A 57,671-nucleotide genomic window follows, 5' to 3' on the forward strand; every position below is an offset into this window, starting at 1 on the left:
CTCATCGTTTACGGCGTGGACTACCAGGGTATCTAATCCTGTTCGCTCCCCACGCTTTCGCTCCTCAGCGTCAGTTACAGACCAGAGAGTCGCCTTCGCCACTGGTGTTCCTCCACATCTCTACGCATTTCACCGCTACACGTGGAATTCCACTCTCCTCTTCTGCACTCAAGTTCCCCAGTTTCCAATGACCCTCCCCGGTTGAGCCGGGGGCTTTCACATCAGACTTAAGAAACCGCCTGCGAGCCCTTTACGCCCAATAATTCCGGACAACGCTTGCCACCTACGTATTACCGCGGCTGCTGGCACGTAGTTAGCCGTGGCTTTCTGGTTAGGTACCGTCAAGGTGCCGCCCTATTCGAACGGCACTTGTTCTTCCCTAACAACAGAGCTTTACGATCCGAAAACCTTCATCACTCACGCGGCGTTGCTCCGTCAGACTTTCGTCCATTGCGGAAGATTCCCTACTGCTGCCTCCCGTAGGAGTCTGGGCCGTGTCTCAGTCCCAGTGTGGCCGATCACCCTCTCAGGTCGGCTACGCATCGTTGCCTTGGTGAGCCATTACCTCACCAACTAGCTAATGCGCCGCGGGTCCATCTGTAAGTGGTAGCCGAAGCCACCTTTTATGTTTGAACCATGCGGTTCAAACAAGCATCCGGTATTAGCCCCGGTTTCCCGGAGTTATCCCAGTCTTACAGGCAGGTTACCCACGTGTTACTCACCCGTCCGCCGCTAACATCAGGGAGCAAGCTCCCATCTGTCCGCTCGACTTGCATGTATTAGGCACGCCGCCAGCGTTCGTCCTGAGCCAGGATCAAACTCTCCATAAAGTAATGGAGCGCAGATTAAGTTCGTCACATCCTGTGACAACATCTGCATGACCTGCATCGTGCAGGCCCCTGACTACGCACATCGCTGTGCGATTTGTTTAAAACTGAATTAACAGGTACGTTTTGTCTTGTTTAGTTTTCAAAGAACTTTGCGTGCTTCTCTCGAAGCGACTACTTAATAGTAACATTTTTAGTTAACTAGGTCAATACTTTTTTGAAAAAGTTTTTGCTAGTCATGTTTGCGTCTCTTAAAAGACAACAGAAATGATTATACCATATTTATTATGGCTGTAAAGGGTTATGTCAAAAAAAGCGCAGCTGGTTCGCTGCGCTTTTTCTCACACTTCTTCTTGTGATTCTTCTAGATCGTCTTCTTCATTTTTCTCTACTAATGCTACTGTAGCAACATGCTCTTCATCTGTCATTCGGATGAGGCGCACACCTTGAGTGACACGTCCAGTGATAGAGATGTCATTGATGTCCATTCTAATGAGTACGCCGCTGGCTGTAATAATCATTAGATCCTCTTCACCTTTAGTGGCTTTAACTGTTACTAAGTGGCCGTTGTTCTCAGTGATTTTCGCTGTTTTGAGTCCTTTTCCGCCACGGCTTTGGGTTCTGTACTCTTCAGCCGGAGTTCGTTTTCCGTAACCTTTTTCAGTTACGATGAGGATATGTGATTCTTCCTCTAATATCTCCATGCCCACAACAACGTCGTCATCGGTCAAGGTGATGCCTTTTACACCTGCTGCAGTTCTTCCCATTTCCCGGACATCTGTTTCAGGGAAACGGATCAGTAATCCGTTTTTCGTACCGATGATCATTTGTTTTGTGCCGTCAGTCAGACGTACACCCATCAATTCATCATCTTCACGAAGACTCAGAGCAATCAAGCCATTGTTACGGATATTAGCGAACTGAGAAAGCGAAGTCCGTTTTGAAACCCCGTGCTTTGTGGTGAAGAAAAGGTAAAGATCCGCGTTGAATTCAGTGACTGGAATAATCGCGTTGATCCATTCACCCTTTTCTACTTCCAATAGGTTGATAATCGGGATTCCTTTTGCTGTCCTGCCGTATTCAGGGATTTCATATCCTTTTGCACGATACACTTTCCCCTTATTCGAGAAGAAGAGAATCGTGTCATGTGTTGAGGTGGAAATCAAATGCTCAACGAAATCATCTTCGTTTGTTCCCATTCCCTGCACCCCTTTTCCGCCTCGTTTTTGACTGCGGTAAGTTGATGCAGGAAGACGTTTGATGTATCCGTTGTGCGTCAGTGTGACAACAATGTTTTCTCTCTCGATGAGATCTTCATCTTCAATTGCCTCTAGTCCGGAAGTGACGATCTCTGTACGTCTTTCATCGTTAAAGCGCTCTTTGATTTCTGTGAGTTCTTCGCGGATGATCTCAAGCACTTTATATTCATTTGCCAAGATGTCTTTTAGCTCTGCAATTAATTTAACAAGAGATAGGTATTCTTCTTCGATCTTCTCACGTTCCAATCCTGTCAAACGCTGCAGCCTCATATCGAGGATCGCTTGTGCTTGCTTTTCTGTCAGTGAGAATTGTTCAATTAAACCTGTTCTCGCAATTTCAGCCGTTTGAGAATTACGGATAAGGGAAATAACTGCATCGAGATGATCCAAAGCCACTCTCAAACCTTCTAAGATGTGAGCTCTCGCTTCCGCTTTACGCAATTCATAGGCAGTACGGCGTCTAATTACGACTTTTTGATGGTCAAGGTAATGCTCTAAGCATTGCTTTAGATTTAAAACCTTCGGCTGACCGTCAACAAGTGCAAGCAGGTTGATACCAAAAGATGTTTGCAAAGCAGTTTGTTTGTACAGATTGTTTAAAATAACATTTGCATTGGCATCGCGTCTGATTTCAATGACAACTCTCATTCCTGTACGGTCTGATTCATCACGCAGATCTGTAATACCCTCTATCTTCTTGTCCCTTACAAGATCAGCAATCTTCTCGATTAGTTTCGCCTTATTTACTTGGTAAGGTAACTCTGTAACGATAATTCTTTCTTTACCTGAAGATGTTTGTTCGATCTCAGCTTTTGCCCGGATTGTGATAGAGCCTCGGCCAGTTTCGTATGCTTTTCGGATGCCACTGCGTCCTAAGATTTGACCCGCAGTCGGGAAGTCAGGACCTGGAATAACCTCCATAAGATCCTGTATTGTGATTTCAGGATTTTCACTGACAGCAAGTACACCGTCAATAACTTCTCCCAGCTGGTGTGGAGGAATGTTTGTTGCCATACCTACCGCAATTCCCGCAGCACCGTTTACGAGCAGATTCGGGAACCTTGAAGGCATAACGACAGGTTCTCTTTCTGATCCGTCATAGTTATCCTGATAATCGATTGTGTCTTTTGTGATGTCTCGAAGGATCTCCATTGAGATTTTAGACATTCTTGCTTCTGTATAACGCATGGCAGCCGCTGAGTCCCCGTCAACAGAACCGAAGTTTCCGTGACCGTCAACGAGCATATAACGATAGTTGAAATCCTGCGCCATTCTGACCATGGATTCATATACCGCTGAATCACCATGCGGGTGGTATTTCCCGATAACTTCTCCGACGATACGTGCGGATTTTTTATAAGGCTTGTCACTTGTCATGCCCAAATCGTTCATTGCATACAAAATCCGTCTATGAACCGGTTTTAAACCGTCACGAACATCCGGAAGAGCCCGGGACACAATAACGCTCATTGCATAATCCAAGAAGGACGTACGCATTTCCTGACTGATATTTATTTCACGAACTTGTGGTGTGTTTTGTTCACTCATTAAAAAACCTCCCTGAAGTATCACATGAAATATGTGGGAGTAGATTGTCCATTATGATCTTCAATACGATTTCACTATTCTCCATTATATCAATAAACTTATGATTATACACATTAAATTGCTAGAATATATAGGTATTGCAAGCATGACTGTATCTGATCTTGTTCAGAAAAAAGCCTTATTTCATATTGGAAATAAGGCTTTTTATGATTAGATGTCAAGATTTTTAACGTATCTCGCATTCGCTTCTATGAAGTTTCGGCGCGGTTCTACTTTATCGCCCATCAGCATTTCAAACGTCTCATCCGCATCCATTGCATCTTCAAGAGTTACCTGAAGAAGTGTTCTAGAGCTCGGATCCATGGTTGTCTCCCATAGCTGAGTGGCATTCATTTCTCCAAGACCTTTATAACGCTGCAATCCAGGCTTAGGCGTTTGAGGAAGAGTTTGTAACAGGTCATCAAGCTCTTTGTCATTGTATGCATATTCAACACGTTTCCCCTGTTGAATCTTATAGAGCGGCGGCTGTGCAATGTACACATAGCCATTTTCAATGATTTGGCGCATATATCTGTAAAAGAACGTTAATAGCAGTGTTCTGATGTGCGCACCGTCAACGTCCGCATCTGTCATAATGACAACTTTGTGATAACGGGCTTTCTCCAGATTGAAATCTTCCCCGATACCTGTGCCGAGTGCCGTGATCATAGAACGAACTTCGTTGTTAGAAAGAATTTTGTCTAATCTTGCTTTTTCAACGTTCAGGATTTTACCTCTAAGCGGCAAAATGGCTTGGAAATGTCTATCGCGGCCTTGTTTAGCTGATCCACCGGCAGAGTCACCCTCTACGATATATAACTCGGAGATGCTCGGGTCTTTTGATGAGCAGTCCGCTAGCTTGCCGGGAAGGTTTGAAATTTCCAAAGCACTCTTGCGGCGTGTTAATTCACGCGCTTTTTTCGCAGCCATTCTAGCTCTGGCCGCCATTAAACCTTTGTCGACGATTTTTTTTGCCGCATCCGGATTTTCAAGCATAAATGTTTCCATTGCCGTAGAAAATAACGTATCGGTGATCGTCCGTGCTTCTGAGTTGCCTAGTTTTGTTTTCGTTTGGCCTTCAAACTGCGGATCAGGGTGTTTGATGGAAATAATCGCGGTCAACCCTTCTCTTACATCGTCTCCGCTTAGGTTCGGATCATTTTCTTTAATAAGCCCTTTTTTTCTGGCGTAATCGTTGATCACACGAGTCAGACCTGTTTTGAAGCCTGCTTCGTGAGTCCCGCCTTCATACGTGTTAATGTTGTTTGTAAACGAGTAAATGTTGCTTGTATAGCTGTCATTATACTGCAACGCCACTTCAACCGTAATGCCGTCTTTTTCACCTTCGATGTAAATCGGCTCTTCATGGACAACCTCTTTAGAACGGTTTAAATACTCTACATAACTTTTAATTCCGCCTTCGTAATGATACTCATTTTTGCGCTCTTGTCCTTCACGTTTATCTTCAATCGTGATGTTTACGCCTTTTGTCAAAAAGGCTAATTCGCGCACACGGTTAGCAAGCAGATCATAATCATACTCAGTTGTTTCTGTGAATATCTCAGGATCCGGGAAAAAACGTGTTGTCGTTCCTGAATGATCTGTTTCACCAATGATTTCAAGGTCTGAAACCGGGACTCCGCGTTTATAGGTTTGACGGTGGATTTTACCGTCACGATGTACTGTCACAACAAGCTCGGTTGAAAGCGCGTTTACGACTGACGCACCTACACCGTGCAATCCTCCGGATACTTTATAACCGCTTCCGTCAAATTTTCCTCCGGCATGAAGCACCGTCATAATGACTTCTACCGCAGGCCGGCCCATTTTTTCATGAATACCGACTGGAATACCGCGGCCATTATCTATCACTGTGATGCTGTTGTCTTTTTCGATTTGGATATTGATATCCGTACAATAACCGGCGAGGGCTTCGTCAATACTATTGTCGACAATTTCCCATACCAGATGGTGAAGGCCTTTGCTGTTTGTTGAACCGATATACATACCCGGTCTTTTACGAACAGCTTCCAATCCCTCTAGAACCTGTATCTGATTTTCATCATAACTGTTTTGCTGCTGTTCCATAGCCACGTCATTCACCTACACTTTTCTAAACGATATATTCGTGATAAAAAACTTCTAAGAATCTATTTCAAACATAAATTGCGCACGTTTTTTTAATGTGCTGGAAGATAAGGGAGAGTAATATATATTCTGAACCGTGACTACGATAGATTTTGGCGTGCCGTTTACGGAAGGCACCACCTTGCGTTTCTGTTTTTTCAGAAATTCTTCAACAATAGGCGACATGTTGGCTTTAAAATCAAAAATGCCGACAATATCCCGTGTTGAAACCACAAAGTCATCTCCTAAATGAATATACAATTGCCCACCTCATTTCTTCACTTCACTAACGCACCGTTCTGCACACGGAACATTCCTGCTTGACGTAAGGTTTCGTGATCAATGCCATCAACGCTTGTCGTTGTGACAAACGTTTGTACACGGCCTTGGATCGTATGAAGCAAGTGCGACTGGCGATAATCATCCAGCTCACTTAATACATCATCCAATAGTAAAATGGGGTATTCTCCGATTTCCTCATGGATCAGGTCAATCTCCGCCAGTTTAAGGGACAATGCCGTTGTTCGCTGCTGTCCTTGAGAACCATACGTCTGCACATCGCGTCCGTTCACATAGAAAAGGACATCGTCACGATGAGGCCCCGAAAGCGTAACACCGCGCTCAATTTCTTTTTCTCTTAATTTAGAAAACGCTTCTTGATAGCTATCTCCTATTTTCGACAAGTCTTCAGGATCTGATACCTCAAGAGCCGTATGGTACTTCAGGGTCAGCTCTTCAAGCCCTCTTGAGATGCCCGTATGAATAGGCTGTGCCCATTTTTCGAGCTGCGCTGTAAACTGCAGGCGTTTTACGACGACTTTTGACGCAACTTCTACAAGCTGATCGGTCAAGACATCGAGCATTGTTCTGTCAGTTTGTTTTCTTGTTTGCAGCTGCTTCAAAAAATGATTTCGCTGGGAAAGGATTTTCTGGTAAAGAGAAAGATCATGCAGATAGATAGGGGAAACCTGTCCGATTTCCATGTCGAGAAACCGCCTTCTCACTTGAGGGCTTCCCTTTACCAGATTTAAATCTTCCGGTGCGAACATGATGGTATTGAGGGCCCCGACATACTGGCTGAGCTTTTGCTGTTCAATATGATTGACCTTGCCCTTTTTACCCTTTTTGGAGATGACGAGCTGCATCGGGATCGCCCCGTTTTGCTTCATCACTCTTCCCTCTATTTTAGCATAGTCTTTTTCCCACCGTATAAGTTCTTTGTCATTTGATGTCCGATGCGACTTCGCCATGGACAAGACATAGATCGCCTCCATGAGATTTGTTTTCCCCTGGGCGTTTTCTCCGATGATGACATTTACTTTGTTTTCAAATTGGAGTTCAGTATGGTCGTAGTTGCGGTAAGATGTCAGTTCTAAGTTCTGGATATACAATCAGTATCACCCGCTTTAATTGACAACTTGAAATGAACCAAATCCTTCAATCTCTACCACATCTCCAACATACAGCTTTCTGCCTCGGCGGTTATCCGGCTCGTTGTTCACTAGCACTTCATGCTCGCTTAAAAACCACTTCGCCATACCGCCTGACTGAATGACATCGGCTAATTTCAAAAATTGTCCAAGTGTAATCATCTCTGTATCAATTGAAATCGGATTTGCCATTTTATCGACCTCTTTCAAATATCACTAATATCTAATTGTACTAAAAAAAAACGGATTAGGGAAAGGGAAAACTTATCGGAGCTGATGCCGAATAGAAAAGCTGCCGAACAGGTCGGCAGCGGTGTATCGGATTAATAGGTTCTGACAGGAAGGATAAGCTGTACAATCGTTTCATCATTCGGCGTGCGAATTAAGAAAGGCCTCATTGCACCTGTAAAGCTTACGCGTATCTCCGCTCCTTCAAGCACCTTTAGTGCATCCAGCATATATTTTGGACTAAATGAGATATTTAATTCCTCACCATCAATTTGATCTGCAAGAATGGCTTCCACTACTTTTCCGATTTCAGGTGAGTTAGACGAAATCTCAATGGATTCAGCAGGTTTTGCAGAAAGTTTCACTACGTTGTTGCGTCCCTCTCTGGCTAGAAGGGATGCACGATCAATCGCCTGAAGGAATTCTTTTGTGTTCACAATGATTTCTGTTTTGCTTTCCTGCGGAATCAGGCTGGTCGTGTCCGGGTAATTACCGTCCAGAAGCCGTGAGAAAAACAAGACGTTTTTGGCTTTAAACAGAACTTGGGTTTCTGTAATCACGATATCTACAAGTTCCTGATTGTCATCCAAAATCTTACTGAGTTCAGTTAAGCTTTTCCCTGGAATCACGACGTTATAAGATCTGTCTTCCGGAATATCAAGTTTCGCTTTTCTTAATGCCAGACGGTGGCTATCCGTCGCAGTGCATAATAATTCACTTTGCTCCACCTTCCAGTTTACACCTGTCAAGATAGGCCGTGTTTCTGAGGTGGACACCGCGAACACTGTTTGTCTGATTAGATTTTTCAGCAAATCAGTTGGAATCTGTATCGCATGATGCTCTTCGATTTGCGGCAAATGCGGATACTCATCGGCATCAAGCCCGTTTAGGTTAAATTCAGCTTTTCCGGAACGGATAATTGTCAAATACTGATTTTGTACTTCGATTTCGACAGTTGCCATCGGAAGTTTTTTTACAATTTCACTAAAGAAGCGGGCTTGTAAGACGATGCTTCCAGGCTGTTCTATCGTGACGATTTCCTTATCTCCTTCTTCTTTAGGAATAAAGGATTCAATAGAAATGTCTGAATCGCTTCCTGTAAAGGATACTCCATCATCTGACGCAACGATTTTAATACCAGTCAAGATGGGAATTGTAGTTCTGGATGAAACGGCTTTTAATACATCTTGGACACTTTCAACAAGACGATCTTTTTGAATCGTGAATTTCATTTTTATCCTCCTAACGGATAATGTATTAATATATATATTTTAAAAAAATAGTAGAAGTAATAGTAGGGCTTGTGGATTTGTGGATAAGTTGTGAAAAAGACAGGAAACACAGCCTATCCACATGTGGACAGACTGTGTATGACTACTGAAAAGTTATTCACACTTTCCCCGATTAATCCCCGCCTGCTATTTAAGCTGTTCTTTAATTTCTTTTACATGCTGCTGAAGTTGTTCATCGTCTGTCAGCAGTTTTGAAATTTTTTCATGCGCATGAATAACGGTCGTATGGTCACGGCCTCCAAACTCTTCCCCGATTTTAGGAAGAGAGGAATCCGTCATCTCCCTTGATAGATACATGGCAATTTGACGCGGAAAAGCAACTGATTTTGTGCGTTTTTTTGCTTTGAAATCCTCAAGCTTAATATTAAATTGCTGGCCTACTACCCTTTGAATTTCTTTTATCGTAATCACTTTCGGTTTTGAAGAAGGAATAATATCTTTCAGCGCCTCAGCGGCCAGATCAGCATTAATATCTTTATTAATTAAAGATGAGTACGCAACAACCCTGATCAATGCTCCTTCAAGTTCCCGAATATTGCTGTCGATTTGATTTGCGATATAGAGCATAACCTCGTTCGGAATATCGAGGCCCTCTGCTTTGGCTTTTTTTCTTAAAATCGCAATTCTCGTTTCCAAATCAGGCGGTGTGATATCCGTAATCAAGCCCCATTCAAAACGTGAGCGCAATCTGTCTTCAAGTGTCGGAATTTCTTTTGGCGGTCTGTCACTTGAAATGACGATTTGTTTGCTTTCTTCGTGCAATGTGTTAAATGTATGGAAAAATTCTTCCTGGGTCTGTTCTTTTCCCGCTAAAAATTGAATATCATCTATCAAAAGCACATCAACATTTCGATAGCGATTGCGGAAGTCGACGGCTTTATTATCCCGGATAGAGTTGATGAATTCGTTAGTAAATTTCTCAGAAGACAGATAAACCACTTTGGCAGAAGGATTATGATCTATTACATAATGGCCGATCGCATGCATTAAGTGTGTTTTCCCTAGGCCGACGCCCCCATAGATAAATAAAGGGTTGTATGCTTTCGCGGGTGCTTCCGCTACTGCGAGAGAAGCAGCGTGTGCAAATCGGTTTCCAGATCCGATGACAAAAGTATCAAAAGTGTATTTTGGATTGAGCATATTTTGAGGAAAATCAGATGTCTCTTCTTTGACCGCTTTTTTGACTTGCGGTTTCGGCATAAAGTCTTCAACATCTTGATTTTGAGGAATGACAAACTTAATGCTCAATTCTTCCCCGGTTAATTCATATATTGTATCTGCAATAAGATGCAAGTATCTGGACTCCAGCCAGTCTCTGGCAAATTCATTAGGAGCGGTGATTGTCAATGTATCTCCCTGCAGTGAGTGAGCTTTGGTTGATTTCATCCAAGTTTCAAAACTCGGTTTGCTCAATTTTTTTTCGATTTGAGCTAGAGCTTGATTCCACAGATCTAATATATTTTCCATCTTCCGGCACGTCCCTCCTTTTCGTAGAAAATGGCATCCTTCTCTGTTATAGAACACAAAAAAAGAGCAAATGGCGCTTGCCATTCGTACACATTAAATGTTGAAAACATATAATATAGTAGATAAATAGCTTTTCGACAAATTTCACAACTTGTGGACAACATTCTACACAAGCTGTGTGAAATCAATCCACAACTTATCCACAATTTGTGGATAAGGAGGGAAGGTGAGATTCGTAATCAAGAGTTAAAACACAAATATAATACCAAAATAAACGAGAGCTTGCAATGGGTGTCACAATCTTATCCACAAAGCGGACAACCTGTTGAAAATTTTTTGTCCACAGGGGTTGGTAACGTGAAAATGTTGTCGATAACCTCTGTGGATACTAAAAAAAGGCGGAAAAGATATCCACACTCGCATTTTAGGGAGAATGAGTAGGTTATCTTTTTTCGTTAATTTAAGGAATCTTAAAAATAAGGTTTCGAAAGTTGAAAAGGTATGGTATCCTATTATGGTTGCAAGAAATAAAAGCACTAGTGAAGTTGACAATGAACAGGTAACGCAAATATAATAAGTAAGACTGTCTTTAACAGCTATTCCTCGAGGGAGGTGTCATAAATGAAAAGAACATTCCAACCGAATAACCGTAAACGCAGTAAAGTTCATGGCTTCAGAAGCCGTATGAGTTCAAAAAACGGTCGTCTAGTTTTAGCACGCCGTCGCCGCAAAGGCAGAAAAGTATTATCAGCTTAGGCCACTGAATAATGTCAGTGGTCTTTTTTCACTTTATGGGAAAAGATAAATGTGATGCGAAATGAACCGGGGCGCTTCCTGGTTCTGATGCATCTCATTTTTCATCATAAATTTTAAAAGTTTCTGGCAGCCAGTATCGGAGTGAGTCATTTGAAGAAGCGAAATCGTTTAAAGAAAAATGAAGATTTTCAAAAAGTGTTTAAGCATGGGACATCAGTAGCGAACCGCCAGTTTGTCTTATATACGCTTGATCAGCCTGAAAACGATGAGCTGCGTGTCGGGCTTTCCGTCAGCAAAAAAATTGGCAACGCTGTGATGCGAAATCGAATCAAACGTTTGATTCGGCAGGCCTTTCTTGAAGAGAAAGAGAGACTGAAGGAAAAGGATTACATCATTATTGCCAGAAAACCGGCGAGCCAGCTGACATATGAGGAAACGAAAAAAAGTCTGCAGCATCTATTCAGGAAGTCTTCTTTATATAAGAAATCTTCGTCAAAGTAAGCAAGGGCATTGCTTTCTGATCACTTTTAAAAGCGCTTCCTTTCTGGTTGAACAGAAAAAGGCACCATTTAAATCTGAAAGATGCTAAAATACATACAAGTATGCTTTGCAATAAAAGAGTGTAAAGATTAATTATAGGAGGAAATGTTGTTGAAAAGGAGAATAGGGTTGCTATTAAGTATGGTTGGCGTATTCATGCTTTTGGCTGGATGCTCGAGTGTGCAAAAGCCGATCACTGCAGATAGTTCGCATTTTTGGGACAAGTACGTAGTATATCCTTTGTCTGAGCTCATTACGTATGTAGCGAAAGTCACGGGAGATAACTATGGACTATCAATTATTCTTGTTACCATTTTAATTCGTTTATTAATTTTGCCGCTGATGATTAAGCAGCTGAGAAGTTCGAAAGCGATGCAGGCTTTACAGCCGGAAATGCAAAAGCTTAAAGAAAAATACAGCTCAAAGGATCAAAAAACGCAGCAAAAGCTTCAGCAGGAAACAATGGCTTTATTCCAAAAGCACGGTGTCAATCCGTTGGCGGGATGTTTCCCGATTTTAATCCAGATGCCGATTTTAATTGGATTCTATCATGCGATCATGAGAACACAGGCGATATCAGAGCATAGCTTCTTATGGTTTGACTTAGGAGAAAAAGACCCTTACTATATTCTTCCTATCGTTGCCGGGGTCGCTACATTTGTTCAGCAAAAGCTGATGATGGCGGGCAATGCGCAGCAAAATCCGCAAATGGCGATGATGCTTTGGATTATGCCGATCATGATTATCGTATTTGCGATCAATTTCCCGGCGGCTCTTTCTCTTTATTGGGTAGTCGGTAACTTGTTTATGATTGCGCAAACTTTCCTTATCAAAGGACCTGATATTAAAAAAGATCCTGAACCGCAAAAAGCTGGAGGAAAGAAAAAGTGAGAAATGTAACTGCTGCAGGGCGAAATGTCGATGAAGCAGTACAGTCCGGATTACAAGAGCTGGAATTAACAATGGATAAGGTGGATATTACCGTTATTGAAGAGGGAAACAAAGGGTTTCTCGGTATTTTCGGTAAAAAGCCGGCGGTCGTAAAGCTTGTTGAAAAGGTTGATCCAATTCAGCAAGCGAAGTCTTATCTTCATACGATTGCCGAAGCCATTGCCGGGAAGTCTGAAGTGACCGTAAAAGAAAACAAAAAGACGGTGAGTTTCCATATAACAGGCGAAAAAGCGGCATTGTTGATTGGAAAAAGAGGACAAACCTTAAATGCTCTTGAAACTTTGACACAGCTTGTCATTAATCGTTATCCAGGGCAATTCAAAAATGTCACGGTAGATGCAGAAAACTATCGTTTAAAAAGAAAAGATACACTGAGTCAGTTGGCCATCAGGCTTGCAGACCAGGTTTTGAAAACGAAAAAAGAAGTTCATCTTGAACCTATGCCGTCCAGTGAAAGAAAAATCATTCATGATACTCTTTCTGAGTATGCAAATCACCAGATCAAAACGTATTCAATGGGTGAAGGCGAAAATCGCCATCTCGTTATTTCCCATAAAAAATAGCATAAAACCGAAGTCCGGTAAAAAGCGGATTTCGGTTTTTTTGTATGAGAAAAATCTATTTTTCCTAGTCATATCAAGCTTTTGCCGTTTAAGTTTTTTCTTTTTAGGTGTATCCTGTTGATAAAAAGGAAGTTCAGGAAATAAAATTAATTGTTATTCACATGTGGATAAGTTAAAGTAATAGAGGGTGAATCCCTTATTCTGTGGATAACACATCTTCCACTTCGAACCAAACTATGTTATCTTTTAGTTTTGGCATAATAAAAATTTTTTTATATAGATGAAAGTATAAGTAAAGAGAGGTGAACAGCATGGATACAATTGCGGCAATTTCCACACCGATGGGAGAAGGCGCGATTGCGATTGTACGGTTGAGCGGACCAGAAGCAATTCAAATCGCAGATAAAATGTATAAAGGGCCGAAGGGGAAAACACTCAGCTCGGTTGAATCACATACGATTCATTATGGTCACATCGTAGACAGACCTTCGGATCGTGTCGTTGAGGAAGTAATGGTATCAGTGTTAAAAGCGCCGAGAACTTTTACACGTGAAGATGTCATCGAAATTAACTGTCACGGGGGAATTGTGACTGTGAACCAAGTGCTTCAGCTCGCATTAAGAGAGGGAGCGAGATTGGCAGAGCCTGGTGAATTTACAAAACGCGCGTTTTTAAACGGCCGAATCGATCTTTCACAGGCAGAAGCGGTTATGGACTTAATCAGAGCAAAAACGGACCGGGCAATGAACGTCGCCATGAATCAAATGGAAGGGCGTCTTTCTGCTTTGGTGCGCCGTTTACGCAGTGAGATTTTAGAAACGCTGGCTCATGTTGAGGTAAATATAGATTATCCGGAGTACGATGATGTAGAGGAAATGACGCATCAGCTTTTGGTTGAAAAGGCAACCGCCGTGAAAAAAGAAATTGAGGCACTGCTGAGGACTTCTGAGCAAGGGAAAATCTTGCGTGAAGGTCTATCTACTGTTATTATCGGCCGGCCAAATGTAGGGAAATCATCTCTTCTGAACAGCCTTGTTCATGAGGCGAAAGCCATTGTGACTGATATACCCGGAACGACTCGGGATGTGATTGAGGAATACGTTAATGTAAGAGGCGTTCCGCTTCGTCTAGTTGATACAGCGGGTATTCGTGAAACAGAGGATATTGTTGAACGAATCGGTGTTGAACGTTCTCGCCAGGTTCTTAAGGAAGCGGACCTGATTTTACTTGTGCTTAATTATAGTGAAGAGCTTTCTGAAGAAGACGTAAAGCTTTTTGAAGCCGTTGAGGGCATGGATGTTATCGTGATTATGAATAAGACTGACCTTGAGGCGAAGATTGACAGTGAGCATGTCCGTGAGCTTGCCAATGGACGTCCTGTTGTTACGACATCTCTTTTAAAAGAGGAAGGCATCAATGATTTGGAAGAAGCGATTCAATCGCTGTTCTATACTGGTGCTATTGAAAGCGGAGATCTGACTTATGTCAGCAATACACGTCATATCTCTATCTTACAGCAAGCAAACCGTGCCATTGAAGATGCGCTTAGCGGCATCGAACAGGATGTCCCGATCGACATGGTGCAAATCGACCTGACAAGATGCTGGGAGCTTTTGGGCGAAATCATCGGAGATGCTGTCCATGAAAGCTTAATTGATCAGCTCTTTTCACAATTCTGTTTAGGAAAATAATAAAAGGAGGAACGAGAATCATGGGGTATGAAGCAGGCCAATACGATGTGATTGTGATTGGCGCCGGGCATGCCGGTGTTGAGGCTGCCCTCGCATCAGCACGTCAAGGCGCCAAAACACTTGTCTTGACCATCAACCTAGATATGGTTGCATTTATGCCATGTAATCCGTCTGTCGGCGGCCCCGCAAAAGGGATTGTCGTCCGCGAAATTGACGCGCTCGGCGGAGAAATGGGCAGAAACATCGATAAAACGCATATACAAATGAGAATGCTGAATACTGGAAAAGGTCCTGCCGTCCGTGCATTGCGTGCGCAAGCAGACAAATTCCAATATCAGCACGAAATGAAAAATACACTTGAAAAAGAACCAAACTTAACAATGCTGCAAGGAATTGTGGAGCGGCTGATCGTTGAAGACGGCGAATGCCGCGGTGTCATTACACAAACAGGCGCGCATTATCGTGCGAAAGCGGTTGTCATGACGACAGGGACATATTTAAGAGGACGAATCATTCTTGGAGATCTGTCTTACTCAAGCGGTCCAAATAACCAGCAGCCTTCTATTAAGCTTTCTGAGCATTTGGAGGAACTGGGCTTTGAACTTGTTCGTTTTAAAACAGGTACGCCGCCTCGCGTGAAAAGCGACACGATTGATTACAGCAAAACGGAAATTCAGCCTGGTGACGATGTGCCTCGCGCTTTCTCATATGAAACAGTGGAATATATTACAGATCAGCTTCCTTGCTGGCTGACATATACAAGCCCTGAAACACATGAGATTATCGACGGCAACCTGCACCGTTCACCGATGTATTCCGGCATGATCAAAGGCACGGGCCCTAGATATTGCCCGTCCATTGAAGATAAAGTTGTCCGTTTTAATGATAAACCGCGTCACCAAATCTTCCTTGAGCCGGAAGGCAGAAATACACAGGAAGTCTATGTCCAAGGTTTATCTACAAGTCTTCCAGAAGATGTACAGCAAAGAATGCTTGCAACGATTCCGGGTCTTGAAAACGTGCAAATGATGAGAGCCGGCTATGCGATTGAGTATGATGCGATCGTACCGACACAGCTATGGCCGACACTTGAAACGAAAAAAATCACAAACCTTTATACTGCTGGCCAAATTAACGGAACATCCGGTTATGAAGAAGCTGCGGGACAAGGAATTATGGCGGGGATCAATGCAGGGCGAAAAGCGCTTGGAGAAGAAGAAGTGATTCTGAGCCGTTCTGACGCCTACATTGGTGTTCTGATTGATGACCTTGTCACGAAGGGAACAAACGAACCATACCGTCTTCTCACATCACGTGCTGAATACAGATTGCTTCTTCGCCATGACAATGCTGATTTGCGCCTGACAGAAATCGGACATCGCATTGGATTGATTTCTGATGAGCGCTATGCAGCTTTTGAACAGAAAAAAGCGGCGATCGAAGCGGAGAAAAAACGTCTGTATTCTGTGATTATCAAGCCGTCTCCGGAAAATCAAGAATATATCCGTTCTCTTGGCGGAAGCGAATTGAAAGATGGGGTTCGCGGCACAGACTTGATGAAACGTCCTGAAATGAACTATGAAACAGTCACAAAACTGGCGCCGCCAGAAGTGCCGGTTCCGCAAGACGTGGCAGAACAAGTAGAAATCCAAGTGAAATATGAAGGATATATTGAAAAATCTCTTCAGCAAGTGGAAAAACTGAAGAAGATGGAAAATAAGAAAATTCCGGATCGAATTGATTATGACGCAATTAAAGGGATCGCGACTGAGGCGCGTCAAAAGCTGAAAGATGTACGGCCTCTGTCTGTTGCCCAAGCTTCCCGCATTTCCGGTGTAAATCCAGCGGACATTTCAATTCTATTGGTGTATTTAGAGCAGGGACGCATTGCGAAGATAGCCGAATAGAAAGGATGACGGCATGAATATTGAAGAATTCACTTCTGGTTTGGCGGAAAAAGGGATATCCCTTTCTCCCCGCCAGCTGGAGCAATTTGAGCTGTATTACGACATGTTGGTTGAATGGAACGAAAAAATTAATCTGACTTCCATTACAGAGAAAAAAGAAGTGTATCTTAAGCATTTTTATGATTCCATTACAGCCGCTTTTTATGTCGACTTCAACCAAGTGAACACGATTTGTGATGTTGGAGCGGGAGCGGGTTTTCCGAGTCTTCCGATTAAAATATGCTTTCCGCACCTCCATGTCACAATCGTGGATTCACTAAACAAACGGATTACGTTTTTAGAAAAGTTGTCTGAAGCTTTGCAAATGGAGAATACGACATTCTGCCATGACAGAGCTGAAACATTCGGACAGCGGAAAGATGTCCGGGAAAGCTATGATATTGTGACGGCGCGAGCAGTTGCGAGACTATCTGTTTTAAGCGAACTTTGCCTGCCTCTGGTGAAGAAAAACGGTTTATTTGTTGCTTTAAAAGCCGCATCAGCAGAAGAAGAACTGAATGCCGGCAAAAAAGCGATCACGACGCTTGGAGGAGAACTTGAGCATACCCATTCCTTTAAGCTGCCTATTGAAGAAAGCGATCGTAACATTATGGTGATACGCAAGAAAAAAAGTACGCCTAAGAAGTATCCAAGAAAACCGGGAACTCCTAATAAATCGCCAATTGAAGGGTAATTTAGACAGCCTGATGTGACAATACCATCATATTCCTCAAAATTGATGGATGTACAGCAGGAAAAACCATGAGAAAATAGAATTATAAAAATGGCAGTTTTTAAAGGTGGTGTAGGTACATGAAGCATTCATTCTCTCGTTTCTTCGGGCTTGGTGAGAAGGAACAGGAGCCGGAGATTGCTGAACATGAGACAAACAAAGAAGAGATTCTGGAAATACCGGTAAATGCTATCGTTCCCAACCGTTTTCAGCCACGCACCATTTTCTCAGATGAAAAAATCAAAGAGTTAGCAATGACCATTCATACACACGGCATTATTCAGCCGATTGTTGTCAGGCATACAGAAGAAGAAGGCCAATACGAACTCATTGCAGGTGAAAGACGCTGGAGAGCGGTTCAATCGCTCGAGTGGGAAAATATTCCGGCTATAATTAAGGATTTTTCCGACACGGAAACCGCTTCTGTGGCGTTAATTGAAAACTTGCAGCGGGAAGAACTGTCTTCTATTGAGGAAGCGCATGCCTATGCTAGGCTTCTTGAGCTTCATGATTTAACACAGGAAGCACTCGCGCAGCGTTTAGGAAAAGGACAGTCAACAATTGCGAATAAGCTGCGGTTATTAAAGCTGCCTCAGCCGGTCCAAGACGCGATCATGGAGAAGAAAATCACTGAGCGTCATGCCAGAGCGCTGATTCCGCTGAAACAGCCTGAGCTCCAAGTCACACTGCTCACAGAGATTATTGAGAAAAGTTTAAATGTAAAACAGACGGAAGACCGCGTGGTGAAAATGCTGGAGCAAGGCCAGAGAAAACCAAAGCCTAGACGCAAAGCGTTCAGCAGAGACACAAGAATTGCAATGAACACGATTCGCCAGTCACTAACAATGGTTGAAGACAGCGGTGTAAAATTGAATACAGAAGAAGAAGAATTTGAAGAATATATTCAATTAACGATCCGCATACCGAAATAAAGCTCTCCTGAAAATTAGGGGAGCTTTATTTTTGTAGTAAAAGGAAATCAATTACTTTTACTTGTTATTGTTATATTAGAATTCTATTTTTAAGTTTGTGGATACATCCTTCCGTATCCTGTGGGAAAATTACTGCGTACCCCAAACAATATAGTGTAATGGCATGCCGAGGAGCATGCAGACGAAAACTGACTTTTTTTGAACACTTTTCCGATTTTTTTTCGCAAGGATTCGAGTTTGATCGGTCCGGGATCGATCTGGCCAGAAACTCTCACTTTCCCCAGTACAAAAGGAACGATATCGTAATATGAGAAACATGCTCATCAGCGTAACGGGTACATCTTTGTTTGTAGACCAGATTCTCTTTTGTACGGAAACTTCTTCTTTTTTCTCTTAAAAACTCCTTTTTTGAGTCAAAAAAACATGAAAATAACAGAATTTATAAGAGAAAGGATTAGACACGCTTTAATTTTCAATTATTTCCTTTCTTAATCGGAACAAAATGATGAAAAAAATGAAACGCTTTAATCTTTTTTTGATAGAATAGAAGCAAGATAGTACATGTTCATGTGAAAGTAGGTGACATCGTGGGAAAAATCATAGCAATTACGAACCAAAAAGGCGGAGTCGGAAAAACAACGACGTCTGTCAACCTTGGGGCATGCTTAGCTTACATAGGGAAAAGGGTTCTGCTGGTAGATATTGATCCGCAGGGAAATGCAACAAGCGGATTAGGGATTGAAAAAGCCGATGTAGAGCAGTGTGTGTACGATATTTTAGTAGACGATGCAGATGTAATAGATATAATTAAAGCAACGACAGTGGAGAACCTGGACGTGATTCCTGCGACAATACAGCTTGCAGGAGCTGAAATCGAGCTGGTTCCGACGATTTCAAGAGAAGTGAGACTGAAGAGGGCGCTTGAAGCAGTAAAGCAGAATTATGATTACATTATCATTGACTGTCCGCCTTCATTGGGGCTGTTGACGATTAACGCGCTTACTGCCTCAGATTCTGTAGTGATTCCTGTACAGTGCGAATATTACGCGTTGGAGGGGCTCAGCCAGTTATTAAATACAGTACGTCTTGTGCAAAAGCATTTGAATACGGATTTAATGATTGAAGGTGTACTGCTGACAATGCTTGATGCCCGGACGAATCTCGGCATCCAAGTGATTGAAGAGGTTAAGAAGTATTTTAGAGATAAAGTATATAAGACGGTTATTCCGCGTAATGTCCGTCTGAGCGAAGCGCCGAGTCACGGAAAACCCATCATTTTATACGATCCGCGGTCAAGAGGTGCGGAAGTATATTTAGATTTAGCAAAGGAAGTGGCTGCGAATGGCTAAAGGCCTTGGAAAAGGGATTAATGCGTTGTTCAATCAGGTCGATTTGTCGAATGAGACAGTTGAAGATATTAAAGTTGCCGATTTACGCCCTAATCCTTATCAGCCAAGAAAACACTTTGATGACGAGGCATTAGCTGAACTAAAAGAATCTGTGCAGCAGCATGGCATTCTTCAGCCGCTTATCGTCAGAAAATCTTTAAAAGGCTATGATATTGTTGCGGGTGAACGGCGTTTTCGAGCGGCAAAGCTTGCGGGTTTAGACACGGTTCCGGCCATTGTTCGTGAATTATCAGAGGCATTAATGAGAGAAATTGCTTTATTGGAAAACCTTCAGCGTGAAGATTTATCGCCGCTTGAAGAGGCCCAGGCCTACGATTCTTTGCTGAAACACTTAGATCTCACGCAAGAACAGCTTGCTAAACGTCTTGGGAAAAGCAGACCGCATATTGCGAATCATTTAAGATTGCTGACACTTCCAGAAAACGTTCAACATCTTATTGCTGAAGGTACGCTTTCGATGGGACATGGACGCACGCTTCTTGGCTTGAAAAACAAAAGTAAGCTTGAACCGCTTGTACAAAAAGTCATTGCGGAGCAGCTCAATGTTCGACAGCTAGAACAGCTGATTCAGCAGTTAAATCAGAATGTTTCACGTGAAACAAAGAAAAAAGAGCCTGTGAAAGACGCGGTTCTGAAAGAACGGGAATCCTATCTGCAAAATTATTTTGGAACAACGGTCAATATTAAACGACAAAAGAAAAAAGGAAGAATTGAGATTGAATTTTTCTCAAATGAAGATCTTGATCGGATTTTAGAGCTTTTGTCTGAAAGAGAATCGTAAATACAGAAACCATCTTTCAAAAGAAGATGGTTTTTTGAATTATATGCGCCCGGTGATCCTTTGGAGCGGGCTAAGGCGTTCGTGCCTCCACCCTGTCCGATCAGTTGCACTCAATCCTTCAGCAAGAACATTTGCCATATTCATGACCAAGTGCAGCCTTGTATTTTGTAAAACAAAGTATTCCATAAAACCACTCACATTTACAATTCCGTTAATATGAAGATCTCCCACTTCAGGAAGGTCCTTTTGCACACCGGCTCCCGGCTTTAATGGCCCCTCTCCGATTTGAAACGAACCTACACTTTTAACGCGTCCTAAGCATGCATCGACTGCTATAATGAATGGGTTTTTATGTATTTTTTGAATGTCTTGAATTTTATCCTTCATATTCACAGCGTGGACAGGGTCAGATAAAGTGCCATAGACATGAAATCTAGTGAGCTGCATTTGTTTGAGTTTCATTCCTACGAGCGGGCCTAATGAATCGCCGGTTGAACGGTCTGTTCCGATACAAACCACGATAATGGGTTTGCCGGCAGCTTTCCGCAAGGATGAAGAAAGGATGGTTTGGATCTGTTTTACTGCGGCTGCATCCGTGTGTGAAACATATTGCTTTACTCGTTCCTGAGAGGAAAAAAGCCCGCCTTTTCGATTCATAGATTTCACTTCCTTGTTATAGTAGGTAGCAAAGTGGCTGTGGTGTGTGTTTAGATATGTAAGGTTGTTTACAGTATATCCAGCAGTACGATCTTTTATGCTTCGTGTATAGAGCCGGATATTTTTTATTCATAGAGGGCGTCATTAGCGGGTTAATGATAAGTATTGTGCCCAAATGTCTCGATACGATCAAGCTAGGGTTTGCTTACAAAACATTTGATCATATATGGAAGTGTATACCAGTTATCTAAATGGCGACGAATTGAAAGGTTCCGGTATCAGAAGTGATATTTATTATCCTTCAATCGGTGGGAAAGGGTTTCTGGATGGCGATGTATACATGAGAGAAAGGGAAGAATGAGGTTTCTTTCTAAATATCTTATTTTAGACTGCCTGCATTGGCAGTTTTTTTATGTGTATTTAGGATGATAATTTCCTGATGTATATGAAAATATGGCATGTTTGCTTTCAGATACTTATATAGTAACAATAGCGGGAACAAGCCCAACTCTGTGCTATGAGGTGATGATGTTGTGGAGAGCCGGAATGAAGTGGATGCTGCTCATATTAGGGAGCCTGATCGGGGCCGGATATGCGAGCGGTCAGGAGATATGGCAGTTTTTTGGAGTGGAAAGCGGACTTGCTATTGTGCTGTTTACAATCATGTTCATGTTCTCATCTTATATTGTGATGAAAATTAGTTTTAAGGTAAAATCCACTCATTTTTTGCCGGTTCTGGAGCATTTGATGGGACCGTGGCTGGCGAAAATTTATGATGTCCTCATCGTTTTTTATTTGTTTTCGACGACTATGGTGATGATTGCCGGAGGCGGTGTGACCCTGCAAATGTACAAGCTTCCTTTCTGGTGGGGAATCGCGCTGATTTGTATCGTGACTGTGTGTTTGTTTTTCTGGGATGTGAAAGGGATATTATCAGTAAATGGCATTATCATTCCTGTATTAGTTGCGGGTTTGCTGTATGCGCTGATCTCCTTTCAGAGCACCCATCACCATACATGGACAATTGATTTGACTAGGCAGTATAACTGGCCTGCAAGCATTACGTTCACCTCTTTAAACATTCTTTCTGTTGTCGCGATTTTATCCTCCGTGGGAAAAGAAATGAAAGGTCTCGGTGAAGCGAAAATCGCCAGTGTGGCAAGCGGTCTTGTTTTTGGCGTGATCTCATTTGTCTATAATGAGACGTTAGTGGAGCTGGCGGGCTCCCTTTCTCAGTTTGAAATCCCATTGTTTGCCGTCTTGGAGGATTTTCCTTATCTCCTTTTTTTATGTATGACAGCGGTTCTGTGCCTAGCGATTTATACAACGACGGTAGCGGGTTTGCTTGGGCTGTCAAGCCGGCTGATGGCGTTTGTTCATATGCCGAGATGGATGATTGTGTTCATTCTATTAGCGTTGATGGTGCCTTTTACTTCTTTTGGGTTTTCTGAATTGATCGCATTCTTGTATCCAATATACGGGATGCTAAATTTGTACTTGTTAGTTTGTCTGTGGTTATATCCTATTTTAAGTAAATGGAAATAAGAGGATTTATTTCTTTTCGGGTATCTTAATTGCTCTTATGATCAGTTTTTTTGTACAATAGATACAGCAGTTTATGAAAAGAGGTGAAGGGTCTTGGCGGATAAAGACTTTGGCCTAAATGATATCGTAGAAATGAAAAAACCGCATCCATGCGGAGCGAACAGCTGGAAAATTATACGCATGGGGATGGATATCCGAATTAAGTGTGAGGGATGCTCTCACAGTGTGATGATTCCGAGAAGAGAATTTGAAAGAAAACTTAAAAAAGTACTAGTCAAGCATGAGGAGCCTACTTCATAAAAAGGCCGGCACTCATGCTTTTTCATATACAAGGTAAGGAGAAGACGGCGATGGGCAAAGTGCATCAGTCAGCTTGTCCGCTGAATTGCTGGGACAGCTGCGGCTTTTTGGTGACTGTTGATGAGGGAAAAGTAACAAAAGTGGACGGGGATCCGAACCATCCGATTACGGAAGGCAAGATCTGCGGACGCGGCAGAATGCTTGAGACAAAAACAAATTCGCCTGAGCGGATTCGCTATCCGATGAAAAAACAAAATGGCGAGTTTGTGCGGATTTCCTGGGAGCAGGCGCTTGATGAAATTGCCGATAAGCTTCGGGAGATCAAAGAAACGTCAGAAACGACTGCTGTTTTGCACAGCCATGATTATGCGAATAACGGTTTGTTAAAAGCGCTAGATCAACGTTTTTTTAATGGATATGGCGGCGTGACTGAAATCGTCGGAAGCATATGCTGGGGCTCCGGTATCGAGGCGCAAAGCTGGGATTTCGGCCGGTCGTACGGACACGGCCCGCTTGATATTTACAACAGCAAGCATGTTGTTGTGTGGGGAAGAAATGTATCCAGAACAAATATGCACTTATACCATCACTTGCAGCAGGTGAAGAAAAAGGGAGCCACAATTACGGTGATTGATCCGATCTTCAACCCGACTGCCAAACTTGCAGACCGCTATATCTCTGTCAAGCCGGGAATGGATGGCTGGCTTGCGGCAGCTGTTTTAAAGGTTCTGATAGAGACGGGAAGAACCGATGAGACGTTTATTTCTGAGCACTCTGTCGGTTTTGATGATGTGAAAGAGCTTTTAGACACTGTTTCTTTAGAGGAGTTTATTGTGAAAACAGAAACTTCTATGGAGGAGCTGGAGTATTTGGCTGGTTTGTATGCAGATGGCCCGGTTTCTACCTTTATGGGGCTCGGTATGCAGCGATATAAAAACGGCGGCGAAACGATTCGTTGGATTGATGCACTTGCAGCGGCAAGCGGAAATGTCGGAATCAAAGGCGGGGGCGCGAATTTCGGGAATGTCCAGATCGGTGAAAGCTTTGCGAAAACGAAGCTGACGCTGCCGGAATTAAAAACAGCATCACGTTCGTTTTCAATGATGACGCAGGCTGAAGAGGTGCTGACGGCTGTTGATCCTGCGATTGAGATGATGATTGTGACGTGCGGGAATCCGCTGACTCAGGTGCCAAATACCAATAAAGTAAGGCAAGCCTTTGAAAACGTACCGATGACGGTGGCGATTGATTCGATTATGACGGATACGGCAAAGCTATGTGACTATGTTTTGCCGACTGCCACTGTTTTTGAAGAAGAGGATATCTATTATTCCAGTATGTATCATCATTACGTTCAGTACGGGAAGAAGCTTGTGGAGCCGCAGGGGGAAACGAAATCGGACAGTTGGATCTGGACAAAGCTTGCAGAACGTCTTGGGTTTGGCGAGTTGTTTGACCACAGCACTGAAGAATTTTTGGAGATGGGGCTTTCTTCATTGGAAGCAGAGGGTGTGACGCTTGAGCGATTGAAAGAAAAAGGGCATCTCCCTCTTCCAGTCAAGCAGGTTCCGTGGGATGATTATCAGTTTTTGACACCGAGCGGAAAATTTGAATTTACTTCGTCGTTAGCTGAAGAAAAAGGATTTAGCGGTTTGCTTCAATTAAACGTACCTGAAGAGTCTGTTTTCCATAATGAACAGTTAGCTGGCAAGTATCCTTACACGCTGCTGTCCATTCATCCGCAACGCTCTAATCACTCTCAGCATGTGCCGTTTATCGAAAAGCTTCAGCACATTCAGGTCGATATTTCTCCAGATATAGCGGCTGAGCAGAATCTTCAGGACGGAGATGCGGTTGCCATCTTTAATGACCGCGGTCGCTTGAAGGGCAAGGTGAAGGTGATGAAGCAGGCTCACCCGAAGACGATTAACATAGATGAAGGCATGTGGGCGGCTTTTGGAGGTTCAGTCAATACCCTGACAAACGATACAAATTCCGATAATGGAATGGGAAGTACGCTTTTTGACTGTTTGGTGGGCTTGAAAAAAGCATAATCAATGGGATCAACAGGCTGAAAATGCTTTTTTGTCAGCTTGTCTTTTCCAGTGAACCTCCTTATAATTGCTCTAGGTTCAAAATACGTTTATTCAATGACGGTTTTATATAGAGGAGATGAAAGAATGGCTTTAACAGCTGGAATTGTCGGTTTGCCGAACGTCGGGAAATCAACATTATTTAACGCAATTACACAGGCCGGTGCCGAATCAGCCAACTACCCGTTCTGTACGATTGATCCGAACGTGGGAATTGTAGAAGTACCGGATGATCGTCTGCAAAAGCTGACTGAGCTGGTCAACCCGAAGAAGACTGTGCCGACTGCTTTTGAATTCACTGATATTGCAGGGATTGTAAAAGGCGCGTCTAAAGGAGAAGGACTCGGTAACAAATTCCTTTCTCATATTCGCCAGGTTGACGCGATTTGCCACGTTGTCCGTGCTTTTTCTGATGACAACATTACACACGTTTCCGGGAAAGTTGATCCGATTGATGACATTGAAACGATCAACCTTGAGCTGATCCTCGCTGATATGGAAACAGTTGAAAAGCGGATAACACGCGTCAGCAAACTTGCAAAGCAAAAAGATAAAGACGCTGTATTCGAGTTTGAGATTCTGTCTAAACTGAAAGAAGCGTTTGAGAATGAAAAGCCTGCTCGTTCTGTTGAGTTTACTGAAGAGCAGCAAAGGCTTGTAAAGCAGCTTCATTTACTGACTTCGAAGCCTATTTTGTATGTGGCGAACGTAAGCGAGGAGGAAGTGGCTGACCCGTCTGGCAATGAAAATGTAGCGAAGATTCGTGAGTACGCTGCCGGCGAAAACGCGGAAGTTATCGTCGTATGTGCGAAAATCGAATCTGAAATCGCCGAGCTCGAAGGTGAAGAAAAGCAAATGTTCCTTGAAGAGCTTGGCATTGAAGAATCAGGTCTTGATCAGCTGATCAAAGCGTCTTATTCCCTTCTAGGCCTTGCAACATATTTCACAGCCGGTGAACAGGAAGTCAGAGCTTGGACATTCAAAAGAGGCATGAAAGCCCCTGAGTGTGCAGGCGTTATTCATAGTGACTTTGAGCGCGGCTTCATTCGTGCTGAAACGGTTGCCTATGAGGATCTTCTTGCGGGCGGCGGTATGGCAGGAGCCAAAGAAGCAGGGAAAGTCCGTCTCGAAGGAAAAGAATATGTGGTCCAAGACGGAGATGTTATTCATTTCCGATTTAATGTATAGGATGCAGTTGTAAAGGGACAAGAGCTTTGGTATAATATAAAATTGTGAGTAATAGAATTATTGCTCCTTGCCCATTATGGGCCGCTTAGTCCAAAAGGAGGTGCAAACAGATGAGAAAGTACGAAGTTATGTACATTATCCGACCAAACATTGACGATGAGTCTAAAAAAGCAGTTATCGAGCGTTTCAACAACGTTCTGACTTCTAATGGTGCGGAGATCACTGGAACAAAGGATTGGGGTAAACGTCGTCTTGCTTACGAAATCAACGATTTCCGCGACGGTTTCTACCAAATCTTAAACGTTCAAGCTGATGCTGCGGCAGTTCAAGAATTTGACCGTCTAGCTAAGATCAGTGACGATATCATTCGCCACATTGTTGTTAAAGAAGAAGAATAAGCAATTTTGAAATATATAATGGTAAAAGGTGGTCTTTCTTATGCTTAACCGAGTTGTATTAGTCGGAAGACTGACAAAAGACCCAGAGCTTCGTTATACGCCAAACGGTGCGGCTGTTGCCACGTTTACTCTTGCTGTGAATCGTACATTTACGAACCAGTCCGGAGAACGTGAGGCCGATTTCATTAATTGTGTCACTTGGAGAAGACAAGCCGAAAACGTTGCGAACTTCCTGAAAAAAGGAAGCCTTGCAGGCGTAGATGGCCGTTTACAAACAAGAAACTATGAAAACCAGCAAGGACAGCGTGTCTTCGTGACCGAGGTCCAAGCTGAAAGTGTTCAGTTTCTTGAGCCGAAAAGCGGCGGCGGTTCTGGTTCAGGTGGATACAACGAAGGAAACAGCGGCGGAGGCCAGTACTTTGGCGGAGGCCAAAATGATAATCCATTCGGGGGAAATCAGAACAACCAGAGACGCAATCAGGGGAACAGTTTTAATGACGACCCATTCGCCAACGACGGCAAACCGATTGACATCTCGGATGATGATCTTCCATTCTAATGAGAATATCACTTAAATTGACAAAGAAAGGAGGGAAATGACAATGGCAGGAGGACGCAGAGGCGGTCGTGCGAAACGCCGTAAAGTGTGTTATTTCACTTCTAACGGTATCACGCACATCGACTACAAAGATGTAGATCTTCTTAAAAAGTTTGTTTCTGAGCGCGGTAAAATTTTACCACGTCGTGTAACTGGAACAAACGCTAAATACCAACGTAAATTGACTGCAGCCATCAAACGCGCTCGTCAAATGGCTTTACTTCCGTACGTAAGCGGTGAGTAAGCTGATACGTAAAGAGCAAGAACCTTCGGGTTCTTGCTCTTTTTTATAGGGGGATGAAACATGAAGCTGATTGCTTGGAATGTAAACGGCCTGCGGGCTGTGATGAGAAAGATGGATTTCCTCTCTTATCTGAAAGAAGAGGATGCAGATATTATATGTCTTCAGGAAACAAAGATACAGGACGGCCAGGTCGATCTTCAGCCTGAAGGCTATCATGTGTATTGGAATTATGCAGTGAAAAAAGGGTATTCTGGCACGGCTGTTTTTTCAAGACGAGAGCCGCTGCGGGTTATGTACGGGATCGGAATAGAAGAGCACGATCAAGAAGGCAGAGTGATTACGCTGGAATTTGAAAATATGTTTGTGGTGACTGTTTACACGCCCAATTCTAAAAGGGGCTTGGAGCGGATTGATTATCGCATGCAGTGGGAAGAGGCTTTATTATCTTATATTCTTGAATTGGATCAGAAAAAACCTGTCATTTTATGTGGTGATTTGAATGTAGCTCATCAGGAGATCGATTTGAAAAACCCAAAAGCGAACCGGAATAACGCTGGGTTTTCTGATCAAGAAAGAGAGGCATTCACCCGTTTCTTAGAAGCTGGATTTATAGACTCATTCCGCCACGTCTATCCTGATCTTGAAGGTGCTTATTCCTGGTGGTCGTATCGTGCCGGCGCCCGAGACAGAAATATCGGATGGCGTCTCGATTATGTTGTGGTTTCCGAAAGGCTTAGGGAGCAGATTGAGGATGCCAGCATATCAGCGGACGTCATGGGTTCCGACCATTGTCCTGTTGAACTTACGATTAATATATGACGAGATAGCAGTAAGGAATTTTACACTTACTGCTTTTTTATATAAAAAGGAAGAAAGAGATTGCAAGACTGGTTGTATTGAATCAACACCCATATGTTTCTGAGAAAAGAGAAAACTTGTTCACCAAGTCATAAAGGATTTAGATTACATACCAAATGACCCGTAATCGATTTGATTTCGCGGGAAAACCTATACTATCGGTGTGATTCTTCCTTATAGCGATTATCCCTGCTTTGGTAAAATCGTAAACGGAATCACCAAGTCGGCCTATCAGCATGAGATGCAACGGCCCTCCTCCCCACCAATTATAACTCCGCTATTGCATTCAACTATTTAGAGCTATGAAGAACGAAGAAAATAGACGGATTATCATGACATCCGCGCCAATGACTGGGACAGCATTAGCGCTTATCAGGCGTATGGGCCGATCATCGCATGTGAGGATACCGGAGACATTGATGTCCCATGTGCGTACAATGACAGAAAAGCTGCGTATGCCGAGAGCGCTCGCTATCTAAAGAGCCGGGGACATGAGAATATCGCTTTTACGTGCGTCAGAGAAGCCGACAGGAGTCCGAGCACGGCGGCCTATAAAGCCGTCCGCGTAAGGTTGGACGACCGTCATATGCTGTCTGGATGCAATGATATGAATGACGGTGAGCGGGCAGTGATGAACCCGGGAGTGACGATCGGCGATAACGCGGTGATTGCATCAGGATCTTTTGTCACTAAGGATGTACCTGCTCATACGGTTGTAGGAGGAAATCCTGCGAGGGTGTTGAAGGAATTGTAGTGAGATCAGTGCGGCAGGTCCGCACTGACTTTTTTAAATTTGTTTTGCATTCGTATTAGGGCCGAAGCAGATTAACAGCACGGAGCATGCGAGCCAGCAGCCGCCAATAAATAAAAAGACGCTGACATAGCCGAGCTGAACGGCGATAAACCCGACGAGCAGTGAGCCAAAGATGTTTGAAAAGCGGCCGAGGCCATAGGCTAAACCGCTGCCTGACGAGCGGTATTCAGTCGGATAAGGTTCTGACGTATAGGCGTATAAGTTCGAGGTGAAAACCCGTTCCGTGATATTCACGATAAAACCAAACACAATGATCATGATTGGAATAAAAGTCATGCCATATAAGAGGCCGGCGATGGCTGTCAAAAAGGCGCTGGCGGCTAAAATCCATTTTCTTTGAAATGTTTCAGAAATCATCGAACCGAGCAGTGCGCCAAGCGGAGCGCCGACGGAGTGCAGCACGTTATACCACAATGTATTTTCCATGGTGACACCATTGCTTTTTAAGAGGCTTGGAACCCATGACGCAAATCCGTAAAATCCAAACGTTTCAAAAATCCATACAGCAGATAAAACGATGGTGATTTTGAGGTTTCTTCCTTTCAATAACCCTGCGTAACCCGCATGCTTCTGGACGGTACTGTTTGCTTTAGGCTGAGCTGGTGCCGGAAGCGGGCCCTTCTCTTGTTCAACCTGAGCCTCAATTCTGTTGAGGATCGCATCGGCTTTCGCGTATTCACCGCGGTTTTCGTGCCAGCGAGGTGATTCTTCGAGTTGTCGGATAAAGAAAAAATAAATAAGGCCAACGGCACCCCATACAAATACAAGCCTCCATCCCCATGAACCGAGCGGAATGACAAAGGCAGACACAATATTGGTGATCGGAACGCCGACTAGTCCAATCATGGCACAGAAAGAAATATATTTCCCGCGGACACTGGAAGGAAAAAACTCCGCCAAATAGCTATTGGTAATGACCATGGCCGCTGCGACACCAAATCCGGTGAGAAAACGGAATGCCATTAAAGACGGGATGTCCCATGCCGCGGCATTGAATAGCGATGCGATGGAGAAAACGAAGACAAATAGATGTAAGGCTTTTTTGCGGCCGATTCGATCGGACAGCCTTCCCCCCAATGCTGCGCCTAAAAACATGCCTAAAAACGAGGCCGCCGTTATATTGGCAATGGTTGAAAGCGGGACGCGCCAATGCTCAATCAGTGCCGGCGCCACATTGCTGAGGGTAAATAAATCTGCAAGATCGAAGAAATAAACAATGCCGAGAGCGGTTAATACTTGAAAGTGAACGCGAGAAATCGGCAGGCGGTCTAAACGATTCGCTGCGTTTGAGAAAGGGTGTGTATTCTTCTGTTTGAAGATTGGATTCATTTAAAACCCTCCTTGTTAGTAATAAGAAAAGGTGGAACACTGCCTCTTGGGAATCATTATAAGTAGCTTGATTCATTGGCGACAGAGTTCAAATCACTAGATGAAAGAACTAAATTCGCACTCTTTATTAACATTTAGCTTAAAAGATTTCCAAAACAGTAGATTTGAAGACCAATTTATGCAAATATATAGGAATATTCTCATTGAAAGGAAGAGACGCAGAAGGAATGAATTCATTTATCCGTCCATTAGAAGGAAACAATACGTTGTGGAGATATTTTTTCGCCTTTTTGGTGATGGTAGGTTTATATGTATTCGGGAATATTGCTTACCTTTTCGCTATACTGTTTACGGTTATTGTGAATCCTGATATCACATTTGATTTGGATGAAGCTGTGCTGAGTGATCCACTGGTCGATCTTTATTTGGCTCATGTCATTTATTTATTTGCGATTCCGGGAGTATGGCTGGCTGTGCGCTTTATTCTGAAACGGCCATTTCGATCGGTCATTACGCCAAACGCTAGGATCAATTGGCGGAGAATTTCCTTTGGCTTTATTGCCTATTTCTTGTTGATGATCGCCGTACAATTGATTGATTATATGATTCATCCCGGCAGTTATTCCATGCAGGATGTTGATGCTTCACGGTTTATCTGGTTGTTAGTGGCGGCTCTCATTTTGGTTCCGATTCAGACATCAGCTGAGGAACTATTTTTCAGAGGCTTTTTGCTTCAAGCTTTTGGCAGAGTGACGAAAAATCCTCTTATCTTGATATTGATTGTCGGAGGCTTGTTTGGCGTACTGCATTTTGCGAATCCAGAAATGAACAATGGCGCTGTCTGGGCAGGAATTGAGTATTTAACATTTGGTTTTGTGTGGACTTATTACACGATTAAAACAGGCAGTATTGAAATATCACTTGGCGCCCATGCCGCGAATAATATGTTTTTGTGTATGTTTATCACAGAAAAAAACAGTGTGTATGGAGGCATCCCTTCTTTGTTTACCGTTACGCGGGGGGACCCAATGTGGGAGGCTTTATTTACGATAGCGGTCAACCTTGTGTTTGCAGGAATCGCGATATGGTACCATAAGAAATCACAAAGTAAGCAGCAAGGGTCTTAATCCCTGCTGCTTATTAATGTTTGAATGGCTTCTTTGATATTTGTTGTCGGCTGCTGGCAGGCGAAGTTTTCACAAATATACACGGTTGTTTGACCATCTATGATGCGATAATCTGCCGCGAATGGCGCGATGTCTTTGCATTGGTCAGGGTGTTCTGCCACCAGAATAGAGTCGTTGGGTTTAAAGGCTTTTTGAAGCGCAGTGATCAATTGTTTTCTGTCTGGATCGTCTGCGCTGCCAAAAATAACGATTTCCTTTTTAGGCATCACATGCTTTAACACGCTTTGCATAAAGAAAGCATGGCCGCTCGGATACGCGTCGATATCCGGCTTGAACACGGAAAACATCGTTTCTGCTTTTTCAATAAGTGATAAGTCGCCTGTGACTTGTCCAAGACGCAGCAGCTGAACGGCCGCCACACTGTTTCCGGAAGGCACGGCGCCGTCATATACTTCTTTTTCCCAGACAATTAAGGCTTCTGCATCGTGTCCGGTGAAATAGAATCCGCCATGCTCCTCATCCCAAAATAAGCCGATCATGTCGTCTGTCAGTTTCTTTGCTTTTTCTAAATAAGAAAGATCAAACGAGGCTTCATAGAGGTCCAGGTAAGCCCATAGGAGAAATGCGTAATCGTCGATAAAGCCTTTGTTTTTCACTTCTCCCTCTCGATACCGGACCATCACACGGCCGTCGATGATTAACTTGTTTTCAATAAAAGTAATGGCGTTCTCCGCTAATCTGAGATACTTCGGTTCCTGATAAACCTTTGCCGCTTTGGCGAGACCCGCGATCATCAGCGCGTTCCATGAGGTCAGCACCTTATCATCGACATGCGGATAGGTTCTTTCTTCTCGTGTCTTCAAGAGCTGCCGTCTTGCATCCTCAAGCTTGAGGATGAGCTCTTCCTCGCTTAACCCGGCATCCGCTTTGATTTGTTCCCGCTTTGAGTGAATGAGGTTCGGAATATTTTTGCCTTCAAAGTTCCCCTCTTCAGTGATGTCATACACTTGGCAATACAGTGTTCCGAGTTCGTCTCCGAGCGTAGTCAGAATCTCTTCCTTTGACCACACATAGTACTTTCCTTCTTCTCCTTCTGTATCCGCGTCTAAAGCGGAGAAAAAGCTTCCGTCTTCATGGGTCATTTCCCGCTGAATGAAGGTGATGATTTGCTCGCAAATCTCTTTATAGCGCTTATTTTGTGTTACCTGATAGGCTTCTGTATAAGCAGTCAGCAGCAGCGCATTGTCGTACAGCATCTTTTCAAAATGGGGAACGAGCCACTCGTCATCGGTCGAATAGCGGGCAAAACCATAGCCGATATGATCATAAATGCCGCCATTCGCCATGCTGTCCAGTGTTTTGGTGACATTATATAAGGCATTCTCCTGCCCCGTATTGTGGTCATAACGAAGCAAATACATGAGCATATGAGGCATCGGAAATTTCGGTGCCTGTCCAAAACCGCCGTAGATCGTATCAAACCCGCTGGCAAGCTGCTGGAATGTCCGGTGAATCGCTGATTCGCTAAGACCTTCGCCCGATTTTGCCGCCGTTTTGGTCTGCAAATGTTTAGCAGCGTTCTCCGCAATATCCTCGACATGCTCGCGATCGTTCGCAAACGTCTCAGACAGATGCTCAAGCACATCTACAAAACCGGGACGATTGAATTTACTCGTCTTTGGAAAGTATGTACCCGCATAAAACGGCTTCTGATCAGGCGTGATAAACACATTCAGCGGCCAGCCGCCCTGCCCGGTCATCAACTGGCAGATTCTCATATAAACAGAATCCACATCCGGCCGCTCTTCCCGATCGACTTTAATCGCCACAAACCGTTCATTGATCAGGCGCGCGATTTCCTCGTCCTCGAAGCTCTCGTGGGCCATCACATGGCACCAATGACATGTTGAATAGCCGATGCTAACCAGAACCGGCTTGTTTTCGCGTTTCGCCTTTTCAAAGGCTTCTTCTCCCCAGGGGTACCAGTCTACTGGGTTATGGGCGTGTTGAAGCAGGTATGGGGACTTCTCGTCGATTAAACGATTGGGTTTGTTGTTGGTTGGCAAGGGATCACCTTCTTTCTTCATTTTTGGACGTTGATAAATGGATTCTTAATACTAACTTATCACAATCAGGTGAAAAAATTCTCATAAGGTTACTTTAAAATAAACATTGTTGATTTTAGGTTCAGTTGAACTTATCATTATGATATAGGTGATGTATGTTTACAGAAATGGAAATAAAATATTTTGTTGGGTTATTGTATGTTTAAATTATCAATACTAAGGAATATGTAAGGGAGATCTTTATACAGGAGGTGTTCGCCTTACTTGGTAAGGCAAACGATTGACAACCCTTAATCTTATTATCTTTGCCATTTTAATTGTATTAACCGCATTTTTTGTTGCAACTGAATTTGCGATTGTGAAAATTAGAACGTCGAAAGTCGATCAACTCATATTAGAGGGCAAAAAAGGTGCTGTGTCAGCAAAGAAAGTTGTGACTCATTTGGACGAATATTTGTCGGCTTGTCAGCTGGGAATCACTGTGACAGCATTAGGAATTGGCTGGGTTGGAGAGTCGACTTTTGAAGTGATTCTGCACCCCTTATTTTCTTATTTTCATGTAAGTGAACCCGTCTCACATGTATTGATTTTGATCATTGCTTTTGTCATGGCGACTTTTTTGCATGTAGTGGTGGGTGAGCTTGCTCCCAAAACACTCGCGATTCAAAAAGCTGAAGCCATCACTCTTTTAACAGCAAAGCCCATCATCTGGTTTTACCGCATCCTGTATCCTTTTATCTGGTTTTTAAATGGTTCAGCCCGGTTTATCGTCGGACTCTTTGGGTTAAAACCTGCGTCAGAACATGAGCTTGCCCACTCTGAAGAGGAACTGCGCATTTTACTGTCTGAAAGCTATAAGAGCGGTGAAATCAATAAGAACGAGTTAAAGTATGTCAATAACATATTTGAATTTGATGAAAGAATCGCAAAGGAAATCATGATTCCAAGAAGGGAAATAGTCGCGATTTCTATCGAGGATTCTTATGAATCTGTTGTTAAGACGGTTAAGACAGAGAGCTATACAAGATATCCGGTTTTAAATGGAGATAAAGATACGATTATTGGTTTTATCAATGCCAAGGAATTTTTGTCAGCTTATATTGATACGGACCAGAAAACCAAGGATCATTTCAAATTAGAACATCATATCAACCCTGTGATCCATGTGATTGAATCGGTTCCGATCCATGACTTATTAGTGAAAATGCAAAGAGAGCGAACTCATATCGCTATTCTAGTGGATGAATATGGCGGTACTTCAGGATTGGTGACTGTTGAAGACATTCTTGAAGAAATAGTAGGCGACATCAGAGATGAATTTGATGAACATGAAGTGCCTGATATTAGAAAAATCAATGATGATCATTATATTTTAGATTCAAAAGTGTTGATTGAAGATGTCAATAAACTATTGGAAACCGCGTTAGCGAGTGCAGATGTCGATACCATAGGCGGCTGGTTTATGACTCAAAATATTGATGCCGAACTTGGTTCTGAAATAGAAGCTGAAGGATATGTGTTTAAAGTCCACAAAATAGACGGCCGGCATATTCATTATGTAGAGGTAAAGCCAAAATGACGCTGACTGTTTGTTGTCAGCCACTCAAAGCCTGTGATGATTTAGCTATTCATCCAGGCTTTTTATATGGCATCCATGACGGGCTAGAATAACCGATGGATTGAATAGTGTCTATATTTCAGTGAATTTATTCAATTAGGAGAGATAAGTATGCTATATCTGATTGGCGGTTCTTCAAGGAGCGGGAAGACAACTACAGCGAAGAGAATGTTAGCACAAACAAAAATCCCTTATTTCTCGTTAGACTATTTAATGATGGGAATTGCGAAGGGAGTTCCAGAAATGGAGGTTCATCCAACTGATGGCGATTTTGAAAATGGAGAGCGACTCTGGAACATCATTCATCCTTTGATGACAGCCATGGTTGAAAACAAAATAGATTACATAATAGAAGGTGTGCAATTCATTCCTAGTCACGTAGCAAAGTTTGAGCAGTGTTATTCAGGAAGTGTTAAGGCCTGTTTTATAGGAATAGCAGAAATAGACATAGAACATAACATAGATAAAATCAAATTTTATTCCAGTGTGACAGAGAATGACGGATTGAGAAATCTAGATCATGCTCAGATCAAATCAGAATTAGAGCGGATGAAAACAGATAGTATCCGGATAAAAGAGGAATGCCAAAAGTACAATCTTCAATACTTTGAAAGCTCCTTCCATTTTAATGAAACGATAGAAACAATAATAGATTATTTTGTTTACAAATAATATATGTAGATATACAACTTATCACCAAAAGCAAGCCGAAAACCGATGCTGACGAGAACCGGCTAGTTTTCGCATTTCGTTTTTAAGAAGGAAGTTCACACACGTTGTGAGGGTAGTGAGCACAGAGACTTTTTGACGAGGTTACTGAATGTGTTAACATGTTATTTTATAAAGATGAGAGATGAGGAGGTGCCCCTATGAAGTTAGATGAATTTTCTATTGGACAGGTTTTTCAAACGAAATCATTTCAATTCACAAAAGAGAATGTCATGAATTTTGCAGAAGAATATGACCCGCAATACATGCATGTAAATGAAGAGAAAGCGAAAATGGGGAGATTTAATGGAATCATTGCGTCTGGCATACAAACGTTAGCCGTGACGTTTAAGCTCTGGATTGAAGAAGGGTGTCATGAGGACGATATTATCGCTGGAACAGGAATGAATCATATAAAATTCCTAGCGCCCGTCTATCCCGATGATACGCTGAACACCATCGTTAAGGTTATTGATAAAAAACCAAATAAAAGTCAAACGGGAATACTTACTGTATTGTTATCTACCTATAATCAAAAAGAGGAAAAAGTGTTTGAAGGTGAGTTATCCGTATTAATGAAACGGTAACATAAGATACAAACAGGAACTGATGATAGGTTCCTGCATCAATATGGTGAAAAACATTAAGACTTCTTTGGCTTTGTCAAATCGAAACTATGTTGCACCATATCCTCAAGAGCCTCTTGTGAGAGGTTGCCATCTAAAATCACTGTATTCCAATGGTCTTTATTCATATGATAGCCGGGCTTTACCTCTTTAAAAATACTGCGCAGGAAATTGGCACGCTCAGGTTCGCACTTAAGGTTAACGCATAGATGGCCATCAAGATGAAAGATAAGCGCAAGCCATTTTTTATTCCCTTTGTGACGCAATACTGTCCACCCTTCACCAAAAGGATAGTCTTTATAGGTATCTGGATATGACAGGCAATAATTGATGATTTCCTCGTGATTCATAAACCGCCACCTCCATCTTCGAAAAAAACCAATGTTTCATTTTCATGATATCACAATGTAATGAATGGATAGGTGATATTGTGGATTTAAAGAAAGCTTAAAGGAGATCAAAATCATCTAATCTCCTTTACCATCAACCATTTTTTGTGCAATTAGCTGAAAATCCTTTTCACTGATCTCAAAATGCCCAAATCGAAATGAGCAGCCCCAACGCTTCTCGTCCTTTATAAAAGATAGGTAGGGGAGTAATGGGCGAATGGGTATTTCTGTGGAATGAATGAAATGTATATGTCTTCGAAAAGGCTGAAAATCATTTTCCATATCAAATTGAAAAATACGATGATCTACTACTTTGCCTAAAGCCGTAAATGTTTGACATGGCGTATTTTCCTTAAGATTGACCTTTGGAGAATAATAAATGATCCAATCACCTTTATTCATCCTTTTTAAGGGGGCTTTTTTGCCATGGCAAAGTTGTGCAAACCCGCCTTGGATTGCTTTCATGACGTGATCTCGCGAAGCCACTCCCACCCAGTATCTTTTATGTTGCACAGAGTCAGCATCCACAATCATCAGATGTGCTATTGTCTTGATTTGTATGGGTGACAGGGAAGTTCATTTCTTTCCATGCTGCAATCCCTCCGGTCAACTCTTTCACTTTATATCCGTGTTCTAATAAAATTGTTGCAACTTTTGCAGCTGTATTGCACCAGACATCCCAACAATAAACAATGATTTCCTTTTCTTTTGGTATTTCATTTAATCGAGATTGCAGTTCTTGTTCGGGAATAATGTGAGCATCTTTTATTGTTACACTCCTTACATGAGTCGGACCGTTTCGAACATCGAGTAAGAAGTATTTCTCTGGATTCATTTGCTTTGCTTTCAAATAATCCATAGGGCTTATCGTGGTTTCAAGGCGTGCAGTAAAATAATCGAGAGCTTGCATATTGTAAAATCTCCTGTTTTTTAAAAAGATTTCCAAATTTTAAACAGAAACTCTTTAAGTAATTGTCTTTCTTGTTGATGTAACGGAGCTAATACCTCTAATTCCGTATTCATTAAAAATTCCCAACGTGAATCCAATACATCGCTACCTTTGTCCGTAATTTTAAGGCTATAAGATCTTCTATCATTGGGATTCTTTGTTCTCTCAACAAATCCTAAAGCTTCCAAATGATCGATATGGCTCACCATCGTAGTCCGGTCGATTTGCAGGCTTTCAGAAATATCTTTTTGAGATGAGTAAGGGTTTTCTTTGATAAATAAAAGAACCCCGTATTGTCTTGCGTTGATTTCATATGGTCTAAGCCCTTCAGCAAATATACTTTCCATGCGCTGAAGAACTTTTCCGAGTAGAAACCCATAGGATTGATTCCATTTTTCCAATTCTTTCACCTCTGAATATAATCAGTTTAGTATATAATCAGCATAACTGATTAATTTCCGGAAAACAAGGTTTAAGTTTTATTTTTGAGAAAGTGTGTCTAACATGATTGATTCCATTCATAAAGCATTTTTTTACAAGCAGCTATTTTAACAGTTAAAGCACCAATGGCAAGTTCACTTCACAGAGGTAGTAGCCTATGTGGGTGTAGGTGTAAGTATTGGAGATTTCATCTAATCTGTTTACTTTATTTGGCATGGGATTACCTTCTTTCCTCTCTTTTATAAGGTAACATTTTAGTTTATCACATTTAAAAAAGTAATTCATAAAAACAAAGACTTTGCAGCTTTTAACTTAAATCTTAGTTTAGAGAGACGAGAATGTTATTTTTATAGAATAATAAATGATGAATTAAAGATATCTAAGTGGTATTATGTTTAGATAGTACTTTTTGTTTAAAAATATAAAATCAATTTTGCAAAAAAACCTGGATTTTTCATGTGACTTATAAGATAATAATACATGTAATAATAAGGAGGTGTTGCTATGCACCCTATTGCCATTGATCTTTTTTGTGGAGCAGGTGGTATGAGTGAGGGCATTCTTCAAGCTGGATTTCATATAGTATTCTCCTCTGATATAAGTGAAGATGTTGAAAAAACATACACTTTCAGACATGAGCAACTAGGATTGATTCAAGGTGATAACACTTATTTCCAGAGAGCTGATATAAGAAATTTAACATCAGAAGAGATATTATCTTCAATAAGAAATTTAAGAATGTTTAAGGATAAAGATAATGTACCACAGATAGATGCAATTTTCGGTGGTCCACCATGTCAAGGGTTTAGTAGAGCAGGACTTCGTAAAAAAGATGATCCTAGAAATATGTTATTTAGAGAGTATTTAAGAATTGTAAAAGACATAAACCCTAGATACGTTATTATGGAAAATGTTGAAGGATTTATGGATACTAAAATGGATGGCTATATAGGCATTACAGGTGAAACATATGAAGATGGAAGTTTAATGCCTGAAATTTTGATAAATGAATTTAATAAAATTGGTTATTTAACCTTAGAACCAAGGCTGTTAGATGCTTCAAATTACGGTGTGCCCCAAAGAAGAAAAAGGGCAATATTTATAGCATATTTGGCAGGAGAAGAAGTGCCAGCCTACCCAGAACCTATAACACTAAATGAAGATGAAAAAATATCAGTTGATGCGGCAATAAGTGATTTAATTATTGATAGTGTGAAGAAAGAAAAGTACTTTAATGATTACTCTGAGTACCAACTTTCTTCAATTAACGGAAGAACAAAATCAGTTGCAGGTACTCCTATTCATTCAAACAGGAATCTTTATAATCATGATTTATCAAACCACAATGTACTTATTAAGGAAAGATTTTCCCTGTTTCGAGAAGGTGAAAGCTCTTCAATGTTAAAAAAACGAATTAGAGAAGAAGGAATAAATTTAACTGAATATCCATCTCTATTAAAAGATTGTGTTAACAAACTTCAAGAAGAGTATGGACCTGAACAAGTTATTTCCCTTTTTAATAGGCCACCTGTTGATGAAGAATTGATTAACGCATTGCTGACTAAAAAGAATAATAGATATAGATATAAGAAAGATAGTGTTTCTCCTACAGTTGTTACACTGCCTGATGATTATTTAACACCTTATGAGAACAGAATTCCTACTGTGAGAGAAATGGCAAGATTACAATCATTTGATGATAGTTTTATCTTTTTAGGTAAGAGAACAACTGGAGGGCAACGTAGAAAAGTAGAAGTACCTCAGTACACACAAGTTGGAAATGCTGTCCCCCCGTTGTTAGCAAAAGCAATTGGTACTAAAATAATTCAAGCTATTAAAGCATCAAAAGAAAAACGGCTAAAAGTTGGGACTGACCCCCGCTTTTTAGACAGGGATCAAAACACCATTTAAACAGCCAATTATCGATAGTTTATCTTATCGATTGGTTTTTTCGTTTCGTTTGAATACGAATATTGTTACAATAATGAATTTATTCTATGACAGTGTGTTCTACTATGGTAGTTCGATCAATGCTGTTAAGATAGAACGTTTCAGACTTTAGTGAGGAATGAAACGATTGAATGGAGGCATTATCAGTGGGCGTTCCTTTGCAGGATATGCTCATGGTAATGCCTTTTGTTTTAACAGCTTTCTGATACTCATAAGATGTATCACAGAACCTTGATCACTATGTAACACGTAGGTTCTCCAAGCGGTGTTGACAGCTGATCAAGACTGTTTCTGCCTCACAAGTTGTAATGTGCATAATAGAACAGTGATTTTACGATAACCATTTCAATACTTGTGTTTTCGGCAAAACACCAATTTGTCTTTCCAATGCCGTTTGGAATGATTCTTCGTCACATCTTTTTCCAATTCGTTATGCTTTTAACACTTCATTCTGTTGCCTCAGATGTCGATTCTCCACCTGTAGTTTCTTTAAGTTGGAAGCATACTCTGGAATTCCGTAAGTGTATTGCTTTCCTGCTTTCCAACAGGCTGTTCGAATCGATGTGTATACCCAGCCTTATGGCATCTCATCCATGTCTTCACCTGTGTCTTATTATTAATATTCAGTTTCTGCATGATCTCTTTCATAGGCACGCTTGCCAATCTTATGTCTACAGCCTTCTGTTTGACTTCAATCGGAGAACTCACTCTTGTCCCCATAATAAAACACTTCCAAGTTTAATGTCGAATAACAATCATCCGTTTTCAAACTTGAAGGTGTTTTTTATTTGTCTCATTTTATGGAGTTAGTCTCATTTAAATATAGGCGATTTTCTTTTAAGTTCATGTGATTTGAATTATGTATAAGTTGATGTTGTCATTTGTAAATCTGTTTATAGTCTTCAGGTGGGAATTTCTCGTATCATTTGGAGAATTAGTATCCGAGGCATAGGGAAGTGAACTAAATAGTTACTTCTAGTTTGCGAAGTTCTTTAATGAATATAGTTAATATTAAGTGATTAATATGTTTGAAGTTAAGATGTTTGCTTGTAAACAGAAAGTTTCGGTTTTAATTACTTCATGAAAATGTTTTTTACTATGTTATACAGTTTTTAAATATACATTTCTTATTTAAGGGAAGTGTCTTTTGTTATTTAATGAAAAAAAGAAAACCAGATAATATGTAAACTTAAACGAATTAAAAAGTGGTATTTGATTGTATATTATAAAAAAGATAATAAAAACAGGGAGATGGCTTTTTGAAAATTTTTTTCGGTGAGAATGTTGGTAAAATAATGACAAAAAGGGGATTGACTCAAAGAAAATTAAAAGAATTATCAAGGGTTTCAAGACAAACGATAAATAAAACTTTACAACTAACATCACAGAAAGATCTTGATATTAGTTTAACAACTGCATTATCAATTGCTAAGGCACTCAATGTAGACTTCCCTAGCTTATTTACTAGAATAAATACTCTTGAGGATATGAATAAATATAGGGATGATAACTATTTAATCATATTCTCTGAAAATGTGAAAAGGTTACATAGAGGAAGTTTACAAAAATACTTATCTACTCAACCAGGGGTAAGTGAGTCAACTATCAGTGAGATACTAAATTTGCAAGTGAATAATCCAAAATTATCATCAATGATTTATATTTCAGAGGCTTTAGGATGCCATTTAAGTGAACTATTAAGAAGAGAGGGATAAATTCAATGATTTTTGAACCTTATAAAGATGAAATTGATATTATTAACACTATTCACAAGTTCAATGAATCGGAATATGTGTTAATAAGATTGACATCTACTATGATAAACAAGAATAATCCAGATGCTAATGCCTTATTTCGTGATTTATTAAAAAGTAAGGGGATTGTAGATTACGAGAAATTACCTAATGGTGGAAATAAAGGGCATAAAGTTAATGCCAAATTATTATTAAATAGTACTGTGCAAGATGTAAAATTGAATCTATATAAGGTTACAGGGAAAAGAAGCGATAGGCGGTTTTCAATTTATGGAATACAAAAAATGTGGGAAGCAGGAAAAGTAAATGTATGTGATCTACTCTATATTACGGTAACCGATTTAGCTGGGGCTAAGCAGATTGTAATTCTTAATTTGACTAATAATGTACCTTCAGAAGAAGTATTAACTAAAGTCTTTGGCATAGATAAAGTTGCTGACTCAGCCAGTCGGTTGTTGCCTCAAATTAAAAGAATAGCACAAGCTGGTTTCCATAAAAACTCAAAAGGGAGTGGCAAAGTATCACCTAAGGATGTTGGTGATACCTTGGAGTTTTTGTTAGGCATTAAAACCAATAATAATCAAGAAGCAGATTTTGAAGGGAAGATTGAAATAAAATCAAAAACAGGAAAGACTTTAGATACTCTTTTTACTTTGAGGCCTCAGTTTGGTGGAACAATAGTTGAACAAATTGAAAAAAATGATAGAAGTAGAGTATCTGCTTTTACTCGTTTATACGGGTATGATTCTGATAAACATCTGGGCTATAAGAGTTTATATATTACAGTCGGTACGCGAATAGCGCCTCAAAATAGTTTAGGTTTTTTTCTGGAAGTTAATGAAGAAGGAAGAAGAGTTGAACTGAGAAAAAAGAATATTTCTAATAATGTAGATGAATTAACAGCATACTGGACTTTTTCAAGTTTGGAAAGTGAACTTTCCTTGAAGCATCCTGCTACTCTCTGGGTAAAAGCTGAGCAAAGAATGAATGGGGATACTGCTGAATTTAGATACTTAGAGGCTGAACTTTCAAGATCTCCACAATTTACAACATTTCTTTCGTTAATCAAAAGCGGTGGAATTACTTATGATTGGCGAGGCTATACTACTCCAAGAGGGAAGTATCAAGGTAAAAATCATGGTAATGCTTGGCGAATAAGAGGTAAAAATAGGAAATTTTTATTTGGTAGAATTGAAACTATTAGTTTAATATAAAAAAGTATTACTATTACTTAATATCTTTTTTATATGCTGAGTTTTGAAGCTATTAATGGTAACCCTATTATAAGATGAGTAATTTTTATAATAATCATAAAGTTTGTTATAGAATTATAAAAAAGGCAGCCCATACGGTTGTCTTTTATGGTTGCAAAAAGAGACTTACAACTAATGACATGGGGGATAGAAAACCAATTAGCTATAAACAATAGATATGAGACTGGCTTGTTTTTGTGTTTCACTTTTCTTCTCTCTTAGAGTAGTTCTGATTCAATCTATTGGCTGTATTCTTAGTAAGCTTAAAGATCACCCTCCTTTTCTATTTAAGAGTAAATAAGATCTTGTTCATAGAACATACATGGTCTCTCATTCAAACAATCAACTTACATGTTTAAAAAGCGCCGTTCAACATAAGGCATAAAAAAGTGAAGGATCATTCCACCTAAACAAACAGTTAAAAGGGTTCCGATGCCGATAGGCCCTTTACATATAATGGCTAATACTAAGAAAAGAGCATAGACCAATGTTCTTGAAAATAGGATTGTTCTTTTGGAGAGGTCGCGGATAATGAGTGTTAAATGGTCGATGGGTGTTGATGCAAATGTCGTCTGAAGATAGATGGCTGTTCCAAGACCGATGAGCACCAAACCGATTCCGAAACAAGCCAGTTTGCTAAACCACATGCTCGGAACAATCGTGCTTTTTACAATAAACAACCATAGGTCAATGCCTATCCCAGTAATAAATGCTGTAAGTAACCCCAACAACATAGGTTTTTTTCTCGTTAATATAGAGTTACAGATTAAGAGGAGCGCAGAAATAAGAACCTCCCAGCTTCCTACGGTAAGACCGACTTCTTCCGACAGGCCAACCAAAAGGGCATCGAAGGGCGATGTGCCTAGGCCTGACTGTATCGTTAAAGAAATGCCTAAACTTAATATGAGGATACCTAATCCGTAATACATATATTTGATTTTATTAGCACTCATTCTTTTGTCATCAAGACGTGCGGGATGCCGTCTTCCATAAATTCTGGTGAGGAAATCTGATAGCCCAGCTTTTTATAAAAGCCTGCTGCTTGTGTTTGCCCATGCAGTTTACATTTTGTCATTCCTTTTTCCTGCAAGATGTTTTCTAACCCGCTTATGATAGCCTTGCCCAATCCGTACTTACGGTAAGATTTTAGGACACAGATTCTTTCCAGTTTTCCTGTATGGTCTACGATGCGCACACGGCCTGTACCGACGGGTTGATTCTCATGAAATACCAAGATATGCTGGTATTGTTCTTGGAGCGTATCACACTCATCGAACTCATCAAATTCAGATACATGCTGCTCCTCAATGAATACCGTTCTTCTAATAGCTAGAGCAACGTGTAAATCCATTTCAGATGTGATTCTTTTTATATTCATATTTGATCAATCCTTTTCTGATATTAGTCTGGACTATACAGCATGCTTGTGGTCTTATAATAGTAAGGTTAAAACAATTTATTGTAATTGCAACAAAAATACGTGAGGGGTTTTAGGAATGAATGACATTTTGCGAGAGATCGGCATGATAGCAAGAGCGTTAGATTCCATAAGCAATATTGAATTTAAAGATTTGGACTTAACAAGAGGGCAGTATCTCTATCTCGTACGTATATACGAAAATCCGGGGATTATTCAAGAAAAATTGGCGGAAATGATCAAAGTCGACCGAACAACAGCTGCGCGGGCTATAAAGAAACTGGAAATGCAGGGGTTTATACAAAAAATGCCTGATGAGCAAAATAAAAAAATAAAAAAATTGTTCCCGACTGAGAAAGGGAACAAGGTGTATCCATTGTTAAGAAGAGAAGGAGAGCATTCCACGGAAGTGGCCTTGTCTGGTTTTACACCTGAGGAAAAGGAAACAATTTCTGTACTCATTCACAGAGTCAGGAACAATATAGAGCGGGATTGGGAATATGTGAAGAAGGGGAACAAAAGGGATTATTAATGGTCAACAAGTCGAGCCGGTGAGAACGGATTCTTCGGGTGCATGGGGATATTTTCAAGATAATGAGTCATGAATATGCTTCCCCCACTCAAATGGCAGTCTTGAATAGTTCCGATCTAAAACGATCCTCAATATCTGCAAGTGTCTGCAGTTTCTCCGAAAGCTGAGACCACTCTTTGTTTACAGATAAGTAATGACATAAACCGAGTTTTTCAGCTTGAATGATTTTGAGTTTTGATAGGTTTGTGGCCTTGTTTTTGAAAAAAAACGCAAAATCATTCGCTCTTTTTGCACTTAATTGAAAAAGAAAATATGTGGTATGATCGATCATTTCATGTGTAATGGGCCCATATCGCAGCTGCTGTGCATAATGAAGGATTGCATCTTTACCGATTATCTCTAAATTTGAGTTTTCAAACTCTTGGTAAGTTTTCTTAAAGTACATGATCGTCTTTTCGTATATTTCGTTATCATGTAACGAATGGGTCTTTTTTGGGGAACTCCATTATTTAAAATGTCCTTTACAATAGGGAATATCATCGGCCTTCCAAGCTTTTTTGAATTGTTCGAGCGTCAGTGGAACATAAGGGAATCCAGCTGGATCGTGCAGATAAATAGATTGATTGTCCATGGCATAGCCTAATAATAATGGTCAGCGCCATTTAAATGTTTATGGTTTGGCAGGTATGTGAGTTCTCCCATATTTAAAGGGCCTAATAAAACAGGTGCACGTGTCATTTGTTTTTTCAAGAGTGAAAAGGGAGCTTCCAAACAATCAGCCTGTTGATGTTCATCTGCGTCGATGCCAAGTATATTGAATGCGCAGTTAATACCATCATCAGGATCTTTCATACTTAAAAATAGTGTTTTTCCGTTTTCGAGCATGGCGCCCAAACCTACACCAGTTAAGACTTCGAACATTTGAGGAGAAACATGTTCACCTATTGATAAAAGAAACATAGCAGCTGAATTTGAGTAACAATAATGTCCATTTCCTATATACACAATCATCACCTCCAAGAAAATAAGGTAACTTTATAATTTTAGAAATTGAAAATCAACATCTGCATAAAGTCATTTCTCCTTAAGCGACAACTTCTCTTTATTCATCTCTTACGCATATACTCATTTCCCCATATTCTCATGGATGCAATAATAGGAGAAAGCTTTTCACCTAGTTCTGTCAAAGAATACTCCACTTTTTTGGGGACAGTGTTCTCTACATTTCTTTTCACCACACCATCTGCTTCCAGTTCTCTCAGCTGCAGCGTCAGCATTCTTTGTGTTATGCCTGGTATGAATCGTTTCAGCTCATTAAACCGGACTGGTTTCTGAGATAAGATGTCGATGATGATTCCTTTCCATTTCCCTCCGATAATATGCAGCGTCATTTCCACGGGACAAGCCTTTTTTACTTCTGCACTGCAAGCACCAAATCCATTTAACCGGTTTCCCATATTTGTCACCTCACAATGTAAGTTACAAAAATGTGCGCTATTACATAATTAACGAAGATGTATTACAGTAATGATATCGAAAAATTTCCAAAGGGTGTGGGTTGCATGAACTTGAGACAGTTATCAGAACATGTCTTTCAATGTGAGTTTGAACTTGATGTGCCTATTCATATCCCAGTTCATACTTGGTTCATCAAAGATGGTGAGGATGTATATATCATTGATACGGGAATAGAACGTTTTGCTGATGCTCAAATGAGGGCAGCATTAGCGATCGGCAATCCAAAAGCCATTTTGCTTACCCATGGCCATAGCGATCATATTCAGGGGGCACCAAAGTGGTTGGAGAGATTTGATTTTCCGATTTATGCGCATCAAAAAGAACTCGTGTATATCAATGGAGAAGAGCCTTATCCGAATAAAAATGAAGTGGAGAACACAGGGGTAGCCTATATTGTCCAGCCGCTAACGGAGCAAACGCTGGCTCACTTGCCTTTGCAATATTACTTAACACCCGGACATTCCCCGGGGCATGTGGTGTATCATCATGAAATCGACCATACTCTATTATCTGGGGACCTTTTTATCACAAGTAAGAAAAATTTACACCCGCCTATCAGAAGATTCAGTGTTGATATGAATGAGAACATCGATAGCGGCGCAATCATAGATGAAATCAAACCAACGCTTATCTGCTCTTCACATGGAGAAGAAATTGTTTATAACGAAGAATTGTATAAAAGCTACGTGTTAAGGTATAGGGACTAATTGAAGTTAGAAAAAAACATACGATTGAGTAAGTGCTGAAAGAAACAAATATTGACGGCAAGCGCTGAGGTGAATGTGCTGAAAAGGAGTGGGTGTAACGCTCACTCCTTTTCTATTTAAACAGCAGCTGTGAGCTTTGGTTTTACAACTTTCATAAAAATCCCTCTGACGAATGGACCCATAATCAGTAATTGCAGGGGATAAGCAAGGATAAAATTCTTCAATACTATCATAAGATAAGCGTTGAAGAGGCTGTCACCGCTAATTCCATTCGATAAAGCTGCTGACACTAAACCGAACACAGACATACAAAGCACCATGCCGATCACCATACACGTTGACATGACAAGGATGACATACAATTTCTTAGACTTGTTGAACGGCAAGCGGAACGCAATCTTTTTGGCAAGGGGTCCCACTGCCAGTAAATCTAACAGCAGCGCGACAATAAAACCGATGACCATTTCAAAAACGGTCACCAGTGAAAAATGATGAATGGCTCCGTTGATGATGGCATTGTAAATCGACATGACGCAGACCATTCCAAAGCACATCATCACGCCAAATATAAGACCTTCTTTTTTGTTTGTTGGCATACAATCATTCCTTCTCTCCATAATCGGTGATTAGTATACCAATGAATCACTTACGCTCATAAGTGACAAATTTGTGAACGATTTATCGGCCGGATCCGTCTTGTTTTGTCATCAGCACATGAGGAATGCCATCCAGCATGAATTCTTCTGATGCTGTCTGATAGCCGAGTTTTTTATAAAAACCTGCCGCTTGTGTCTGGCCGTACAATTTGAATGAGGAAATGCCTTGTTCTTTCACAATACGTTCTAACGCTTCAACGATCACTTTGCCCAGCCCGCATTTGCGATAAGGCTTCAGAATGCAGATTCTTTCCAGCTTGCCTACGTGGTCAACGATTCGGACACGTGCAGTGCCAACAGGTTCATTCTGATGATAAACGAGGATGTGCCGGCAATCTCCGCCGACTGTATCGAACTCATCGAATTCATCGGAAATGGGGCAACCTTGTTCTTCTACAAAGACTGCCTTTCTGATTTCAAACGCTGTATGTAAATCATGTTTTGCCATTATTCTCTTCACATTCATAAGGCGATCCTCTCTTTTTTATCGGTTTGTGACCCAATGGGCAGGGATTTGCAGAGACGGAGGCAGCTTTGTGTTTGAATCGCCGTTGGCGGCATTCACCTGTGCCTGTGTCAGAAAAATGCTCCCGGTCAGGTCGGCGCCGCTCAGATCAGCGTCTCTTACATCTGCACCGATAAAGTCTGACATTCTCAGGTCTGCATTTCTCAGATCGGCAGCAATGAGCAGCGCTCCTCTTAGATTTGCTCCTCGCAGATCAAGCCCTTTCGGTTTCGAGCCGATCAGAACATTTACCCGGCTGATTTTTTTCGGGCGTTTTGGATTGCGTGCTTGGGCGCGCACCAGTTCACTCGTTTTTAACAGCCATTCATTGATCTCAGCCCGGTGTTCGTTGTTTCTATAGAAAGCGCTTCATGTAAGTACCAGAGCATTTCGTGCAGCTGCTGCATGATAGGGAAGACGTCAAACATCTCGTTGGCCGTTTCAGGATGGTTTCGCCAATCCTTTCCCTCATAAGTGACTTGCGATACTTTCTGGCCGGCGCCAAAGCATTCATAAGCAGAACAGCCTCGAAATCCCTTTTCTCGGAGGTCTTTATGGATACAACATTGATAGTTTGCTTGCAAGTTGCGGCAAGGCGTGCCCCCGTCTTTGTCAAAAGCAAAAACCGCCGATTTCGCATAGGGCAAGGCGACGCAGCACAGGCCAAAACAGTGCTGGCAATCCGTGCTTAAACCATGATGTATATTGTCATGTAATGTCAATTCCGCAGACAATATCGTTCACCCCTTCACTTGGGAACTTCGTTAAATATATTTATTTGATTATATAGGAAATAGGGGTCCTTTTCATTTTTGTTATTTACGATTTCAGCGGGGCAAATGATTCATGATGATTGGGGGACCTTTTGGAACAGCAAATAAAAGATAAATCTCTGCGTGTGATTTGGCGATCCCAAATATTGATTTTGATACATTGATGAATTTTCGCAAGGAAGATGCCGTTTTAGTTGTGGTGCCCGGCAAGATCGCGCAAGGCGAGTGGCGTTGTGCCAGCGATCATTCATATGGTACGGATTTAATTAGTGTGTAGTGACTAATATGTCTTCCACGTGCCATTCCCACATATAATGATTCATTCAGCTGATAAGGAAGGTGACTTCATTGAATGGAAACGACAGGTTTGATGCGGGGATGTATAGAGGGATTCTTCAAAATTCATACGTATTTCAGCAGCCTGTTTCCTCCCGCGCAATCATTACATCAGCTCGCGGGGATGTAACGGGAGACGGCGTTATTGACGAAGTCTTTCTGACTGGCACCCAAATGCCTGGCAGCCCTTTATGGAGAGATATTATGTTGGTGATTCATGACGGCAGAATCCATCAGGAACAGCGACTCCAGCTCCAGAACAATATGGGATACAATCCGTCTCTTTTTCTCGGGGATTTGACAGGCGATAAGATCGTTGATGTGGCAGTGGTGATGGACACTGGGGGAAGCGGAGGCACTATATATGCCTATATTTTTGCCTATCTAAACCGGCAGTTTCAGCAGATTTTTCATTCGGATATGTTTAATGCTGAATGGAAGTACAGTGTGAAGTACCAAAATCAATATAAAGCGAGCGTCATCAGCCATCATCAGAATGAAATGTATATGCTCGACCTTACTTACAAAGGCGGGGAATATTTGAATGAGATTTATACCGCTCAGGGTGTGTTGAAAATGCCGATAGAAGGCTGGGTGAATCCTTTGTCTGGCTTGTACCCGGTTGATTTTGACAGAGACGGCACGTACGAACTGCTGGCGTATCAGCGGATCGCCGGGAGGTATAACGCTGACTCGCTGGGATATGTCCAAACCGTCTTGAAATGGAACGGACGGAGATTTATGCTTGACCGCCAGAATGTATCGATTGTTGGGAGTGGCCTGTCGTAAGTATCAAATCGTCTTATGAGAGAGGGCTTGTTTTTTATGGCCAAAGGAAAAGAGTGCTCACCATAAGCTTTTTTTGTTTTATGCTGTTTCAAGCGTTTTTTTTTGTGTATGTATGCTCGTTGGCATTGAAGAATAGATATTAGGCTGTCGAGATTTTCTCGACAGCCTGAGCATCTTAGGTATAAGATGCTTTAAAATTAATCTATGATCGCTTCCTTCAGAACTTTTTAAAATTAATCTATGATCGCTTCCTTCAGAACTTTTTGAAATTCAATTTCCTCTTCGTCCTGATAACCTTCAAAAATGACTGTTTCAATATCTGAATGATTAAAAGCAAATGTATACTCTTGATCAATATAACCTTCGGGATAAAATACACCGATATAATCAAACATTTTCGGGTTGTTGCTTACGACGATTTGTTTTCTGCCGTAAATCATCAGTTTTTTTGAACCGCCTTCTAATAAGACGATGGAGCCAGATGGTAATAGTTTATTTTCAGACATTAGTCTATCTCCCTTCTATTTTGGCCACTTAAGAGTTATTTCTTTTATTTGATTGATCTAATTCACGATTAGAGTCTTTTTTTAAACGTTTATTGATAATATTTTGGTTTGCTTTTATAAAAAAATATTGATGTATGAACTTAACAGCTACGTAGCAAAATAAGCATGCTCCGAATAATGCAACCATACTCATTACTGTATCAATAACAGAGTCAGAAAAACGAAAGAGAAATTGTGCTATGATATAACCTGCAGTTGGAGCAATGGTTAATAGGTTTGTTGTCCAAGATAACGATTTTGTTTTCTTTCGTTTATAATTAGGAAATTCAATTAGATAGTATCGTATAAAACCTATCATGACTATGCAGTAGGTTAATAGTGAGATGGCAATAAAAATCCAATTTAAACCATAGACGAAAATGGCTCTTTTAATAGAGACTATAAAAAAACTATAAGAAATTACTGCGAAAGAGCACCCGCTATAAATTAAAAAACTATGGCTATTTTTATATTTATCTAGCCTTTTAAATAGTGCAATTAGGGACCAGATATGAACAATTAAAATTAGAGGTAAAGTCGCAAAGGTAAAAGGACGAATCTCATTAACGATTAACGGAATTAAACAACAAATATCCAGCATAAAAAGAATTGCAAAAATCATGCCGAATTTTTCACGATTTGTATTTGGAGAAGTTAAATGTGTCTGTATTTCAGTTGGTAAATCTCTGTATTTCACATTTTCATTTAGTTTTAGCAAATTAAATTAACCTTCCTTCTATTTAAGCTATTTAAACCAACCAGCTACCGTTTTTAGTCCGGATTCTACAGTATCTTTAGCCATATCAGTCACACTCTTCTTGTCCTTTCCCCATTTAAATCCGCCAAGTAATTCAGAGACACCTATAGAGGCAATAAACCCTATTCCAGCAGCAGCTACTACAGGAAGACCTACAGTTCCAACAAATAGTGCGCCAACTCCAGCTCCAACTCCTAGAGTAACAGCCCCAATTCCAACATCAACCCCAACATCTCCTACTGTCTTCTCGACTGAAGCATTAGGATCATTTATATTATTTATCAAGTCTTCCCCTGTAGTAATTGCTACGCCGGCCCAACCTAGTTTACTTTTCATTGCGCCTTTTACAGCTGAAGGGACTTTGGTTTGTCTTGCAATTTCGGGTGTATGTCCTGCTTTCAATTGAGAGTTAGTCCAAGAATCCGGATAATTTTTCCCTTTTATATTAATTACTTTCCCGTTTTCTACTTTATAACCTCTAATTGTCTGTCCGTTTTTCAATGTCTTTTTTGTTTTCTTTATACTAACTCCATCCTTGGTGACATGTTTTACACTTGTTCCAAAGTCTTTAACAGCAGTAGCTGTACCGTAAGCACTTCCTGCACTTCCTATAGGGTACATCCAGTCGATTTCAAACGGGAGCTCTTCTTTTGTGACATCATCAACTTTCCCCTTTTCGTCTTTTTCACTAAAGCGCTTGAGCATTTTTCCTATGGGGGTTTTATCAGGATTTTGCAATTTACTCTGGAACTCAGGGGTGGCTTGGTTCACAACTGATGTAGGTTGAGGTTCAAAAATTGCTCCGCTCTGATAGGTAGAGATTTCGATTTTTGGCCCTGTATACATTTGCTTAAGCTGGTCGATGTATTGTTTCATTGTGGTTAAGTCTTGTTCAGCTGTTGTTAAGGCTGCTGCTTGTTCACGATCAAAGGTGTGTAGCTTTTCAATTGTTTCGTTAATTTGTCTCTCGGCTTTTTTTGTATTTTCATGAACAGCAGTGTCATCTAGGGCAGGCAAGTTTGCAATATGACTGACGGTTTGGGCAGTTTGGTTCGCCTTATCGGTTAGTTTAGCTGTTAATGATTCAGCCTTGGAGATTCCGTCTATAAGTTCATGCTCTAAAAAATTCTGCGAGATCAATCCATTTTCTGTAGGTTCTAAATTTTCTAAGGCGCTTTTCATCTTTTCTAAAATTCCTTTATAGTCAGAAATAAAAGATTCATAAAAAAGAAGAAAAGTGATGTGGCATTCTTCGTAAAAAGAGCGAATGGCTTCACCGCCTTTCCCTTTTAATGCATCATCGAGAGACGTGATACCCTTAATGCTTTCTTTAACTCTCTTAATTTCTTCTGTTTGGTGTTTCAATGCAGTCAATGTTTCGTCTATGCCGTTATGGAATGCTTGAACATCAAGTGTTTTCAATGATAGTACCTCCTTTTTATTGGGTTTTTATAGAGGAAGCCAGCGTTTCATCAGTATGCTGTAGTGCTTCAATGGCTTGTTCAGTTTGTATGGATTGTTTAGTCAGGGTCGAAGTATATACTTTTGTTAAACCTTCTAATTCTTTATTAATGCTTTCAATTTTAGTCAGAACATCTAGGTGGTTTTGACCGCTTATATTTGCCGGAATGTTGAAACTCTTTCCGTGGTTAGAGCCTTTTAACTTAGAAATTGCCTGTTTGACTTCATCGGTTTTGACTTTCACTTCTAGACTCATTGATCTGAACTCCTTTTACTGATGAGACTCTTTCTCTTCCTTTTCCAATCTTTCAATTTTTCCTTTTAATGAGCTAATCTCTTTGCCAAGCGTATCGATCTCACCTTGAATTGATGTGATATGTTCATTTAACTTATCTAATAAATTATTGAATTGATTGAATTCGATATCATGATAAGCTGTTTTAATTTCATTTCTCGTTTCTGTAAATGAGTCAGCAAGACTGCCCTGCCAAGTATTAGCTGAGAGCTTCGGATTTTTCATTGTATCTTTTGAGTCGATAAATTCCTCTTTTATGCTTTTTAACTCCGTTTTGCAGGACTTGAGCTGAACCAAGTGGTCCTTTTTAACACTTAATGTGCCTTGCATAGCATATAATGAGACCTTCTCCATCATTAACATCTTGCCAACGCTCCTTCTGATTTTGGTTCAAATGACCCGGCGCTACTGGGTGTTTTATAGATTATTTTTAATGTTACATCATGGTATATCTGAGTTAAATAGGAAAAATGGATGATAATATCAATGGGGTTCTGTATGCTGATGATTAGTTGAAATCGTTTTTTATTCTTTACATCACTTTTTGAAAGCTCTATCTACATTTGATTAGAAACCGAGTGAAGAAATTGTAACAATTTTTCTTATCTTGTCACACAAAAAGAGAGCCGTTCGAGTCGGCTCTCTATTCCAGTTTAATCCTTTTCACATCCCCTAGAACAAATACATAAAAAATCAGGCCTATTAGCAATACCAGCCCGGCTACCAGAAAGCTGAGCGTAAAGGAGCCTGTCACATCAACCAAATATCCTGTCAGCGAAGCAGCGATAATGCCTCCAAACAGGTTGTTTGCCAGGTTCACCATAGAGCTTAGCATGGACACGGAACCGATCGGCGCGAGCTCTGCGGAGATGGACCAGCCGACTGGAGCGGTTGCGGAAATGCCGGCGAGTCCGATTGAAATGCAGATAATCGCGACGGTGATATTGTTCGTCAGAATGGAGCCTAAAAAGAAAAAGCCGAAACTCATTCCGACAATGATTACGGTTCGGTATACTTTGGTGTTGGGATAACCTTTCTTAATAAAGTAATCGACGAGCCAGCCGCCGACGACAATTCCGGAAATGGTTGAGATCAGCCATGGTACAGCCGTAAATAAACCGGACGACATGATATCCATTCCGTATGTATGTTTAAAGAAAGTCGGAAGCCAGGTAAGCAGCAGGTTGAATGTATAGCCGTACCCTGTAAATCCGATCATTAAGCCCCATACTTTCCGGTTGGAGAATAGCTTTTTTAATAGCGGACCCGTTTTATAAGGGATTTGCTCTGTTGTGATTGAATTGTGTTTTTGGATATAGTTTAGCTCACCTTTGGAAATGCGTTTGTGTCGTTCAGGCTGCTCATAATACTGCCAGAAAAAGATTGTAAACAGCACATTGATGCATCCAATCGTCAAAAAAGCGACACGCCAGTCAAACGCAGTGACGAGAAAGGCGACCAATGGCGCGCCGATCACGTTTGAAAACTTGGCGGCCGAGTCGAACAGTGAGTTTGCCAACCCCCGCTCACTTGGAGGAAACCATTGAGCGGTTGCCTTAGAAGCGGCAGGGAACGCGGAGGCGCTCGTCAGCCCAATGAGAAAGCGAAATAGATACAACAGTAATTTTCCTTGCAAAAAAGCAAGGAGGATGGTTAAAAGACTCCATATGGTCATTCCAATCCTCGTGACCCACGCCACGCCAAACCGATCCAGCAAACTGCCGACAGGCAGTTGCATCAGTGTATAGGAATAAGTGTAAATGGAAAACACGATGCCGAGTTCGGTTGCTGTAAGGTGAAACGAATCTTGTATCGCAGGGGCCGCTACAGAGATGGCCACTCGGTCAAAATAATTAAGAATAATAATGCCGCTGAGTAACGAAGATATGTACCATCTGGTATGTCCAGGCCGTTTCACGCGCTCTTGACTCATGATGAAAACCTCCTCTGTCATAGCATGATCTCCTGATGGAAATACCATTCAAATTTTACATACCACAGCGTGCGTTTACGTAAACGGACAACAGAAATTTGACTGCTCAGGCCCGGTGCCTTAGAATGAAAGTAATAAAAATGAACACTCCAAAGGGGAGTAGCTTTCACAGTAAAGTCGTCATTACGGGACAAGATGTCCTCGGCTTTGCTGGCAATCTCATTGTTAGCGAGACCTTTGCCAAATCTGATTTGGTGAAGGTCTTTTTGTTTCTAACTTCACCAAAATCGGTGGAGTTTTTTCATTTTTAACATAAAGGGAGAGGAGCGTCAGGATGTCTAAGCTGAAAAAGTGGCTGAAGCGTGAATTGGTGAGGAAAGGGCTGCCATTAGCGAAAGAAAAATTGATCCCGATCTTAAAAGAAAAGATGAAGAAGAAACGATGAGGAGGCTGACGATGAAAATCATGTTGACTGTTGTTGCCGGAGTGGAGCTTTTGAGTGCAGGTGGATGCGGTATGCTTGATCAGGTGACTGACGGATTGAATTATACGAGTGAAGCGACGGGCTATGTGGAGAAGGTGAAGACATTTGCAGAGGAGGCGCCTGAATTGGCTGAACAAGCTGTAAATGACGCGGAGGCGAAAGAAAAACTTGAAGCGCAGCTTGAAACGATTCAGCAGGCTGCCGCTGATTTTAATGAATTAACACCGCCCGATGCCGCCGCGGAGATCCATCAAACCATTCAGGAGCATAATGAAACGTTGCAGAAAAGTGCTGAAGATGTATTGAAACAAGTGGAGGAAGGCAAAGTATCGCTTGAGGAATTGGAGCAGTCCGACATTGTCCAAAACGCAAAGCAAATCACCGATGTGATGGGACAGATTGAAAAGCTTGGCGAATAAGAAAAATCATCCCTGCGCGGGATGATTTTTCATTAGTCAGCCATTGCGTCAGTTAAGACAGGGACGACTTGTTTTTTACGAGAAACAACGCCTTTTAAGAGGGCTGTGTTGTTTTCTAATGTAACGTTGAACGCTTTTTCCACTTTCGCTGCTTCGTTACCGATCGCAAGGGCAAGTGAATCATTTTCTAAGATGTCTGTAATGACAAGAAGGAATAGGTCAAGGTTCTTTTCGGCCACAACGGCAGAAATCGCAGCTTCTAATTCAGCTTGGCGTTTTTTCACATCTTCAATGTCCACTGTATTCACTTGTGCGATTTCGACTTTTTTGCTGCCGAGTGTAAATTCTTTGGCATCAAGAGAAATCAGTTCTTCGACTGTTTTTTTGCTTAAGTCAGCACCAGCTTTTAGCATGTTCAAGCCGTATTCTTCTGCATCTACGCCGGCGATTTCAGCAAGCTCTTTTGCAGCAGCTACGTCTTGGTCTGTGCAAGTAGGAGATTTGAATAACAGAGAATCGGAAATGATCGCTGACAGCATCAGGCCGGCAATTTCTTTTTCGATCTTCACGTTATTTTCTTTGTACATTTTGTTTAAGATTGTAGCCGTGCAGCCTACAGGCTCAGCGCGATAGTAAAGCGGCTCAGCTGTTTCAAAGTTAGCGATGCGGTGGTGGTCGATCACTTCAAGAACCTGAACATCTTCAATGTCCTTGATGCTTTGCTGGCGTTCGTTATGGTCAACCAGGATAACACCGTTTACTTCGTTAGCAGCTGTTTCAACAAGACGCGGGCTTTCTTGTTTGAAATAGTCAAGCGCGTATTGTGTTTCTCCGTTAACTTGTCCGAGACGGACTGGTTCAGCATTGAAGCCAAGTTTGTTTTTCAAATCAGCATAAGCAATCGCAGAACAAATCGTATCTGTGTCTGGGTTTTGGTGTCCAAAAATAAGTATCTTTTCCATGATAGCTCCTTATCTTTTTTTAAGTATTGTCATCTTTATATAGTTTAACACGTCTTGATGCGGGTGTAATCATGCAAACCCTTAAAAATTGATGTGAATAAAAAGCATTTTCTTTGAGCCTAAGAGAAAAGGCGTGTAAAATACTGGGTAGCTAAGTT

The 57,671-nt window shown here is 41.3% G+C and carries 57 protein-coding genes, 1 rRNA gene and 6 pseudogenes (1 of these 64 running past the window's edge); 32 read left to right on the forward strand and 32 right to left on the reverse strand.

Annotation, left to right across the window (positions count from 1 at the left end):
- The 8 genes from BV11031_RS18925 to dnaA form a co-directional block, all read right to left on the reverse strand.
- Positions 1-830, reverse strand: a 16S ribosomal RNA gene (locus BV11031_RS18925) (it extends 720 nt beyond the left edge of the window).
- A gap of 338 nt (positions 831-1,168) precedes the next feature.
- Complete coding sequence (gyrA, locus tag BV11031_RS18930) at positions 1,169-3,634, reverse strand: DNA topoisomerase (ATP-hydrolyzing) subunit A (RefSeq protein ID WP_129550833.1); 2,466 nt, start codon at positions 3,632-3,634, stop codon at positions 1,169-1,171.
- 210 nt (positions 3,635-3,844) lie between these two features.
- Positions 3,845-5,761: a DNA topoisomerase (ATP-hydrolyzing) subunit B gene (gene gyrB / locus BV11031_RS18935; protein WP_039074860.1), complete on the reverse strand. Its 1,917-nt coding sequence runs from the start codon at positions 5,759-5,761 to the stop codon at positions 3,845-3,847.
- Positions 5,762-5,815: 54 nt separating this feature from the next.
- Positions 5,816-6,061: an extracellular matrix regulator RemB gene (remB, locus tag BV11031_RS18940; RefSeq protein ID WP_039074861.1), complete on the reverse strand. Its 246-nt coding sequence runs from the start codon at positions 6,059-6,061 to the stop codon at positions 5,816-5,818.
- 17 nt (positions 6,062-6,078) lie between these two features.
- Positions 6,079-7,191 (reverse strand): DNA replication/repair protein RecF, encoded by a 1,113-nt coding sequence (gene recF / locus BV11031_RS18945; protein ID WP_129550834.1) that lies wholly within the window; start codon positions 7,189-7,191, stop codon positions 6,079-6,081.
- Between the two features lie 15 nt (positions 7,192-7,206).
- A complete protein-coding gene (gene rlbA / locus BV11031_RS18950) occupies positions 7,207-7,422 on the reverse strand; it encodes a ribosome maturation protein RlbA (protein ID WP_003219264.1) in 216 nt (71 codons plus the stop codon).
- 131 nt (positions 7,423-7,553) lie between these two features.
- A complete protein-coding gene (gene dnaN, locus BV11031_RS18955) occupies positions 7,554-8,690 on the reverse strand; it encodes a DNA polymerase III subunit beta (RefSeq protein WP_039074863.1) in 1,137 nt (378 codons plus the stop codon).
- A gap of 186 nt (positions 8,691-8,876) precedes the next feature.
- Complete coding sequence (gene dnaA / locus BV11031_RS18960) at positions 8,877-10,217, reverse strand: chromosomal replication initiator protein DnaA (protein WP_039074864.1); 1,341 nt, start codon at positions 10,215-10,217, stop codon at positions 8,877-8,879.
- A gap of 621 nt (positions 10,218-10,838) precedes the next feature.
- Here dnaA and rpmH point away from each other — a divergent pair.
- The 10 genes from rpmH to spo0J all read left to right on the forward strand — a co-directional run bounded on the left by rpmH (position 10,839) and on the right by spo0J (position 20,519).
- The gene (gene rpmH, locus BV11031_RS18965) at positions 10,839-10,973 is read left to right on the forward strand and encodes a 50S ribosomal protein L34 (protein ID WP_003178075.1); all 135 of its coding nucleotides are present in this window, start codon (positions 10,839-10,841) and stop codon (positions 10,971-10,973) included.
- Positions 10,974-11,123: 150 nt separating this feature from the next.
- Entirely contained in the window at positions 11,124-11,474 is a 351-nt protein-coding gene (gene rnpA, locus BV11031_RS18970) for a ribonuclease P protein component (RefSeq protein ID WP_003242628.1), read from the forward strand.
- A gap of 144 nt (positions 11,475-11,618) precedes the next feature.
- Positions 11,619-12,404 (forward strand): YidC family membrane integrase SpoIIIJ, encoded by a 786-nt coding sequence (gene spoIIIJ, locus BV11031_RS18975; RefSeq protein ID WP_129550835.1) that lies wholly within the window; start codon positions 11,619-11,621, stop codon positions 12,402-12,404.
- Complete coding sequence (gene jag / locus BV11031_RS18980) at positions 12,401-13,027, forward strand: RNA-binding cell elongation regulator Jag/EloR (RefSeq protein WP_121641656.1); 627 nt, start codon at positions 12,401-12,403, stop codon at positions 13,025-13,027. The genes spoIIIJ and jag overlap by 4 nt, the downstream gene beginning before the upstream one ends.
- Before the next feature lie 311 nt (positions 13,028-13,338).
- Complete coding sequence (mnmE, locus tag BV11031_RS18985; protein ID WP_121641655.1) at positions 13,339-14,718, forward strand: tRNA uridine-5-carboxymethylaminomethyl(34) synthesis GTPase MnmE; 1,380 nt, start codon at positions 13,339-13,341, stop codon at positions 14,716-14,718.
- Between the two features lie 20 nt (positions 14,719-14,738).
- Positions 14,739-16,625, forward strand: coding sequence for a tRNA uridine-5-carboxymethylaminomethyl(34) synthesis enzyme MnmG (gene mnmG, locus BV11031_RS18990; RefSeq protein WP_129550836.1), 1,887 nt, complete (start codon positions 14,739-14,741; stop codon positions 16,623-16,625).
- A gap of 13 nt (positions 16,626-16,638) precedes the next feature.
- Complete coding sequence (rsmG, locus tag BV11031_RS18995; protein WP_039074869.1) at positions 16,639-17,358, forward strand: 16S rRNA (guanine(527)-N(7))-methyltransferase RsmG; 720 nt, start codon at positions 16,639-16,641, stop codon at positions 17,356-17,358.
- Positions 17,359-17,477: 119 nt separating this feature from the next.
- Positions 17,478-18,329 carry a nucleoid occlusion protein gene (noc, locus tag BV11031_RS19000; RefSeq protein WP_121641653.1) on the forward strand — a complete coding sequence of 284 codons (852 nt, stop codon included), beginning with the start codon at positions 17,478-17,480 and terminating at the stop codon, positions 18,327-18,329.
- A gap of 587 nt (positions 18,330-18,916) precedes the next feature.
- On the forward strand, positions 18,917-19,678 hold the full coding sequence (gene soj / locus BV11031_RS19010; RefSeq protein ID WP_003219244.1) for a sporulation initiation inhibitor protein Soj: 762 nt from the start codon (positions 18,917-18,919) through the stop codon (positions 19,676-19,678).
- Complete coding sequence (gene spo0J / locus BV11031_RS19015) at positions 19,671-20,519, forward strand: stage 0 sporulation protein Spo0J (protein ID WP_129550837.1); 849 nt, start codon at positions 19,671-19,673, stop codon at positions 20,517-20,519. Before soj ends, spo0J begins: the two co-directional genes overlap by 8 nt.
- Before the next feature lie 39 nt (positions 20,520-20,558).
- Here the strand turns inward: spo0J and yyaC are convergent, their stop codons facing one another.
- Positions 20,559-21,176 carry a spore protease YyaC gene (gene yyaC / locus BV11031_RS19020; RefSeq protein WP_039074872.1) on the reverse strand — a complete coding sequence of 206 codons (618 nt, stop codon included), beginning with the start codon at positions 21,174-21,176 and terminating at the stop codon, positions 20,559-20,561.
- 528 nt (positions 21,177-21,704) lie between these two features.
- On the opposite strand from yyaC, the gene BV11031_RS19025 reads away from it, so the two are divergent.
- The 10 genes and pseudogenes from BV11031_RS19025 to BV11031_RS22790 all read left to right on the forward strand — a co-directional run.
- Positions 21,705-22,721: a YkvI family membrane protein gene (locus BV11031_RS19025; protein ID WP_129550838.1), complete on the forward strand. Its 1,017-nt coding sequence runs from the start codon at positions 21,705-21,707 to the stop codon at positions 22,719-22,721.
- 93 nt (positions 22,722-22,814) lie between these two features.
- Entirely contained in the window at positions 22,815-23,021 is a 207-nt protein-coding gene (locus BV11031_RS19030; RefSeq protein WP_003226838.1) for a DUF951 domain-containing protein, read from the forward strand.
- Between the two features lie 50 nt (positions 23,022-23,071).
- Entirely contained in the window at positions 23,072-25,075 is a 2,004-nt protein-coding gene (locus tag BV11031_RS19035) for a molybdopterin-dependent oxidoreductase (protein WP_129550839.1), read from the forward strand.
- Between the two features lie 126 nt (positions 25,076-25,201).
- Positions 25,202-26,302: a redox-regulated ATPase YchF gene (gene ychF, locus BV11031_RS19040; RefSeq protein ID WP_129550840.1), complete on the forward strand. Its 1,101-nt coding sequence runs from the start codon at positions 25,202-25,204 to the stop codon at positions 26,300-26,302.
- Positions 26,303-26,412: 110 nt separating this feature from the next.
- Positions 26,413-26,700: a 30S ribosomal protein S6 gene (rpsF, locus tag BV11031_RS19045; RefSeq protein ID WP_014115888.1), complete on the forward strand. Its 288-nt coding sequence runs from the start codon at positions 26,413-26,415 to the stop codon at positions 26,698-26,700.
- A gap of 40 nt (positions 26,701-26,740) precedes the next feature.
- Positions 26,741-27,259, forward strand: coding sequence for a single-stranded DNA-binding protein SsbA (ssbA, locus tag BV11031_RS19050; RefSeq protein ID WP_010332657.1), 519 nt, complete (start codon positions 26,741-26,743; stop codon positions 27,257-27,259).
- 43 nt (positions 27,260-27,302) lie between these two features.
- Complete coding sequence (gene rpsR, locus BV11031_RS19055) at positions 27,303-27,542, forward strand: 30S ribosomal protein S18 (RefSeq protein WP_003219224.1); 240 nt, start codon at positions 27,303-27,305, stop codon at positions 27,540-27,542.
- Between the two features lie 60 nt (positions 27,543-27,602).
- Positions 27,603-28,361, forward strand: a complete 759-nt coding sequence (gene xth / locus BV11031_RS19060; protein WP_129550841.1) for an exodeoxyribonuclease III — start codon at positions 27,603-27,605, stop codon at positions 28,359-28,361.
- Positions 28,362-28,563: 202 nt separating this feature from the next.
- Positions 28,564-29,019 (forward strand): annotated as a pseudogene (locus BV11031_RS22785) (type 1 periplasmic-binding domain-containing protein); the annotation flags it as partial.
- A pseudogene (locus BV11031_RS22790) lies at positions 29,017-29,154 on the forward strand (acetyltransferase); the annotation flags it as partial. The pseudogenes BV11031_RS22785 and BV11031_RS22790, both read left to right, overlap by 3 nt.
- Before the next feature lie 33 nt (positions 29,155-29,187).
- On the opposite strand, the gene BV11031_RS19075 reads toward BV11031_RS22790, so the two are convergent.
- Entirely contained in the window at positions 29,188-30,543 is a 1,356-nt protein-coding gene (locus BV11031_RS19075; protein ID WP_129550843.1) for an MFS transporter, read from the reverse strand.
- 227 nt (positions 30,544-30,770) lie between these two features.
- Here BV11031_RS19075 and BV11031_RS19080 point away from each other — a divergent pair, with 227 nt between their 5' ends.
- On the forward strand, positions 30,771-31,670 hold the full coding sequence (locus BV11031_RS19080) for a CPBP family intramembrane glutamic endopeptidase (protein ID WP_129551027.1): 900 nt from the start codon (positions 30,771-30,773) through the stop codon (positions 31,668-31,670).
- On the opposite strand, the gene BV11031_RS19085 is transcribed toward BV11031_RS19080, so the two are convergent.
- Positions 31,667-33,736: a thioredoxin domain-containing protein gene (locus BV11031_RS19085; RefSeq protein WP_129550844.1), complete on the reverse strand. Its 2,070-nt coding sequence runs from the start codon at positions 33,734-33,736 to the stop codon at positions 31,667-31,669. The two genes, BV11031_RS19080 and BV11031_RS19085, sit on opposite strands and share 4 nt — an antisense overlap.
- Before the next feature lie 280 nt (positions 33,737-34,016).
- On the opposite strand from BV11031_RS19085, the gene BV11031_RS19090 reads away from it, so the two are divergent.
- The 3 genes from BV11031_RS19090 (at position 34,017) to BV11031_RS19100 (ending at position 36,649) form a co-directional block, all read left to right on the forward strand.
- Positions 34,017-35,315 (forward strand): hemolysin family protein, encoded by a 1,299-nt coding sequence (locus tag BV11031_RS19090; RefSeq protein WP_129550845.1) that lies wholly within the window; start codon positions 34,017-34,019, stop codon positions 35,313-35,315.
- A gap of 150 nt (positions 35,316-35,465) precedes the next feature.
- Complete coding sequence (locus BV11031_RS19095; protein ID WP_129550846.1) at positions 35,466-36,026, forward strand: P-loop nucleotide/nucleoside kinase family protein; 561 nt, start codon at positions 35,466-35,468, stop codon at positions 36,024-36,026.
- A gap of 197 nt (positions 36,027-36,223) precedes the next feature.
- Entirely contained in the window at positions 36,224-36,649 is a 426-nt protein-coding gene (locus BV11031_RS19100; protein ID WP_121641639.1) for a MaoC family dehydratase, read from the forward strand.
- A 56-nt stretch (positions 36,650-36,705) separates the two neighbouring features.
- Here the strand turns inward: BV11031_RS19100 and BV11031_RS19105 are convergent, their stop codons facing one another.
- The 4 genes from BV11031_RS19105 to BV11031_RS19120 all read right to left on the reverse strand — a co-directional run bounded on the left by BV11031_RS19105 (position 36,706) and on the right by BV11031_RS19120 (position 38,436).
- Positions 36,706-37,038 carry an MmcQ/YjbR family DNA-binding protein gene (locus tag BV11031_RS19105; protein WP_121641638.1) on the reverse strand — a complete coding sequence of 111 codons (333 nt, stop codon included), beginning with the start codon at positions 37,036-37,038 and terminating at the stop codon, positions 36,706-36,708.
- Positions 37,039-37,155: 117 nt separating this feature from the next.
- Positions 37,156-37,590, reverse strand: coding sequence for an EVE domain-containing protein (locus BV11031_RS19110; protein WP_121641637.1), 435 nt, complete (start codon positions 37,588-37,590; stop codon positions 37,156-37,158).
- Between the two features lie 4 nt (positions 37,591-37,594).
- The gene (locus BV11031_RS19115; RefSeq protein ID WP_129550847.1) at positions 37,595-37,987 is read right to left on the reverse strand and encodes a rhodanese-like domain-containing protein; all 393 of its coding nucleotides are present in this window, start codon (positions 37,985-37,987) and stop codon (positions 37,595-37,597) included.
- Positions 37,988-38,007: 20 nt separating this feature from the next.
- The gene (locus tag BV11031_RS19120) at positions 38,008-38,436 is read right to left on the reverse strand and encodes a MarR family winged helix-turn-helix transcriptional regulator (protein WP_231559186.1); all 429 of its coding nucleotides are present in this window, start codon (positions 38,434-38,436) and stop codon (positions 38,008-38,010) included.
- 535 nt (positions 38,437-38,971) lie between these two features.
- Here BV11031_RS19120 and BV11031_RS19125 point away from each other — a divergent pair.
- Positions 38,972-40,378 (forward strand): DNA cytosine methyltransferase, encoded by a 1,407-nt coding sequence (locus tag BV11031_RS19125; RefSeq protein ID WP_129550848.1) that lies wholly within the window; start codon positions 38,972-38,974, stop codon positions 40,376-40,378.
- Positions 40,379-40,460: 82 nt separating this feature from the next.
- On the opposite strand, the pseudogene BV11031_RS23060 reads toward BV11031_RS19125, so the two are convergent.
- Together BV11031_RS23060 and BV11031_RS23065 are read right to left on the reverse strand one after the other, a co-directional pair.
- Positions 40,461-40,666: pseudogene (locus tag BV11031_RS23060) on the reverse strand (IS3 family transposase); the annotation flags it as partial.
- Between the two features lie 186 nt (positions 40,667-40,852).
- Positions 40,853-41,137: pseudogene (locus BV11031_RS23065) on the reverse strand (IS3 family transposase); the annotation flags it as partial.
- A gap of 539 nt (positions 41,138-41,676) precedes the next feature.
- On the opposite strand from BV11031_RS23065, the gene BV11031_RS19135 reads away from it, so the two are divergent.
- Together BV11031_RS19135 and BV11031_RS19140 are read left to right on the forward strand one after the other, a co-directional pair.
- Positions 41,677-42,132 (forward strand): helix-turn-helix domain-containing protein, encoded by a 456-nt coding sequence (locus BV11031_RS19135; RefSeq protein WP_129550849.1) that lies wholly within the window; start codon positions 41,677-41,679, stop codon positions 42,130-42,132.
- A 5-nt stretch (positions 42,133-42,137) separates the two neighbouring features.
- Positions 42,138-43,385: an MvaI/BcnI family restriction endonuclease gene (locus BV11031_RS19140; RefSeq protein ID WP_129550850.1), complete on the forward strand. Its 1,248-nt coding sequence runs from the start codon at positions 42,138-42,140 to the stop codon at positions 43,383-43,385.
- A 386-nt stretch (positions 43,386-43,771) separates the two neighbouring features.
- Here the strand turns inward: BV11031_RS19140 and BV11031_RS19145 are convergent, their stop codons facing one another.
- Positions 43,772-44,362, reverse strand: a complete 591-nt coding sequence (locus BV11031_RS19145; RefSeq protein WP_121643681.1) for a YczE/YyaS/YitT family protein — start codon at positions 44,360-44,362, stop codon at positions 43,772-43,774.
- Positions 44,363-44,373: 11 nt separating this feature from the next.
- Positions 44,374-44,802, reverse strand: coding sequence for a GNAT family N-acetyltransferase (locus BV11031_RS19150; RefSeq protein ID WP_129550851.1), 429 nt, complete (start codon positions 44,800-44,802; stop codon positions 44,374-44,376).
- Positions 44,803-44,920: 118 nt separating this feature from the next.
- On the opposite strand from BV11031_RS19150, the gene BV11031_RS19155 reads away from it, so the two are divergent.
- A complete protein-coding gene (locus BV11031_RS19155; protein ID WP_129550852.1) occupies positions 44,921-45,373 on the forward strand; it encodes a MarR family transcriptional regulator in 453 nt (150 codons plus the stop codon).
- An 88-nt stretch (positions 45,374-45,461) separates the two neighbouring features.
- Here the strand turns inward: BV11031_RS19155 and BV11031_RS23070 are convergent, their stop codons facing one another.
- The 3 genes from BV11031_RS23070 to BV11031_RS19165 form a co-directional block, all read right to left on the reverse strand.
- On the reverse strand, positions 45,462-45,818 hold the full coding sequence (locus tag BV11031_RS23070; protein WP_241739796.1) for a hypothetical protein: 357 nt from the start codon (positions 45,816-45,818) through the stop codon (positions 45,462-45,464).
- Positions 45,819-46,012: 194 nt separating this feature from the next.
- Entirely contained in the window at positions 46,013-46,378 is a 366-nt protein-coding gene (locus BV11031_RS23075) for a hypothetical protein (protein WP_241739794.1), read from the reverse strand.
- 101 nt (positions 46,379-46,479) lie between these two features.
- Positions 46,480-46,830: a winged helix-turn-helix transcriptional regulator gene (locus tag BV11031_RS19165; protein WP_129550853.1), complete on the reverse strand. Its 351-nt coding sequence runs from the start codon at positions 46,828-46,830 to the stop codon at positions 46,480-46,482.
- A 105-nt stretch (positions 46,831-46,935) separates the two neighbouring features.
- Between BV11031_RS19165 and BV11031_RS19170 the strand changes: the two genes are divergently transcribed.
- On the forward strand, positions 46,936-47,598 hold the full coding sequence (locus tag BV11031_RS19170; RefSeq protein ID WP_129550854.1) for an MBL fold metallo-hydrolase: 663 nt from the start codon (positions 46,936-46,938) through the stop codon (positions 47,596-47,598).
- A gap of 116 nt (positions 47,599-47,714) precedes the next feature.
- On the opposite strand, the gene BV11031_RS19175 is transcribed toward BV11031_RS19170, so the two are convergent.
- The 3 genes and pseudogenes from BV11031_RS19175 to BV11031_RS19185 all read right to left on the reverse strand — a co-directional run bounded on the left by BV11031_RS19175 (position 47,715) and on the right by BV11031_RS19185 (position 49,493).
- The gene (locus BV11031_RS19175) at positions 47,715-48,194 is read right to left on the reverse strand and encodes a DUF2798 domain-containing protein (RefSeq protein WP_129550855.1); all 480 of its coding nucleotides are present in this window, start codon (positions 48,192-48,194) and stop codon (positions 47,715-47,717) included.
- Between the two features lie 82 nt (positions 48,195-48,276).
- Positions 48,277-48,720 carry a GNAT family N-acetyltransferase gene (locus BV11031_RS19180; RefSeq protein WP_129550856.1) on the reverse strand — a complete coding sequence of 148 codons (444 nt, stop codon included), beginning with the start codon at positions 48,718-48,720 and terminating at the stop codon, positions 48,277-48,279.
- Positions 48,721-48,738: 18 nt separating this feature from the next.
- Positions 48,739-49,493, reverse strand: a pseudogene (locus BV11031_RS19185) (pentapeptide repeat-containing protein).
- 131 nt (positions 49,494-49,624) lie between these two features.
- On the opposite strand from BV11031_RS19185, the pseudogene BV11031_RS23080 reads away from it, so the two are divergent.
- A pseudogene (locus BV11031_RS23080) lies at positions 49,625-49,758 on the forward strand (DUF4440 domain-containing protein); the annotation flags it as partial.
- A gap of 152 nt (positions 49,759-49,910) precedes the next feature.
- Positions 49,911-50,657: a YybI family spore inner coat protein gene (locus BV11031_RS19190; RefSeq protein ID WP_129551028.1), complete on the forward strand. Its 747-nt coding sequence runs from the start codon at positions 49,911-49,913 to the stop codon at positions 50,655-50,657.
- Positions 50,658-50,890: 233 nt separating this feature from the next.
- On the opposite strand, the gene BV11031_RS19195 is transcribed toward BV11031_RS19190, so the two are convergent.
- The 6 genes from BV11031_RS19195 to BV11031_RS19220 form a co-directional block, all read right to left on the reverse strand.
- On the reverse strand, positions 50,891-51,163 hold the full coding sequence (locus BV11031_RS19195) for a DUF4176 domain-containing protein (RefSeq protein ID WP_129550857.1): 273 nt from the start codon (positions 51,161-51,163) through the stop codon (positions 50,891-50,893).
- 28 nt (positions 51,164-51,191) lie between these two features.
- Positions 51,192-51,920 (reverse strand): hypothetical protein, encoded by a 729-nt coding sequence (locus BV11031_RS19200; RefSeq protein WP_129550858.1) that lies wholly within the window; start codon positions 51,918-51,920, stop codon positions 51,192-51,194.
- Between the two features lie 27 nt (positions 51,921-51,947).
- Positions 51,948-53,381 carry an LXG domain-containing protein gene (locus tag BV11031_RS23085; RefSeq protein ID WP_241739792.1) on the reverse strand — a complete coding sequence of 478 codons (1,434 nt, stop codon included), beginning with the start codon at positions 53,379-53,381 and terminating at the stop codon, positions 51,948-51,950.
- A gap of 16 nt (positions 53,382-53,397) precedes the next feature.
- On the reverse strand, positions 53,398-53,676 hold the full coding sequence (locus BV11031_RS19210; RefSeq protein ID WP_129550859.1) for a DUF5344 family protein: 279 nt from the start codon (positions 53,674-53,676) through the stop codon (positions 53,398-53,400).
- Between the two features lie 15 nt (positions 53,677-53,691).
- Entirely contained in the window at positions 53,692-54,078 is a 387-nt protein-coding gene (locus tag BV11031_RS19215; RefSeq protein WP_129550860.1) for a YwqH-like family protein, read from the reverse strand.
- Between the two features lie 280 nt (positions 54,079-54,358).
- On the reverse strand, positions 54,359-55,669 hold the full coding sequence (locus BV11031_RS19220; protein WP_100739632.1) for an MFS transporter: 1,311 nt from the start codon (positions 55,667-55,669) through the stop codon (positions 54,359-54,361).
- 435 nt (positions 55,670-56,104) lie between these two features.
- Here BV11031_RS19220 and BV11031_RS19225 point away from each other — a divergent pair, with 435 nt between their 5' ends.
- Entirely contained in the window at positions 56,105-56,551 is a 447-nt protein-coding gene (locus BV11031_RS19225) for a DUF6376 family protein (RefSeq protein ID WP_129550861.1), read from the forward strand.
- A 32-nt stretch (positions 56,552-56,583) separates the two neighbouring features.
- On the opposite strand, the gene BV11031_RS19230 is transcribed toward BV11031_RS19225, so the two are convergent.
- Positions 56,584-57,513: a manganese-dependent inorganic pyrophosphatase gene (locus BV11031_RS19230; protein ID WP_100739630.1), complete on the reverse strand. Its 930-nt coding sequence runs from the start codon at positions 57,511-57,513 to the stop codon at positions 56,584-56,586.
- Positions 57,514-57,671 lie beyond the last annotated feature (158 nt).

Origin of the sequence: Bacillus vallismortis (assembly GCF_004116955.1) — a bacterium.
Classification (GTDB): Bacteria; Bacillota; Bacilli; order Bacillales; family Bacillaceae; genus Bacillus; species Bacillus vallismortis.

What these genes read in the sequence shown, in the direction of transcription:
- gyrA (WP_129550833.1), bottom strand. Translation starts at nt 3,634, where the DNA reads ATGAGTGAACAAAACACACCACAAGTTCGTGAAATAAATATCAGTCAG.
- gyrB (WP_039074860.1), bottom strand. Translation starts at nt 5,761, where the DNA reads ATGGAACAGCAGCAAAACAGTTATGATGAAAATCAGATACAGGTTCTA.
- rlbA (WP_003219264.1), bottom strand. Translation starts at nt 7,422, where the DNA reads ATGGCAAATCCGATTTCAATTGATACAGAGATGATTACACTTGGACAA.
- dnaN (WP_039074863.1), bottom strand. Translation starts at nt 8,690, where the DNA reads ATGAAATTCACGATTCAAAAAGATCGTCTTGTTGAAAGTGTCCAAGAT.
- dnaA (WP_039074864.1), bottom strand. Translation starts at nt 10,217, where the DNA reads ATGGAAAATATATTAGATCTGTGGAATCAAGCTCTAGCTCAAATCGAA.
- rpmH (WP_003178075.1), top strand. Translation starts at nt 10,839, where the DNA reads ATGAAAAGAACATTCCAACCGAATAACCGTAAACGCAGTAAAGTTCAT.
- spoIIIJ (WP_129550835.1), top strand. Translation starts at nt 11,619, where the DNA reads ATGTTGTTGAAAAGGAGAATAGGGTTGCTATTAAGTATGGTTGGCGTA.
- mnmE (WP_121641655.1), top strand. Translation starts at nt 13,339, where the DNA reads ATGGATACAATTGCGGCAATTTCCACACCGATGGGAGAAGGCGCGATT.
- mnmG (WP_129550836.1), top strand. Translation starts at nt 14,739, where the DNA reads ATGGGGTATGAAGCAGGCCAATACGATGTGATTGTGATTGGCGCCGGG.
- rsmG (WP_039074869.1), top strand. Translation starts at nt 16,639, where the DNA reads ATGAATATTGAAGAATTCACTTCTGGTTTGGCGGAAAAAGGGATATCC.
- noc (WP_121641653.1), top strand. Translation starts at nt 17,478, where the DNA reads ATGAAGCATTCATTCTCTCGTTTCTTCGGGCTTGGTGAGAAGGAACAG.
- spo0J (WP_129550837.1), top strand. Translation starts at nt 19,671, where the DNA reads ATGGCTAAAGGCCTTGGAAAAGGGATTAATGCGTTGTTCAATCAGGTC.
- yyaC (WP_039074872.1), bottom strand. Translation starts at nt 21,176, where the DNA reads ATGAATCGAAAAGGCGGGCTTTTTTCCTCTCAGGAACGAGTAAAGCAA.
- BV11031_RS19025 (WP_129550838.1), top strand. Translation starts at nt 21,705, where the DNA reads ATGTTGTGGAGAGCCGGAATGAAGTGGATGCTGCTCATATTAGGGAGC.
- BV11031_RS19035 (WP_129550839.1), top strand. Translation starts at nt 23,072, where the DNA reads ATGGGCAAAGTGCATCAGTCAGCTTGTCCGCTGAATTGCTGGGACAGC.
- ychF (WP_129550840.1), top strand. Translation starts at nt 25,202, where the DNA reads ATGGCTTTAACAGCTGGAATTGTCGGTTTGCCGAACGTCGGGAAATCA.
- rpsF (WP_014115888.1), top strand. Translation starts at nt 26,413, where the DNA reads ATGAGAAAGTACGAAGTTATGTACATTATCCGACCAAACATTGACGAT.
- ssbA (WP_010332657.1), top strand. Translation starts at nt 26,741, where the DNA reads ATGCTTAACCGAGTTGTATTAGTCGGAAGACTGACAAAAGACCCAGAG.
- rpsR (WP_003219224.1), top strand. Translation starts at nt 27,303, where the DNA reads ATGGCAGGAGGACGCAGAGGCGGTCGTGCGAAACGCCGTAAAGTGTGT.
- xth (WP_129550841.1), top strand. Translation starts at nt 27,603, where the DNA reads ATGAAGCTGATTGCTTGGAATGTAAACGGCCTGCGGGCTGTGATGAGA.
- BV11031_RS19075 (WP_129550843.1), bottom strand. Translation starts at nt 30,543, where the DNA reads ATGAATCCAATCTTCAAACAGAAGAATACACACCCTTTCTCAAACGCA.
- BV11031_RS19080 (WP_129551027.1), top strand. Translation starts at nt 30,771, where the DNA reads ATGAATTCATTTATCCGTCCATTAGAAGGAAACAATACGTTGTGGAGA.
- BV11031_RS19095 (WP_129550846.1), top strand. Translation starts at nt 35,466, where the DNA reads ATGCTATATCTGATTGGCGGTTCTTCAAGGAGCGGGAAGACAACTACA.
- BV11031_RS19100 (WP_121641639.1), top strand. Translation starts at nt 36,224, where the DNA reads ATGAAGTTAGATGAATTTTCTATTGGACAGGTTTTTCAAACGAAATCA.
- BV11031_RS19105 (WP_121641638.1), bottom strand. Translation starts at nt 37,038, where the DNA reads ATGAATCACGAGGAAATCATCAATTATTGCCTGTCATATCCAGATACC.
- BV11031_RS19115 (WP_129550847.1), bottom strand. Translation starts at nt 37,987, where the DNA reads ATGCAAGCTCTCGATTATTTTACTGCACGCCTTGAAACCACGATAAGC.
- BV11031_RS19125 (WP_129550848.1), top strand. Translation starts at nt 38,972, where the DNA reads ATGCACCCTATTGCCATTGATCTTTTTTGTGGAGCAGGTGGTATGAGT.
- BV11031_RS19140 (WP_129550850.1), top strand. Translation starts at nt 42,138, where the DNA reads ATGATTTTTGAACCTTATAAAGATGAAATTGATATTATTAACACTATT.
- BV11031_RS19150 (WP_129550851.1), bottom strand. Translation starts at nt 44,802, where the DNA reads ATGAATATAAAAAGAATCACATCTGAAATGGATTTACACGTTGCTCTA.
- BV11031_RS19155 (WP_129550852.1), top strand. Translation starts at nt 44,921, where the DNA reads ATGAATGACATTTTGCGAGAGATCGGCATGATAGCAAGAGCGTTAGAT.
- BV11031_RS23070 (WP_241739796.1), bottom strand. Translation starts at nt 45,818, where the DNA reads ATGTACTTTAAGAAAACTTACCAAGAGTTTGAAAACTCAAATTTAGAG.
- BV11031_RS19165 (WP_129550853.1), bottom strand. Translation starts at nt 46,830, where the DNA reads ATGGGAAACCGGTTAAATGGATTTGGTGCTTGCAGTGCAGAAGTAAAA.
- BV11031_RS19170 (WP_129550854.1), top strand. Translation starts at nt 46,936, where the DNA reads ATGAACTTGAGACAGTTATCAGAACATGTCTTTCAATGTGAGTTTGAA.
- BV11031_RS19175 (WP_129550855.1), bottom strand. Translation starts at nt 48,194, where the DNA reads ATGCCAACAAACAAAAAAGAAGGTCTTATATTTGGCGTGATGATGTGC.
- BV11031_RS19180 (WP_129550856.1), bottom strand. Translation starts at nt 48,720, where the DNA reads ATGAATGTGAAGAGAATAATGGCAAAACATGATTTACATACAGCGTTT.
- BV11031_RS19190 (WP_129551028.1), top strand. Translation starts at nt 49,911, where the DNA reads ATGTATAGAGGGATTCTTCAAAATTCATACGTATTTCAGCAGCCTGTT.
- BV11031_RS19195 (WP_129550857.1), bottom strand. Translation starts at nt 51,163, where the DNA reads ATGTCTGAAAATAAACTATTACCATCTGGCTCCATCGTCTTATTAGAA.
- BV11031_RS19210 (WP_129550859.1), bottom strand. Translation starts at nt 53,676, where the DNA reads ATGAGTCTAGAAGTGAAAGTCAAAACCGATGAAGTCAAACAGGCAATT.
- BV11031_RS19215 (WP_129550860.1), bottom strand. Translation starts at nt 54,078, where the DNA reads ATGTTAATGATGGAGAAGGTCTCATTATATGCTATGCAAGGCACATTA.
- BV11031_RS19220 (WP_100739632.1), bottom strand. Translation starts at nt 55,669, where the DNA reads ATGACAGAGGAGGTTTTCATCATGAGTCAAGAGCGCGTGAAACGGCCT.
- BV11031_RS19225 (WP_129550861.1), top strand. Translation starts at nt 56,105, where the DNA reads ATGAAAATCATGTTGACTGTTGTTGCCGGAGTGGAGCTTTTGAGTGCA.
- BV11031_RS19230 (WP_100739630.1), bottom strand. Translation starts at nt 57,513, where the DNA reads ATGGAAAAGATACTTATTTTTGGACACCAAAACCCAGACACAGATACG.